The 57,671-nt window shown below is 60.7% G+C and carries 48 protein-coding genes and 1 pseudogene (1 of these 49 cut by a window edge); 20 read left to right on the top strand and 29 right to left on the bottom strand.

Annotated elements, in window-relative coordinates; all coding sequences use genetic code 11:
- The 3 genes and pseudogenes from DBR00_RS21535 to DBR00_RS21225 all read right to left on the bottom strand — a co-directional run.
- Positions 1-190 (bottom strand): annotated as a pseudogene (locus DBR00_RS21535) (PAS domain-containing protein) (its annotated part extends 140 nt beyond the left edge of the window); the annotation flags it as partial.
- Positions 187-2,415, bottom strand: coding sequence for a bifunctional diguanylate cyclase/phosphodiesterase (locus DBR00_RS19365; RefSeq protein WP_108487237.1), 2,229 nt, complete (start codon positions 2,413-2,415; stop codon positions 187-189). The pseudogene DBR00_RS21535 and the gene DBR00_RS19365, both read right to left, overlap by 4 nt.
- A 221-nt stretch (positions 2,416-2,636) precedes the next feature.
- Positions 2,637-2,954, bottom strand: a complete 318-nt coding sequence (locus DBR00_RS21225) for a hypothetical protein (protein ID WP_256583083.1) — start codon at positions 2,952-2,954, stop codon at positions 2,637-2,639.
- Positions 2,955-3,085: 131 nt separating this feature from the next.
- Between DBR00_RS21225 and recC the strand changes: the two genes are divergently transcribed.
- The 3 genes from recC (at position 3,086) to recD (ending at position 11,959) form a co-directional block, all read left to right on the top strand.
- Complete coding sequence (recC, locus tag DBR00_RS19355) at positions 3,086-6,340, top strand: exodeoxyribonuclease V subunit gamma (RefSeq protein ID WP_108487236.1); 3,255 nt, start codon at positions 3,086-3,088, stop codon at positions 6,338-6,340.
- Positions 6,337-10,002 (top strand): UvrD-helicase domain-containing protein, encoded by a 3,666-nt coding sequence (locus DBR00_RS19350; RefSeq protein ID WP_108487235.1) that lies wholly within the window; start codon positions 6,337-6,339, stop codon positions 10,000-10,002. The genes recC and DBR00_RS19350 overlap by 4 nt, the downstream gene beginning before the upstream one ends.
- A 112-nt stretch (positions 10,003-10,114) precedes the next feature.
- Positions 10,115-11,959, top strand: coding sequence for an exodeoxyribonuclease V subunit alpha (gene recD, locus DBR00_RS19345; RefSeq protein ID WP_108487234.1), 1,845 nt, complete (start codon positions 10,115-10,117; stop codon positions 11,957-11,959).
- A gap of 94 nt (positions 11,960-12,053) precedes the next feature.
- On the opposite strand, the gene DBR00_RS19340 is transcribed toward recD, so the two are convergent.
- The 7 genes from DBR00_RS19340 to prlC all read right to left on the bottom strand — a co-directional run bounded on the left by DBR00_RS19340 (position 12,054) and on the right by prlC (position 23,301).
- On the bottom strand, positions 12,054-14,843 hold the full coding sequence (locus DBR00_RS19340; RefSeq protein WP_108487233.1) for a DEAD/DEAH box helicase: 2,790 nt from the start codon (positions 14,841-14,843) through the stop codon (positions 12,054-12,056).
- A gap of 11 nt (positions 14,844-14,854) precedes the next feature.
- Complete coding sequence (locus DBR00_RS19335; protein WP_108487232.1) at positions 14,855-16,504, bottom strand: site-specific DNA-methyltransferase; 1,650 nt, start codon at positions 16,502-16,504, stop codon at positions 14,855-14,857.
- Positions 16,497-17,789, bottom strand: a complete 1,293-nt coding sequence (locus DBR00_RS19330) for an ATP-binding protein (RefSeq protein ID WP_108487231.1) — start codon at positions 17,787-17,789, stop codon at positions 16,497-16,499. The genes DBR00_RS19335 and DBR00_RS19330 overlap by 8 nt, the downstream gene beginning before the upstream one ends.
- Positions 17,786-20,608, bottom strand: a complete 2,823-nt coding sequence (locus DBR00_RS19325) for an SNF2-related protein (protein WP_108487230.1) — start codon at positions 20,606-20,608, stop codon at positions 17,786-17,788. The genes DBR00_RS19330 and DBR00_RS19325 overlap by 4 nt, the downstream gene beginning before the upstream one ends.
- Complete coding sequence (locus DBR00_RS19320; RefSeq protein WP_108487229.1) at positions 20,608-20,787, bottom strand: CopG family transcriptional regulator; 180 nt, start codon at positions 20,785-20,787, stop codon at positions 20,608-20,610. Before DBR00_RS19320 ends, DBR00_RS19325 begins: the two co-directional genes overlap by 1 nt.
- Before the next feature lie 181 nt (positions 20,788-20,968).
- Complete coding sequence (locus DBR00_RS19315; RefSeq protein ID WP_108487228.1) at positions 20,969-21,256, bottom strand: YheV family putative zinc ribbon protein; 288 nt, start codon at positions 21,254-21,256, stop codon at positions 20,969-20,971.
- Positions 21,253-23,301 (bottom strand): oligopeptidase A, encoded by a 2,049-nt coding sequence (prlC, locus tag DBR00_RS19310; protein WP_108487227.1) that lies wholly within the window; start codon positions 23,299-23,301, stop codon positions 21,253-21,255. Before prlC ends, DBR00_RS19315 begins: the two co-directional genes overlap by 4 nt.
- A gap of 131 nt (positions 23,302-23,432) precedes the next feature.
- Here prlC and DBR00_RS19305 point away from each other — a divergent pair, with 131 nt between their 5' ends.
- Both DBR00_RS19305 and DBR00_RS19300 read left to right on the top strand, forming a co-directional pair.
- Positions 23,433-23,975 (top strand): gamma carbonic anhydrase family protein, encoded by a 543-nt coding sequence (locus DBR00_RS19305; protein ID WP_108487226.1) that lies wholly within the window; start codon positions 23,433-23,435, stop codon positions 23,973-23,975.
- Between the two features lie 14 nt (positions 23,976-23,989).
- Positions 23,990-24,637, top strand: coding sequence for an HAD family hydrolase (locus DBR00_RS19300; protein ID WP_108487261.1), 648 nt, complete (start codon positions 23,990-23,992; stop codon positions 24,635-24,637).
- A gap of 207 nt (positions 24,638-24,844) precedes the next feature.
- On the opposite strand, the gene DBR00_RS19295 is transcribed toward DBR00_RS19300, so the two are convergent.
- Both DBR00_RS19295 and DBR00_RS19290 read right to left on the bottom strand, forming a co-directional pair.
- Complete coding sequence (locus DBR00_RS19295) at positions 24,845-25,075, bottom strand: DUF1161 domain-containing protein (RefSeq protein ID WP_108487225.1); 231 nt, start codon at positions 25,073-25,075, stop codon at positions 24,845-24,847.
- Positions 25,076-25,134: 59 nt separating this feature from the next.
- On the bottom strand, positions 25,135-26,193 hold the full coding sequence (locus DBR00_RS19290; RefSeq protein ID WP_108487224.1) for an aminopeptidase: 1,059 nt from the start codon (positions 26,191-26,193) through the stop codon (positions 25,135-25,137).
- Between the two features lie 380 nt (positions 26,194-26,573).
- Between DBR00_RS19290 and DBR00_RS19280 the strand changes: the two genes are divergently transcribed.
- Positions 26,574-26,993 (top strand): hypothetical protein, encoded by a 420-nt coding sequence (locus DBR00_RS19280; RefSeq protein ID WP_108487223.1) that lies wholly within the window; start codon positions 26,574-26,576, stop codon positions 26,991-26,993.
- Between the two features lie 9 nt (positions 26,994-27,002).
- Here the strand turns inward: DBR00_RS19280 and DBR00_RS19275 are convergent, their stop codons facing one another.
- The 3 genes from DBR00_RS19275 to DBR00_RS19265 all read right to left on the bottom strand — a co-directional run bounded on the left by DBR00_RS19275 (position 27,003) and on the right by DBR00_RS19265 (position 29,322).
- Positions 27,003-28,001: an LLM class flavin-dependent oxidoreductase gene (locus DBR00_RS19275; RefSeq protein WP_108487222.1), complete on the bottom strand. Its 999-nt coding sequence runs from the start codon at positions 27,999-28,001 to the stop codon at positions 27,003-27,005.
- A gap of 151 nt (positions 28,002-28,152) precedes the next feature.
- Positions 28,153-28,368, bottom strand: coding sequence for a dodecin (locus tag DBR00_RS19270; RefSeq protein WP_108487221.1), 216 nt, complete (start codon positions 28,366-28,368; stop codon positions 28,153-28,155).
- A gap of 66 nt (positions 28,369-28,434) precedes the next feature.
- On the bottom strand, positions 28,435-29,322 hold the full coding sequence (locus DBR00_RS19265; protein ID WP_108487220.1) for a LysR family transcriptional regulator: 888 nt from the start codon (positions 29,320-29,322) through the stop codon (positions 28,435-28,437).
- 129 nt (positions 29,323-29,451) lie between these two features.
- Here DBR00_RS19265 and trpB point away from each other — a divergent pair, with 129 nt between their 5' ends.
- The 3 genes from trpB to DBR00_RS19250 all read left to right on the top strand — a co-directional run bounded on the left by trpB (position 29,452) and on the right by DBR00_RS19250 (position 32,328).
- Positions 29,452-30,663 (top strand): tryptophan synthase subunit beta, encoded by a 1,212-nt coding sequence (trpB, locus tag DBR00_RS19260; RefSeq protein ID WP_108487219.1) that lies wholly within the window; start codon positions 29,452-29,454, stop codon positions 30,661-30,663.
- The gene (gene trpA / locus DBR00_RS19255; RefSeq protein WP_108487218.1) at positions 30,660-31,469 is read left to right on the top strand and encodes a tryptophan synthase subunit alpha; all 810 of its coding nucleotides are present in this window, start codon (positions 30,660-30,662) and stop codon (positions 31,467-31,469) included. Before trpB ends, trpA begins: the two co-directional genes overlap by 4 nt.
- Before the next feature lie 226 nt (positions 31,470-31,695).
- A complete protein-coding gene (locus DBR00_RS19250; protein ID WP_108487217.1) occupies positions 31,696-32,328 on the top strand; it encodes a TetR/AcrR family transcriptional regulator in 633 nt (210 codons plus the stop codon).
- A gap of 93 nt (positions 32,329-32,421) precedes the next feature.
- On the opposite strand, the gene argA is transcribed toward DBR00_RS19250, so the two are convergent.
- Complete coding sequence (gene argA / locus DBR00_RS19245) at positions 32,422-33,720, bottom strand: amino-acid N-acetyltransferase (protein WP_108487216.1); 1,299 nt, start codon at positions 33,718-33,720, stop codon at positions 32,422-32,424.
- 103 nt (positions 33,721-33,823) lie between these two features.
- Positions 33,824-35,002 carry an acetylornithine deacetylase gene (gene argE, locus DBR00_RS19240; RefSeq protein WP_108487215.1) on the bottom strand — a complete coding sequence of 393 codons (1,179 nt, stop codon included), beginning with the start codon at positions 35,000-35,002 and terminating at the stop codon, positions 33,824-33,826.
- Between the two features lie 146 nt (positions 35,003-35,148).
- Between argE and DBR00_RS19235 the strand changes: the two genes are divergently transcribed.
- Together DBR00_RS19235 and DBR00_RS19230 are read left to right on the top strand one after the other, a co-directional pair.
- On the top strand, positions 35,149-36,621 hold the full coding sequence (locus DBR00_RS19235; protein ID WP_108487214.1) for an inorganic phosphate transporter: 1,473 nt from the start codon (positions 35,149-35,151) through the stop codon (positions 36,619-36,621).
- A gap of 228 nt (positions 36,622-36,849) precedes the next feature.
- Positions 36,850-38,214 (top strand): inorganic triphosphatase, encoded by a 1,365-nt coding sequence (locus tag DBR00_RS19230; RefSeq protein ID WP_108487213.1) that lies wholly within the window; start codon positions 36,850-36,852, stop codon positions 38,212-38,214.
- 86 nt (positions 38,215-38,300) lie between these two features.
- Here the strand turns inward: DBR00_RS19230 and DBR00_RS19225 are convergent, their stop codons facing one another.
- On the bottom strand, positions 38,301-39,359 hold the full coding sequence (locus tag DBR00_RS19225; RefSeq protein WP_108487212.1) for an extracellular solute-binding protein: 1,059 nt from the start codon (positions 39,357-39,359) through the stop codon (positions 38,301-38,303).
- 162 nt (positions 39,360-39,521) lie between these two features.
- The gene (locus DBR00_RS19220; RefSeq protein ID WP_108487211.1) at positions 39,522-40,898 is read right to left on the bottom strand and encodes a glutamine synthetase family protein; all 1,377 of its coding nucleotides are present in this window, start codon (positions 40,896-40,898) and stop codon (positions 39,522-39,524) included.
- A gap of 276 nt (positions 40,899-41,174) precedes the next feature.
- Between DBR00_RS19220 and DBR00_RS19215 the strand changes: the two genes are divergently transcribed.
- The 9 genes from DBR00_RS19215 (at position 41,175) to DBR00_RS21220 (ending at position 50,693) form a co-directional block, all read left to right on the top strand.
- Positions 41,175-41,927 carry a gamma-glutamyl-gamma-aminobutyrate hydrolase family protein gene (locus tag DBR00_RS19215; RefSeq protein ID WP_108487210.1) on the top strand — a complete coding sequence of 251 codons (753 nt, stop codon included), beginning with the start codon at positions 41,175-41,177 and terminating at the stop codon, positions 41,925-41,927.
- A gap of 43 nt (positions 41,928-41,970) precedes the next feature.
- On the top strand, positions 41,971-43,329 hold the full coding sequence (locus DBR00_RS19210; protein ID WP_108487209.1) for a glutamine synthetase family protein: 1,359 nt from the start codon (positions 41,971-41,973) through the stop codon (positions 43,327-43,329).
- A gap of 116 nt (positions 43,330-43,445) precedes the next feature.
- Positions 43,446-44,819, top strand: a complete 1,374-nt coding sequence (locus DBR00_RS19205; protein ID WP_108487208.1) for an aspartate aminotransferase family protein — start codon at positions 43,446-43,448, stop codon at positions 44,817-44,819.
- Between the two features lie 156 nt (positions 44,820-44,975).
- A complete protein-coding gene (locus DBR00_RS19200) occupies positions 44,976-46,073 on the top strand; it encodes an extracellular solute-binding protein (protein ID WP_108487207.1) in 1,098 nt (365 codons plus the stop codon).
- Positions 46,074-46,135: 62 nt separating this feature from the next.
- Entirely contained in the window at positions 46,136-47,224 is a 1,089-nt protein-coding gene (locus tag DBR00_RS19195) for a polyamine ABC transporter substrate-binding protein (protein WP_108487206.1), read from the top strand.
- Positions 47,225-47,278: 54 nt separating this feature from the next.
- The gene (gene potA / locus DBR00_RS19190; RefSeq protein WP_108487205.1) at positions 47,279-48,433 is read left to right on the top strand and encodes a polyamine ABC transporter ATP-binding protein; all 1,155 of its coding nucleotides are present in this window, start codon (positions 47,279-47,281) and stop codon (positions 48,431-48,433) included.
- A 26-nt stretch (positions 48,434-48,459) separates the two neighbouring features.
- A complete protein-coding gene (locus tag DBR00_RS19185) occupies positions 48,460-49,341 on the top strand; it encodes an ABC transporter permease subunit (protein WP_177480043.1) in 882 nt (293 codons plus the stop codon).
- Positions 49,338-50,231: an ABC transporter permease subunit gene (locus DBR00_RS19180; RefSeq protein WP_108487203.1), complete on the top strand. Its 894-nt coding sequence runs from the start codon at positions 49,338-49,340 to the stop codon at positions 50,229-50,231. The genes DBR00_RS19185 and DBR00_RS19180 overlap by 4 nt, the downstream gene beginning before the upstream one ends.
- Positions 50,232-50,441: 210 nt before the next feature.
- Positions 50,442-50,693: a diguanylate cyclase domain-containing protein gene (locus DBR00_RS21220; protein WP_371920683.1), complete on the top strand. Its 252-nt coding sequence runs from the start codon at positions 50,442-50,444 to the stop codon at positions 50,691-50,693.
- Positions 50,694-50,705: 12 nt separating this feature from the next.
- Here the strand turns inward: DBR00_RS21220 and DBR00_RS19170 are convergent, their stop codons facing one another.
- From DBR00_RS19170 to DBR00_RS20830, 10 genes are all read right to left on the bottom strand, one after another.
- Complete coding sequence (locus tag DBR00_RS19170; RefSeq protein ID WP_108487202.1) at positions 50,706-50,957, bottom strand: TIGR03643 family protein; 252 nt, start codon at positions 50,955-50,957, stop codon at positions 50,706-50,708.
- A 35-nt stretch (positions 50,958-50,992) separates the two neighbouring features.
- Positions 50,993-53,191 carry an OsmC domain/YcaO domain-containing protein gene (locus DBR00_RS19165; RefSeq protein WP_108487201.1) on the bottom strand — a complete coding sequence of 733 codons (2,199 nt, stop codon included), beginning with the start codon at positions 53,189-53,191 and terminating at the stop codon, positions 50,993-50,995.
- Positions 53,192-53,416: 225 nt separating this feature from the next.
- Positions 53,417-53,653, bottom strand: a complete 237-nt coding sequence (locus tag DBR00_RS20840; protein WP_218276646.1) for a VOC family protein — start codon at positions 53,651-53,653, stop codon at positions 53,417-53,419.
- Positions 53,619-53,807, bottom strand: coding sequence for a VOC family protein (locus DBR00_RS21530; protein ID WP_371920682.1), 189 nt, complete (start codon positions 53,805-53,807; stop codon positions 53,619-53,621). The genes DBR00_RS20840 and DBR00_RS21530 overlap by 35 nt, the downstream gene beginning before the upstream one ends.
- Before the next feature lie 294 nt (positions 53,808-54,101).
- A complete protein-coding gene (locus DBR00_RS19155) occupies positions 54,102-54,497 on the bottom strand; it encodes a GFA family protein (RefSeq protein ID WP_108487200.1) in 396 nt (131 codons plus the stop codon).
- A gap of 143 nt (positions 54,498-54,640) precedes the next feature.
- Positions 54,641-54,949 (bottom strand): hypothetical protein, encoded by a 309-nt coding sequence (locus DBR00_RS19150; protein WP_108487199.1) that lies wholly within the window; start codon positions 54,947-54,949, stop codon positions 54,641-54,643.
- Positions 54,950-55,014: 65 nt separating this feature from the next.
- Positions 55,015-55,554, bottom strand: coding sequence for an NADPH-dependent FMN reductase (locus tag DBR00_RS19145; protein ID WP_108487198.1), 540 nt, complete (start codon positions 55,552-55,554; stop codon positions 55,015-55,017).
- A gap of 97 nt (positions 55,555-55,651) precedes the next feature.
- Positions 55,652-56,200, bottom strand: a complete 549-nt coding sequence (locus DBR00_RS19140) for a cysteine hydrolase family protein (protein ID WP_108487197.1) — start codon at positions 56,198-56,200, stop codon at positions 55,652-55,654.
- A gap of 66 nt (positions 56,201-56,266) precedes the next feature.
- Complete coding sequence (locus DBR00_RS19135) at positions 56,267-56,758, bottom strand: hypothetical protein (RefSeq protein WP_108487196.1); 492 nt, start codon at positions 56,756-56,758, stop codon at positions 56,267-56,269.
- A 658-nt stretch (positions 56,759-57,416) separates the two neighbouring features.
- Positions 57,417-57,671, bottom strand: a 255-nt coding sequence (locus tag DBR00_RS20830; protein ID WP_218276644.1) for a hypothetical protein, incomplete at its 5' end; no start/stop codon positions are given.

The raw sequence follows: 57,671 nt of genomic DNA, 5'->3' as shown, positions 1-57,671 counted from the left end.
CACTGGGCATATCCGGGTGACGCACGATGTTGTGGTTCTGGCCGAGCAGTTCAGCCTCGTCGAAACCGCTGATGCGGATGAAATCAGGGTTGATGTAGCTGATCGCACCCTTGAGGTTGGTGGTGGAGAGGATGTTGGCGTCTTCTGGCACGCTGACGTCGTGCTGACTAACGGGCAGGTTGGTTTTCATGATTCGATCGGCTCTTCGGCTGAGGGCAAGCGGGTGCTCATGCGGCTGAACAGGGGTTGCAGTTCATGGGCGCTGCAGGGACGGCTGAACCAGAAGCCCTGGGCCAGTTGGCAGTTCTGCGTGCGCAGAAAATCCAGGTGGGCGGCGTGCTCCACGCCTTCGGCGATGACCTCCAGGCCGAGGCTGTGGCCCAGGCCGATGATCGCCCGGCTGATGGCTTGCAGTTCGGCATCTTCGGGCACGCCGCCGATAAAGCTCTTGTCGACCTTGAGGATGTGCAGTGGAAAGCGTTTGAGGTAACCCAGTGAGGAATAGCCGGTGCCGAAATCATCCAGGGCCAGTTGAATACCCAGGTTGGCGAGGGCGCGCAGGGTGATCAGGGTTGCGGTGCTGTCTTCCAGCAACTGGCTTTCGGTGATTTCCAGCACCAGACAGGAGGGCGGCAAACCGGTGTCCTGCAGGATGGCGGTGAGCCGGTTGACAAAGTCGTCCTGGCGCAACTGCCGGCTGGAAAGATTTACGGCGCAGTGCAGTTGCGTGTGCCCGGCCTGTTGCCAGGCGCGCACCTGGCGGCAAGCCTGGCGCAGCACCCAGTCGCCGACCGGAACAATCTCCCCGGACTCTTCCAGTGAGGGGATGAACTCCAGCGGTGCGACCAGCTTTTCGCCGCGTTGCCAGCGCAGCAGGGCCTCGACCCCGACGACCTGAGTGCCCGTGCCATCACTGCGACAGATTGGCTGGTAGTGCAGGACAAACTCATCACGCAGCAGGGCCTGGCCGAGAGCGCTTTCCAGTTCCAGCTGATGATGCGCGCTGGCCTGCAGTTCAGCGCTGAACCGGGCGAACTGAGCCTTGCCGGCTTGTTTGGCTTGATACAGGGCCAGGTCGGCGGCCTGCAGGGCATCCTCGGCGGCATCACTGGCCTGCAACGCGGTGATGCCGATGCTGGCGCTGACCACCAGCACCTGCTCCTGTACATGCAGGGGCAGGTGCAGGCTGTCGAGCATGCGCTGGGCCACCTGCTCGGCATCGCTGGTACTGGCCAGGTCGGTGAGCAGCACCACAAATTCATCACCGCCAAAGCGGCACACGTGATCACCGGGGCGCAGGCAGTGGTTCAGGCGGCGGCTGATCTCGATCAGTACCTGATCGCCGCAGGAGTGACCGAGGCTGTCGTTGATCAGCTTGAAGCGGTCGAGGTCGATAAACAGCAGTGCGGCTGCACGCGCGCCCTCTTTGCCCAGCTGTTGCAGGGCTTGCAGCAGCAGCTCGTCGAGGCGCAGGCGGTTGCCCAGGCCGGTCAGCGGGTCGTGGCGGGCGGCGTGGCGCAGTTGCTGTTCGACGGCCTTGCGTGCGCTGATGTCGCTCTGCGAACCGGCGATGCGCTGTTGCCCGCTGGCATCGCTCTGCGCCACGCCACGCACCAGCACCCAGAGGTAATCGCCATTGCAGCGACGGATGCGGTACTCGTGGTGCAACAGCGGGCTGGCGCCACTGAGGTGGCTTTCCAGGGCCTGGCGCAACGCCGGCAGGTCGTCCGGGTGCACGCGGCTGAACCAGCTGGCGCTGCTTTCGCCGAGCTGATCACGGTCGAGGTCGAGCATGCGGGCCCAGCGTGCCGAGACATATAGACGATCGTGCTGCAGGTGCCAGTCCCAGATGCCGTCATTGGCGCCACGCAAGGCCCGGGCGAACCGCGCTTCGCTGTCTTCCAGGGCCTTGCGCTGGGCGGCGCTGTAGGTGTCGATGGCCAGCGTCATGTCGAAGAACACCGCTTTCAACAGGCTGGCGTAGAGAGCCTGGTCGGGATGCTCCGCGAATAGGCGGGCGAGGACTTCATCGAGGTACAGCCGGTAACCGGCCATGTACCATTTCAGTTCGATGCCGGCCAGCTGGTGGATCAGCCCGATGCGCAGGCGGCTGGCCACGTAGTCGGCGTTGTAGGGGCCGTGCCAGAGACGCTGGTAGTAATCCAGCTGGCTGTGCTTGAGGCGTTGCAGGGTGGATGCGCTGCTGATCAGGCTGGCGGGGCCGGGAAAGCCGGCCAGGTGTCCGTAAAGGCGCTCGGTAAAGGCCTGTTGGGTGTCGCTCATGTGCGCGGCGGCGCTATTCAGGCGTGTGGCGTCGGCATCCTGCCAGTCGAGGAGTTTGCGCCGCTCATGCACGTCACGGCGGTTGAGGCCGATGCGCTGGATCAGCTCATCGAGTGCGGCTACTGAGTTCATCTTCCCTCCCTGCTGTTGTTGTTTTGCAGTCATGCACAGTGGTCAGCGCCTCGCCCGGATGCTGCGCGGCCAAGTGGCCCCCACAAATCGCAGCCATAAAAAAAGCGCCGCAGCATTACGTTCGTGATGAACGCACTGCTGCGGCGCTTCGTCTTGCAGGCCCTGTGTCCTGCCCGGCAAAGCCGGTTCCCGCCGTGGCGGAACCTACTTGAACGCTAGTTCTACTCTATTTTCCGGGTGGCTGACAATTCCTCCAGCAAGCCCTCCAGGCGCGTGCGCAGCTCACCCAGCTCGCGGGATTTGAACGCATGGCGGGTACGCATGAGGGTGGCGATCGTATCGCTCAGGGCCGCATGCAGCAGATCTTCTGCCGGCGGGCTGGGTGCCTGTAGCCAGTGGCACAGCGGTGCCTGACTGCAGTCGCTGGTGACACAGATGACCTCACCGGCGCTGGTCTGGCTGGCCAGCCATTGGCGCAGGCGCAGACCCAGTGATGCGTCTGTGCAGATGATCCGTGGTGTAGGGGCGAGGGTACACATAGAGGCGGCACTTTAACGGTGCACTCCCGGGGAAACATTGATCGGTGTCAACGCGTCTGCCTCGGCTGAACACCTGCTGTGCCGCCGCTGAACTGCTACCCTAGCGCCTTCGACAGCAGGCCGGTTGCCCAATGTTCACCCTCTACCATGCCCCCGATCTGGAAACCCTTGGCGAACTGGCGACCACGCTGCTCGCCACGCCAATGCGCGAGCCGTTTGCGCCGGCCTGGGTGGTGGTGCCGAGTCAGGGCATGGGGCGCTGGCTGACGCTGGAGCTGGCGCGCAAGCAGGGCATTGCCATGCAGCTGGACGTGCAGCTGCCGGCCAAGTTCGTCTGGGACATCTCGCGCCTGTGCCTGGGGCAACTGCCGGAGCAATCGGCGTTCAGCCCCAGCAGCCTGAGCTGGCGCTTGTATGACTGGCTGTGCGAGCCCGCTCACTTGGCTGAAGCGCCGCGTCTGGCGCATTACCTGGACGGTGGCGATGAACGCCGAAGGCTGTCGCTGGCCGTGAAGATCGCCGACGTATTCGACCAATACCTGCTGTATCGCGACGACTGGCTGGCTGCCTGGGAACGCAACGAGCTGCTTGATCTTGGCCCGGATGAAGGCTGGCAGGCGCTGCTCTGGCGCGAGCTGACCAAAGACGGCCACCCGCACCGCGCCCGCTTGCTGGAAGAGTTGCTCGCCCGCCTGTATGACGCTACGCCCATCGCCGGGCTGCCCGAGCGCGTGCTTGTGTTCGGCATCAGTTCGCTGCCACCGCACCACATGCGCGTACTGGAAGGCCTGGCGCGGCACACCCAGGTGATTGTTTTCGCCCTCAACCCGTGCCGCGAAGCCTGGGGCGAGATTCGCGACATCCGCGAACTGGCGCGGCAACCCGAAGCCAACCCCGAAGACTGGTACCTGGATGTCGGCCATCCGTTACTGGCCAGCCTAGGCAAACAGGGCCGCGATTTTTTCGACAGCCTGTTTAGCCTGGCCTCCAGCGAAGGCAGTCAGGAAATCGGCCTGTATTCCGAAGATGAAGACCTGCAAGACGCCAGCCTGTTGCAGGCATTGCAGAACGACATCCTGCGCCTGCGCACTCGAACGGCGGCTGAACGCATAGTGCTGCGCGAAGACGACCGCTCACTGGAACTGCACGTCGCTCACTCGCCGCTGCGCGAAGTGGAAATCCTGCATGACCAACTGCTCGCCCGCTTTGCCGCCGACCCCGCGCTGACGCCCGATCAGGTGGTGGTGCTGACCCCGGACATCGAGCGGTATGCGCCCTATATCGAAGCGGTGTTTGCCCCGCGTGAAGGTGTGCCGCGCGTGCCGTTCAGCCTGGCCGACCGCAGCCTGCGCGCGGAAATCCCGCTGATCGAAGCCTTCCTCAACCTGTTGGCGCTGCCGGACAGCCGCTTTGCTGCCGAAGAAATTCTGGCCTGGCTGGAACAGCCGTCCATTGCCCGCCGCGCAGGTATCGAAGCCGAAGATTTACCGCTGCTGCGCGACTGGCTGCGCGACGCGGGCGTACGCTGGGGCCGCGATGAAACGCACCGTGAGCAACTGGGCCTGCCGGCCGACGCGGCCTTTACCTGGCGGCAAGGGCTGGACCGCCTGCTGCTGGGCTTTGCTGCACCGCCGCAATTAGCAGGGCTTGCCGCGCCGTTGCTGGGCGACAGTTGGCCGCTGGATGCACTGGAAGGCGGCCGCGCACAACTGCTCGGGCGCTTGGCCGGTTTTGTCGAGCGCTTGGCCGCGCTGGCGCAGAGCCTGCAACGGCCGCGCGCCCTGGGCGAATGGGCCGAATCCCTGCAAGGGCTGATTGATCAGTTGTTCGATGAGCGCGAAGCCGGTGACACCCTGTTGCTGCTGTCCAAGGCCTGCGCAGCGCTCAAAGAACAGGGCGACGCCTCGGGGGTTGAGCGGCCGATTGAGCTGGCGCTCATCCGCCAGCAACTGACCGCTGCCTTGGAGCAGGGCAGCGCCGCTTCGGGCTTTCTCACCGGCGCGGTGACCTTCTGCACCATGGTGCCGATGCGCAGCCTTCCGTTTCGTCTGGTCTGCCTGCTCGGTCTGGATGACGGTGCCTTGCCGCGCCGCACCCCGGCAGCGGGCTTTGACCTGATCAGCCAGAAACCCCGTCGCGGCGACCGCGCACGGCGGCTGGATGACCGTTACCTGCTGCTGGAAATTTTGCTCTCGGCGCGGGGCGGCCTGTACCTGAGCTATGTCGGCCGTGATCCACGCAGCAACGCCGAGCTGCCGCCTTCGGTACTGGTCAGCGAGCTGCTGGATGTGGTTGATCTGACGGCGATCGATGGCAACGGCCCGGCTAGCACGAGGATTACCCACCACCACCCGCTGCAGCCCTTCGCCCCCGGCAACTTCGCCGGCAACCGCCATGCCGGCTTTGCCGCGCCCTGGTTCCACGCTGCACAGCGCTTGAGTCAGGCGGTGCAAGCCCCCGCGCCCTTTGCCAGCGCTCTGGATGCACCGGATGCGGACGGGTTAAGCATCGAACCCAGTCAGTTGATTCACTGCTTCAAACACCCGGCGCGCTACCTGCTGGAACAACGCCTCGGCCTGCGTTTGGCGCAAAGCGAGGAAGCCCTCGCCGGTGACGAGCCGTTCAGTGTCGAGTGGACCCGCCAGCACGGCCTGCGCCAGCTGGCGTTGCAGTCTATCGAGAACGGTTGGAGTGAACGCCAGGAGCGCGCCGTGGCGGCGGCTTCCGGCTGGCTGCCAGTGGGCGAGTTGGGCCAGGCGCACTGGGGGCAAATTCGCGGGCCGATTCGCGCCTTTGCGCCGACCCTGTTTGACGAGCGCCCGGAGGACGCGCCGCAACCGCTGTTGGTCGATATCGAACTGGCGGGTGTGCGCATCCACGGCTGGCTGGATGGCGTGACCCGTGAAGGGTTGTTTGATTACCGCCTGCGTGATCTCGGCGCTTGGGAGCTGGCGCCGTTCTGGCTGCGCCATCTGCTGCTCAACTGCGCGGCCAGCCCCGAGATCAGCCGCGACAGCCGCCTGCTCTCACCGAAAAGCGAATGGCGTCTGGGCGCGTTGGCCAATGCCCGTGAGCTGCTCTTACCCTGGCTGGAGGCCTACAAACGCGCGCTGTGCGAGCCGCTGCCGCTGTTCGCCAAATGCAGCCACGGTTTTGCTCACAAATGGCGCAACCCCGGGCGTAAAGAGCCAATTGACGCCGCCCGCAGCGAAGCGCGGGTGATGTGGCAAGGCAATGACTTTATGACCGGTGAAGGCCAAGACCCCTGGAACGCCTTGGCCTTCCGCGACCGTGAAGCGCTGGATGAGCGCTTTGAAGTGTTGGCCGAACAACTCTACGGCCCGGCGCTGGACGCCCTGCAAGACAGTGACGAGGACGAAGCATGAGCAGCGCCAGCCTGAACCTGTTGCACGACAGCTTCACCGGTCGCTCGCTGATCGAGGCCAGCGCCGGCACCGGCAAGACCTGGACCCTGACCGCGTTGTACGCGCGCCTGCTGCTGGAGAAACAGCTCAACGTCAGCCAGATTCTGGTGGTGACCTTTACCACCGCTGCCACCGCCGAGCTGCGCGAGCGCATTCGTAAGCGCCTGGCCGAGTTGCTGGCAGTGTATGAACAGGGGCCGGGTGATGACGCCTTGCTCAATGAATTGCACGCCCAGTACCCGGATGCCGCCAGCCACCGGCGTTTGCTGCTGGCGGTGCACGGTTTTGATGAGGCGGCGATCTTCACCATCCACGGCTTCTGCCAGCGGGCGTTGCAGGACGCCGCGTTCGAGGCCGGTGGCGATTTCGACAACGAGCTGACCCACGACGACCGCGAGATTATCGACGCCCTGCTCGCCGACCTCTGGCGGCATGAGCTGGCCAGCGCCGAGCCGGAATGGGCGGCATTTCTGGTGCAGCAAAAGATCACTCCGCAAAGCCTGCGTCAGCGTTTGCGCAATCACCTGGGCAAACCCTACCTGCGCATCGAACCACAACCGGGCACGCGCAGCGAGATGAGCGCCCTGCGCGCTGCCTGGCAGCAGGCGCAGCGCCTTTGGCAGGGCGAAAGCGCCGGCTGGCTGGCGCAGCTCAAGGCCTTTGACGGCTTCAAGAGCAATATGTGCAACCCGGCCAAACTGGGCGTCTGGCAGGCTGAGTTGGACGGTTATTTCAGCGACGCCGCTGCGCTGTTCAGCAAGACCGAAGCGCATCGCCGCCTGGCCCGCGAAGGGCTGAACAAGGCCAGCAAGAAGGGCTGCGAAGCCCCCGCCAATCCGCTGGCCGCTGCCTTGCAGGAGCTGTGCGATGCGCTGGATGCCGCACAACCCGAGGCTGAGCAACGCCTGATCGACCTGCAGGTGCGCTTGATTCATCAGCTCAACGAACAATTGCCCGCGCGCAAGGCGGCGCAACGCCTGCTGGCCTTCGATGACCTGCTCAACAAACTGCAGCAAGCCTTGCAGAGTGAGGGCGGCGAGCACCTGGCCAGCACCCTGCGCACGCAGTATCCGGTGGCGCTGATCGATGAGTTTCAGGACACCGACCCGGTGCAGTACCGGGTGTTTCACCGTATCTATTCAAACCCTGGCGTAGCGAGCGACTTGCTGACAAGGAAGGCTCCGAGCGAAGGGCGAGACAGTACTGGCTGTACGGCGAGCCCTGAGCGAGGAACTGACGCAGTCAGCGAGGCGCGCAGTAGCCAGGCGGGCGACCTGTGTTTTGTCGGCGACCCCAAACAGGCCATCTACGCGTTTCGCGGTGCCGACTTAGCCACGTATTTAAAAGCCCGCAGCGAAGCCGCGCGGCAATACAGCCTGGCCACCAACCACCGCTCCACGCCCGCGCTGATCGCCGCGCTGAATCAGCTGTTCGACCGGCCCATGCCCTTTGCCGAGAAGGGCTTGGCTTACCAGCAGGTCGGGGCCAGCAGCAAGGCGCGGGCGCGACTGGTATTGCCGCGTATTGAGGATGAAACCGACGCGCCGCTGGCGTTGGTCTGGCTGGATAACGACTACCTGGGCAAGGGTGAAGCGGGGGCATTGGTGGCGCGGGATACGGCGCGGCGCATTGCGGCGGTGCTCAGCGCCAGCAGCCGGGGGGAGGCCTATTTCGAACAGTCGGGTATCCATACGCCGTTAAAGGGCGGTGATATCGCCGTGCTGGTCGCCAGTCACCGTCAAGCCGGCGAAGTGGCCGCCGAACTGGCCGCCCGTGGCGTGCCCAGCGTGCGCCGAGGCAAGGAGAACGTCTGGCACAGCGAAGAGGCCGATGAGCTGTCCGCCGTGCTCGCCGCCTACGCCGAACCGGGCCGCGAGGGCGCATTGCGTTATGCCCTGGCCAGCCGTTTGCTGGGCCGCAGCGCCGCTGATCTGGCCGCCTGCAGCGAGGATGCCCAAGCCTGGGACCGTGAGCGCGAAGCCGCCGAGCGCTATCACCAACTCTGGCAGCAACAAGGCTTTATGCGCGCTTTCCGCGCCTGGCTGGATGAGCAGCAAGTGGCCCAGCGGTTGCTGGCGCTGGTCGATGGCGAGCGCCGTCTGACCAACCTGCTGCACCTGGCCGAGCTGCTGCAAAGCGAAAGCCTGCAACGTCCCGGCCTGGAGCAATTGCTCGCCTGGTTCAACGCCCAGCGCAGCACCGAGGCCCATGGCGAAGACGCCCTGCTGCGTTTGGAAAGCGATGCCGAGCGCGTGCAAATCGTCACCATCCACACCTCCAAAGGCCTGGAATACCCGCTGGTGTTCTGCCCCTACCTGTGGGACGGCGCGCTGCTGCGCCAGCATGAAGACATCAGCTGCCACGCCGACGACGGCACGCCGCTGCTGGACCTCGGCAGCGAACAGCTCGACACACACCGCGAGCGCGCCCGTCATGAGCGTTTTGCCGAAAAACTGCGCCTGACCTACGTCGCCCTGACCCGCGCGCGCGATCGCCTGTGGCTGCACTGGGGGCCGGTGGACTGCAAGCCGAAAAAGGACGGCAGCCTCGGCGACAGCGGCCTGCACAGCAGCGCCCTGGCCTGGCTGCTGCACGGCCGTGGGTTATCGGGTGAGGATGCCCTCGCCGAACTGGCCGGCCACCTGCAAACCCTCAGTCCGCAGGGTTTGCGTGCGGAAGTCGAACAGCTGATCGCCAGCAGCCAAGGCCAGATGGCCATTCAACCGTTGCGTGACAGCGAGGCCAGCGCCGCCGGTGAGCAACGCGCCCCGGCCCCGCAGCAACTCGCCACCTTGCAGCGCAGCCTGCACAGCGCCTGGCGCATCGGCAGCTTTTCGGGGTTGGCGGCGGGTATGCATATGGAAGCCCCGGACCGCGATGGCCTGGTGCTGCCGGATGCCAGCGAGCCGGGCACGGGCTTCTTCGCCTTTCCCCGTGGTGCGCGGGCCGGTACCTGTCTGCACGCCATCCTCGAAGATTGGGCGCGCAGCAAAGGCGCGCTGGCTGAGCTGATCGAACCGGGGCTGAGCGGTCACGGCATCAGCAACGACTGGCAGGCCGTGGCGCTTGACCATCTGCAACAAGTGATCGACGCCGATCTGGACGGCCAGGGTCTGACCCTCGCTGGTCTGAATCCGACCCGACGCTTGCCCGAACTGGGCTTTACCTTTCCCCTGGCGGGGCTGGATGTGCAACGCCTGCGCGCGATTCTCTGCGACCCGGCGCATGGCCTGGCGGCACCGATGCGCGAGGCGGCGGCGCGGCTGGAATTCGACAGCCTCAAGGGCTTTCTCAAGGGTTTTATCGACCTGACCTTCGAGCACAACGGCCGCTGGTACATCGCCGACTACAAGTCCAACTGGCTCGGCCCGGACGCCAGCTACTACGGCGGCGAACGCCTGCTGCACGCCCTGGCCGCCGAGCATTACTACCTGCAATACCTGATCTACCTGGTGGCGCTGCGGCGCTTCCTGCGGCAGCGTCTGGATGGCTTCCAGAATGAGCAGCTGGGCGGCGCGTATTACCTGTTTCTGCGCGGCATGCCGAGCGCTGGAGTGTATTTCTCGCGGCCCAGCGATGGGCTGTTGGATGCGCTGGATACCTTGTTTGCGGAGGGGCGCTGATGCTGTTGGGTGATCCGGCGGGGATGTCTAGGGTAGGGTGGATGACGCTGTTTTCATCCACCACGGCGAACGGTGGATGGATGAAGCGTCATCCACCCTACGGGAGTGGACTATGACGCTTGCTGATCTGCCCCTCGGCCCGCTGGAACGCGCGCTGGTCGCCAGCTTGCAGCGCCTTGATCCGCAGGCGTCGCCGGTGGTCTTGGCGTCAGCGGCGCTGCTGTGCATGGCCTTGGACAAAGGCGATGTGTGCCTGCCGTTGGCGCGCACAGCCGGGCAGCGGCCCTGGCCGGAACATGCCTTCAATCTGCCGAAACTGGCGGACTGGCAGGCGCAGTTGCAGGCATCCGCGTTGGTAGGCGGCGAGGGGGCGTTCACACCGCTGATCCTTGAGCACGGCCGCCTTTATCTCGCGCGTTATCAGGCTTATGAGCGCCAGTTGGCCAAGCAGTTGCTGCAACGCGCCGCCGATCTGCCCGAAGTGGATGAGGCCCAGCTCAGTGAAAGCCTGACCCGGTTGTTTGCCTTTAATCAGCAACAGCCCGACTGGCAGCGCCTGGCCGCCGCGCAAGCGGTGCGACGCAAGCTGGCGGTGATCTCCGGCGGCCCCGGCACCGGCAAAACCACCACCGTGGTGCGTTTGCTGGCGGCGCTGCTTGAACAGCCCGGTTGCGAACATCCGGGCGGCGCTCCGCTGGCCATCGGCCTGGCCGCGCCTACCGGCAAAGCCGCTGCACGCATGGCCGAAGCCATTCGCAATGCCAAAGCCGAGTTGCCGGTCAGCGAGGCGATCAAAGCCGCGCTGCCCGATGAGGCGCGCACCCTGCATCGCCTGCTCGGCAGCCGGGGCGACAGCCCGCAGGTGCGGCATCACGCGGCCAATCCGCTGGCGCTGGACGTGCTGGTGGTGGACGAAGCGTCGATGGTCGATCTGGCGCTGATGGCCAAACTGCTCGATGCGCTGCCGCCCACTGCACGATTGATCCTGCTTGGCGATAAAGACCAACTGTGCGCCGTGGAAGCCGGCGCGGTGTTTGCCGAGCTCTGCGAGGGCCGTGGTTTTGATGCTCAGGCGGCGGGCGAACTGCAACGCATCACCGGCCAGCAGGTGCCGATCAGCCAGCCGACCTCACAACTGGGCGATGCGGTGGTGCTGCTCACCCACAGCCACCGCTTTGCCGGTGACAGCGGCATCGGCGAACTGGCGCGGCGCATTAATGGCGGCGATGTCAGCGGCACGCTGAACCTGCTCAAGGAAAGCCGCAGCGACCTGACCTGGATGGCCACGCCAACGCCCAATGAGTTGCTGGAACGTCTGGATCAGGGCTACGCGCCCTATATCAGCGCCGCCAGAAGCGCCGACCCTGCCGCCGCCTTTACCGCGTTCAATGCCTTTCGCGCGCTCTGCGCTCAACGTGAGGGGGCCTGGGGCGTGGCCGGGATCAACGAAGCGCTGGAGGCACGGATCAAACGCCGCAGCCAGGTTTCCGCGCGCGAGCGCTGGTATGTCGGCCGGCCGATCATGGTGCGGCAGAACGACTACGCCCTCGGCCTGTTCAACGGTGATATCGGCCTCTGCCTGCACACTGAATACGGCCTGCGCGTCTTTTTTGAAGGCGAGGACGGTTACCGCCCCTTCGCCCCGGCACGCCTGCCGAGCCACGACAGCGCCTTCGCCATGACCGTGCACAAAAGCCAGGGCTCGGAATTTGCCAACGTGCTGCTGGTGCTGCCCGAACTGCCCAGCCCCTTGCTCAGCCGCAGCCTGTTCTACACCGGCATCACCCGCGCCAAACACAAGGTGGAAATCTGGGCCTTAGCCGCCCGCTTGGGCGAAGCCGTGGCCACCCGTGCCGAGCGCGCGGCGGGCTTGGCCGAGCGGCTGGCCACCGCGCCTGACAGACCTACGCCAGCACCGGTGACGGTAGAGGACAGCAACCAGTGGGCGTTGTTTTGAGGCTGTAAAAGCTGTTGGGCTTCGCTGCGCTCAACACCAACCTACCGTCTGCAGGTAACGGTCGTTAACAGGCATGGCCGCGGCTGAGCCACAACTATGACTGGCTTGCAAAACGCGCCTTGAGTCCGGCAACACTCATCGCCAAGGTAATCTGCTCATCCGGCACCAACAAATATGACCACTGCTTGGCGGCGTGCTCGCGGGCATGTTCATTGGCATAGCCGCACCAGCGCTCGGCAGCACGGGCCTTCATTTGGGTTTCGTTGAGTGCAATCTGATCCGCTCGTTTGGGTTCGATGATCAGGTAGTCGGTCTGGGTTTCCACCACAAAGTCCGGTTCGTAGTTCTGCCCATTGAGGTATTCGATGCGGAACTGCCCAGACGCCGGTTTCATCCATTTGAGCACCTGCGGATCGTCTTCGAGAATCTGCGCCAGACGCCACTCGCCGTCGACCGAATCGAATTTCTGATAGGGGTAGCAGCAGCGCGCGAAACCCTCAAAGACCATTTGCCGCACCGCACGTTTATCCGTAACGGGGGTACGGAAATGACGCGGAGCCTCCCCGGCTGGCAGGGTGTAGGCCGCCGGTTTGAGCACATCGAAACCTTGCGTCACCCTGCCTCGGTAATCCGTTGGGGTGGTGGTCAGGTTGGCGGGCATTTGCATTTGCGCCCAAATAAAATCGCTCAACTGCTTTTGCCAATACAGCAGCACGTTATCCACCGCCTCTTGGGTCGGCAGGTAGCTGCGCAGGTGCTGCAGCATCTGCCCGGCCAGCTTATAGAGCAGTGCGGCGTAGCGGTCGTAGTCCACCTCGTCACGGGCAAACAGGTGGCGCACCAGATAATCCTCTTGGCGCGCCTCCTGGCCGTCTTGCTGACGCCACTGAATGCTCGCGCTCTGGTTATTTTCCAGGTGACGCAAAAGCAACTCCTGACTGACCGGCTCGAAGCGAATCTTCTCCAGCCCCTGTAGGTCGAAATCCTCGAACTGATAGTTCACCTCGCGGGTGGGCAGTACCGCGATGCGCGGCACGTCGATGGTCAGCGCCACGATTTTGGCCGTGACCTTACGCACCAGCTCAGCCACGCTCAACGGCTCAGGCACCGCCGTGCTATCCATACCCTCGAACTGCGTCTGGGCGGGCAATTGCGCATCCAGGGCCTTTTGCACACGGGCGATCAGGCGCTGCTGGGTTGCTGGCTCCTGCAGTTGGCTGCTGCTGGCCAGCTTGCGCGCCTCCTCCTGCACGGCCTCAAGGGTGATGGCCGCGACATTGGCTTCTGCGGCGCTCTGCACCGCCACCTGATAGCGGCCTTGGCTTTCGGCAGCAGGTGCGGCGCCGTCTGCACCGGTATGGCCAAGCACAATGGCCACTGAAGCCGACTCCAGCAGTTGCGGCTTCTCATTCGGCACATCGCTGTCACTGCCGTTACCGATATAGACCTTCTCGTGGATCAGCGAGTCGTCCTGGTTGGCACGGTCGACGATTTCCTGAAAACGCTCATGGGCGACGATGCACAAACGATCCACCGCCACCACGCCGGTGCGTTTGCCATAGGGCAGGCGCAGGCCGCGGCCAATGGTCTGCTCGGTAAGAATCTCCGAGGCCGAGGCGCGCAGCGGCACGATGGTGTAGAGGTTGGTGACGTCCCAGCCTTCCTTGAGCTTATTGACGTGAATAACGATCTCGGTGGTCTCGTCGTGCTCCACCGCCAGCAGGCGCTGCATCGACTCGTCAGATTCTTCGCCAGTGAGGTTGGAATGCACCTCAATGACCCGCTCCTTGTAGCGCCCGCCAAAGAAGTTGTCCGACTGGATATAGGCGCGAATCTCCGCCGCATGGGCGGTGTGCTGCGCCACCACCAGCATAAAGGGCTTCACCGCCCTGACGTTGTGGTTACGCGCGTAGTTCTCCAGCTCCACCTTGACGTACTCATGGTGGTGGATGCCGTCTTCCAGCTTGATCGCCTCCAGGTCGGCCTGGCTGTACTGGGCGTGCTGAAAGTCGCGACGGGTGCCCACCGCCGGAATCTTCACATAACCGTCCTTGAGCGCCAGGGACAGCGGGTAGTGGTACACCACGTTGCCGAATGGCCGGGGCTTGGCCCCGGTGGTTTTTGGCGTGGCGGTCAGCTCCAGGCCGAGCACCGGCTTTAAGTCGTCAATGGCCTTGGCCCCGGCATCGGCGTAGTAGCGGTGCGCCTCATCCATCAGCACCACCAGGTCGGGCAGGTTGGCCAGGTACTGGAAGTACGACTCGCCCAGATACTCCTGCAGGCGCTTGACCTTGGCGGTGGTGGACTTGGCCGCGCCCTTCTTGTTGTCGCGAGCGCTGATCTTGGCGATGTTGAAGATGTTGATATGCAGGTTGGCGTCGCCGTTGAACAGGTCGCCGGTGATGGTCGCCGGCACCGCATAGTCCAGGCGCACGCCACGGCCATCCTCGTAGTCATCGCCGGTAACAATCACCGGCGGCGAGCCGGCCATTTCCGGGATGCCGGCAAACACATACTTGGGGTCGCCGAGGGTGAAGTCCTTTTTCAGCTTCTCATAGATGGTCAGGTTGGGTGCCAGGATCAGAAAGTGCCGGCTGCGCCCGGTGATAAACAGCCAGGCGATCATCGCGCCCATCAGCCGGGTTTTGCCCACGCCGGTGGCCAGGGCAAAGCACAGCGACGGGAAGGCCCGCTCGAAGGCCTGCAGGCTCGGGTACTGGCTGCGGATCAGTTGCAGCCAGTGCTGCATATCCGGTTCTTTGTCGAGCGGCAACTGGTCGAGCAGCTCGACCAGAATGTCCAGCGACTCACGCTGCGGTTTGCGCAGCGACAGCCGTGCGGTGATCTGGTTGGCGACTCTGCGGCCATTGATTGGCTCAGCCATGGGAACTGTCCTTATTCGTCATCGAGGGCTTGGTCGTCCGGCTCGGCCATCAGGTTGATGCTGAAGCTGTAGTCGTCGTGGTCCCACTCGCACTTGCCGAGGATGGCGCGGGGGATCTTCTTCAGGGTCAGGTTGGGGAAGGCATCCACGTCGGCCATAAAAGCCTTGCAGCAGATCAGCAGGGTCCGTGCGCTGCCCACCTCGTCGCTGATGCGGCGCAACTGGTCGTGGCTCAGGCTGCCGGTGGTGACGTAGATAAAGTCGCTCTCGCTGCTTTGCCCGTGCATCCAGAAATGCGCCTGGCTCGGCGCGTAGGCGAAGCCCATGTGCTTGCACATGGCCTCGGCCAGCATTTCGGCGTTGTAGGCCGGGTTGATCACCCAGTTGCCCCATTGGTCCTTTTTCAGCAGCGACGGTGCCAGGCGCAGGTAACGGAAACCGCCGCCGCCCTGCCAGCCGACCGCCTTGCTGATACCGCCCTGATCCTCGCCGTCGATCACCTTGCACAGGCGCGGCACGATATGGGTATGGCAGTGCTCGCCCAGCTCGACCATGATCCAGCGCCTCCCCATCTTGTGGGCCACCGCGCCGGTGGTGCCGGAGCCAGCGAAGGAGTCGAGGACGAGATCGCCGGGGTTGGTGGCTATCTCAAGTACACGTTGCATTAAGCTTTCTGGCTTTGGAGTAATGAAGTCAGTTGCCAGTGAGGAGCTACCCAGTACAGCCCTCACCTCTTTTCTTGCAGCATCGGTGTGTCCCGCGTACTCGTGTGACCACAGAGTTTGTGGAACCACACCCTGATTGCGTAGCAAATGCTTGTATCGTTTAAATGATGGGGTTTTACCGAGGCCATCTTTGCCCCAGTAAATGAAGCCTTCAGCAACATGGCGCAAGTGCTCTTCTCTTGAATATGACCATACACGTGTTTTGCTTGGCCAAATTTCAAGTCCAGTATTTGGCTGAATTATTGGGTAGTAAAGATTCGGGCGCTCATCCGAGGACTTGCTGCATGTGTAATTGTCCGGCCTGAATACACCTTTTTCGTCTTCATATTTATACTGGCGATCTTTTTCTTCGGTACGCGGAATAAGATTCCTCTGCCAGCTTCCAGACTTTTGGTAAACCAGCAAATGGTCGTGCATCGGGGCTATCGTCTTATGATCATTGGCAACAGAGTATTTTTTTTGCCAAACAATATTCGCAACAAAATTTCTTCTGCCAAAAATCTCATCGCACAATACTTTCAAATAATGCGCTTCGTTATCGTCAATGGTGATCCACAGCGAACCATCTTCCGCCAGCAAGTTGCGGATAATCTCCAGCCGATCCCGAATCAGCGTCAGCCATAACGAATGCTCAACCCCATCGTCGTAATGGGTAAAAGCACTGCCGGTGTTATAGGGCGGGTCGATAAAGACGCACTTCACCTTGCCCGCATACTTGGCCTCCAGCGCTTTAAGCGCCAGCAGGTTGTCGCCCTGGATCAGCAGGTTGTCGTGCAAGGCCGGGCTGGCGGCTTCGGCCAGCAGGTCGCCCTGGGCCGGGGTCGGCGCGTCGGCCCGGTACGACAGGCTTTTGTCCTCGATCAGGATGCGCGGTTCGAGGCGTGGGCGTTGGTCTTTGCCGATCCAGGTCAGTTCGAGTTTGGGCTTGTCAGTCATCGGCGTGGTCTTCGTCTTCGGCAAAGTGCGCCAGCAGGCCGTTGCGTTCGCGGCTGGCGGCGTAGATGGTTAGTTTCAGTTCGGTGTGCTCGGTTTGTTCATAGCGCGGGCGGCGCAGGGACAGGCGTTCGCTGGCACCGTTGATGGTGGGCACGCCCTCGCCACGGCGTTCGATCATGTTCTGCCGGCGGGTGCTCGGGTCGGCTGGGTAGTAGCGGCTGAGCAGGTTCACCAGGGTTTCGTTACGGCTGATGCTGTTGGCGTCCATGCTCTCGACGGTCAGGCTGTTGGGCAGGCCGCCCGGCGTACTGATTTCCAGGCGGTCGGCGAACAGGTGCAGGCGAATGCGCGCGCCATGCATGGCGTAGTCACGGTGGGCCACGGCGTTGACCACGGCTTCATAGACGGCACCGAGGTCGTATTGCGGGATGTCGATGCGCCCTGGGCGCTTGACCGCCTCCACGCGCATATTGCGTTTGACGAAGTTGAAGGCCTGCTGGATTTGCTCATCCACCGGGCCGTCGCAGTCCTGGGCATCCAACTGGTACTCGGCGTTGCGCTCGGTGCCGCTGTAGGCGACGCATTGCACCAGTGCCGAGGAGAGAAAGTCCGCCGGGCGGCGGGTCAGCAGTAGCACGCCGGTAACGGTCAGTTGCGGTTGATGGTTTTCGTCTTCGAGCAGCAGGTAGAGCTTTTTCAGTTGCAGGGCTTCGGGCAGGTCGCCGCGCAGGAAGCGTGCTTTCAGCTCCGCGGCGATGTCCTCGCGGCGGGTGCCGGGCACCCGTTGTTCGTCGAAGCGGATTAGCCGCGCCATGCTGCGTTGCTGGAACATGCGGGCGAGCAGCTCTGGGGACATTAGGCGCTTACTGGAGCCAACGCGGTGGCTGTAGCCAGCGGGGCTGCGGTGGACAAACAGGCTTTTGTTGACGCGCACCCAGACCACGGGCTTGGCCTCGCCCTGCTGATCGGGGATTTCCACCAGGCGCGTTTCAATGGGCAGCGGCGGGTCAATCAATTGGCTGGCCAGGTTGGTCAGCCACAGCTCGACGGTGTCGAGATCATCACGGGTGATGCCTTCAATGTTGCGCGTTTTGTCGTTGACGCCCAGCACCAGGATGCCGCCGCTGGTGTTGGCGAAGGCCGCCAGTTCATCGGCGATGCTGTCGCTGTGTGGCTTATCGACCTTTTTCCCTTTGAGGGTGATGGCCTTGAACTCGTAGGCCGAGTCTTCGCCCAGGCGAATCTGGTAGATCAGTTCGCGTACCAGTTCCGTGGTGTTGATCATGGGGTGCCCTCCAGGCGCCAGCGCAGGCTGAATAGCGGTTGTTGCTCGGGGCTGAGCAGCAGGTTTTGCTCGATGTCTTCCAGCAGGCGGTCTTCTTCGGCTTCGATTTTTTTCTTCTCTTCGTGGTAGGCGAGCATCAAATCGTCACGCTCGCGCTCCAGCTTTTTCAGGGCTTTTTTGGCGCTCATTTTTTCTTGCAGGGTTTCCAGTTGGCGCACGGCTTTGCGCGCTTCCTTGATCTCCTGGTCGAGCTGTTTGATGCGAATGTCGAGGCCGATGCGTTTGTCTTCTGCCCAGCGTTCGAGCTTTTCGGTTTCTTCCTCGAAGAAGCGTTCGTTGCGCGCTTCGGCGGCCTTGAGGCAGGCGTCGCGCAGGGCGTCGAGCTGCGCGTGCAGGCGCGGGCTGTGTTGCAGCGTGGGGCTGGCGGCCTGCTCGCTGGCTTGCAGGCGCAACAGGCGCTCGCAGGTGGGGGCGTCGAGCATGTGCCCGCTGTCGGTCACGCCGGCCAGTAACAGGTGCTCGTAGTTCTGCTTGGGGGTGCTGAGGGTCAGTTTGTGCAACGTCAGCTCACCGCTGTGCCCCAGCAGGTCGCGCAGGTTGGAGTACTGGCCGTTTTCGGCGGGCGCATAGTGAAAGGTGACCTGAGCTTGGTCGCTGACGATGGCCGCGCGCGCCTCGTCGATCAGGTGCTGGCCCAGGCCGTCGTTGGGTTGCAGAAACTCGCTGTCGCTGTTTTCGGCGGTTTGCCAGTGCGGGGTGTAGCGAATGCCGTGCAGCTCAAGGTAATCGTCGGCGAAGTGCGCGTGTGGCAGGCTCATGCGTGCCAGCAGCAGCAGGGTTTTCTGGTAGTCGTCCAGGGCCTGTTCGGTTTTCTCGCGGCGCACGTTGAGGCGCTCGATAACGTCGACGTCGAAGTGCTCGAACAGCGAACGGCGGGCATCCTGGTTGCGGCCTTCGATCTGGCTTTGCAGTTGCGCCTGGAGCTGATCGAACTCACGCTCGATCTCCTCATCGCTGCGGCATTGCTGGTAGATGGCGTGAATGCGTTGCTCGATGTCCACGCCCGATTCGATGGTGCCGAGAATCTCGTCAGAGGCGCCGAACACGCCCTCGAACAGGTTGAACTTTTTACTCAACAACTCGAAGACGCGTTGGTCGGCCTTGTTGGCGTTGTTGATGAAGTTGACCACCACTACGTCGTGTTTTTGCCCGTAGCGGTGTACGCGGCCAATACGCTGCTCGACGCGCTGCGGGTTCCAGGGCAGGTCGTAGTTGATCAGCAGCGAGCAGAACTGCAGGTTGATACCTTCGGCACCCGCTTCGGTGCAGATCATGATGCTGGCTTGCTCGCGGAAGCGCTCGACCAGTGCGGCCTTCATGTCGGCGTTGCGTGAGCCGGAGATGCGCGGCGAGCCGGCGTGGCGTTGCTGCCAGGCCTGCAGGGTGGCGATGGAGTCGGCATCGTTGTTCGTGCCATTGAGCAGCACGACCTTGCCGGCGTAACCGGCGTTGGCGAGTTGTTCGAACAGCCAAGCCTGGGTGCGTGCCGACTCGGTGAAGATCACTGCTTTGCGTTGCCCGCCCAAACGCTCGGTAAAGTCGAAAGCCTTGCCCAGCACGGCCAGCAGGGCGCTGCCTTTGGCATTGCTGGTGATGTTTGCAGCCAGGTGCTGGAAACCCTTGAGTTGGTCGATTTCCGACTGCAGGGCGGCTTGGTCGATCAGGTCATCGTCGTCGATGCCGGTGGCGTCGGCCAGGTCGGCCAACTCTTCGTAGTCGCTCAAGGCATCGGCCAGCGACCGCTTGCTCTCCAGCCGCTCAATCATGCGTTGCAAGGTGCCGCGTATGGCATAGGACGACGAAGCGAGAATCTTGCGAATGACCAGCGTGACCAAATGCCGGGCTTGCGGCTGGATAGCCAGCACGTAGTCATCCTGCAGGTAGTGGGACACTTGCTTGTACAGTTCGACTTCGTCGGGCTGCGGGTCATAGTCGACGGTCATGGAGTAGCGGCGGGTGAAGTTGATGCCGCCTTCTTCCTGCACTTGCCGACGCAGGGTGCGTTTGCAAATGCTTTGCAGGCGTTTGCGCAGCAGCTCCAGCTCGCTGTCGTCGAGTTTGGGCTTGCTGTAGCGGGCCTTGAATGAGTTCAGGTCGCCGAAAAAATGCGGGTCGATCACCGACACCAGGCCGTACAGCTCCAGCAGGCTGTTCTGCAGCGGCGTGGCGGAGAGTAAAACCTTGGGGACGCCCAGCAGTGCATCGTTTAGCGCTTTGGCGGTTTTCGCGCCGTCTTTCTTGTAGATGTTGCGCAGCCGGTGCGCTTCGTCGAGCACCACCAGATCCCAGGGTATCTGCGCTAACTCGCGCTGCTTGCGGGCGGCGAACTCATAGGAGCAGATGACGATGGCCGGCTCGCCCGCGCTTGCTCGGTCGAAGGGGTTGCGGACGCCGGCTTGCTTGGCCGCGCTGAAGTCCTTGGCTTCGAGAATTTTCGACGGCAGCGCGAATTTCTCCTGCAGTTCCTGGCTCCATTGCTTGCGCAGCGTGGCCGGCACGATGAGCAGGAGCTTGCGCCGCCGCTCGGCCCACTTCTGCGCCAGCACCAGGCTGGCTTCAATGGTTTTACCCAGCCCGACTTCGTCTGCCAGCAAAACACCTTTCGACAAAGGCGAATGCAGGGCGAACAGCGCGGCATCGACCTGATGCGGGTTCATGTCGACCTTGGCACCGGCGATGGTCTGCGTCAGCTTCTGTTCTTCCGCTTGGACAAGCGTCAGCCATTGGGCCAGGTAGGCACGCTGGTAGGCGGTGTACATCAGCCCTCCTTGCGCGGGGCGAGGGGGTTGAAGCCAGCAGGCTGCTCGACCCGCGCGAGAAACTCGTTGATGGCCTGACGGATCACCCAAGCCAACGACAAGCCATGTTTATCCGCCAGCGCCTGCAGTTGCTCAAGTTGTTCCGGGGGAAGCGAGATGGTTGTGCGTGCGGACTTCATGTCTGCTCACCGAAAAGAATACAAGTGCATCACTTTACATCGTTAGCTGGGTGATTGCTGCCATGAACTACAAACGCTAGTGGTTGCTCAGTCGCCACTTTTTGATCTCTATAAATGGCCTTCACTGGCCTAAGTGTTCTCGCGAGCAGCCCGGACTGGATCCGGATTGCATCGATTCAAGCTATTCGCTCGGCTTTTTCAGTTTCGGATTCGGGAAGAACTGCACCGCCTGCACCTTCGGATCAGGCGCCTTGGGTTTTAGCGCGCTGGTGTTGACGCGCGTGGGCAGTTCTTTCGGCACCGAGTTGCCGCGCTCGTCCAGGGTGTCGGCGTAGCCGCAGGCCACACATTCGCGGTTGGGTACGCCGTCGACATTCCACATCTGGATCTTGTCCATTTCGCTGCACGCCGGGCAGACGGCCCCGGCGATAAAGCGTTTGGCGGTGATGGTCAAGGGTGCATCGCTCATGCGGCCTCCTGGCTCAGGCCGAGGTGGCGCAGCAGGGCGTCGATGCTCGGCTCGCGGCCACGGAAATCGACAAACAGCACCATCGGTGCCTGCGAGCCGCCGCGCGCCAGAATCGCCTCACGGAAGGCTTGGCCGGTGGCGCTGTTGAACACGCCTTCTTCCTCAAACTTGGAGAAGGCATCGGCGCTGAGCACTTCAGCCCACTTGTAGCTGTAGTAACCGGCCGCGTAACCACCGGCGAAGATGTGCGCGAAGCTGTTGGGGAAGCGGTTGTAGGCCGGTGGACGCAGTACCGAGACTTCCGCGCGGATGCCTTCGAGTACGTCGAGCACGCTGCGGCCGTTGCCGTGGGTGGCGTGCAGTTCGAAGTCGAACAGGCTGAACTCGATCTGCCGCACCATCATCAAACCGGACTGGAAGTTCTTCGCCGCCAGCATCTTGTCCAGCAGGTCCTGTGGCAGCGGCTCGCCGCTTTCAAAATGGCCGGAGATCAGCGCCAGGCCTTCCGGCTCCCAGCACCAGTTCTCCATAAACTGGCTTGGCAGCTCCACGGCGTCCCAGGCCACGCCGTTGATGCCCGACGCGCCAGCGTGTTCAACGCGGGTCAGCAGGTGGTGCAGGCCGTGGCCGAATTCGTGGAACAGGGTGGTGACTTCATCGTGGGTCAGCAGTGCTGGCTTGCCGCCGACTGCCGGGGTGAAGTTGCACACCAAATTGGCCACTGGGCTGATCAGCGTGCCATCAGCCGTGCGGCGTTTGTCACGCGCGCCGTCCATCCACGCGCCGCCGCGTTTGTTGGCGCGGGCGTAGAGGTCGAAGAAGAAACGCCCGACGTGCGCACCGTTTTCGCTGATTTCAAACAGGCGCACATCCGGGTGCCAGCTGTCGAAGCCGGACAGCTCGTTGATCTGGATGCCGTAGAGCTTTTCGACGATGGCGAACAGGCCGGTCAGCACCTTGTCGATGGGGAAGTAGGCGCGCAGGATTTCCTGGGAAATGCTGTAGCGCTGCTCGCGCAGCTTCTCGCTGTAGTAGCCGACGTCCCAGCTTTGCAGCTCGTTGCAGCCCTGTTCAGCGGCGAAGGCTTGCAGTTCGCGCAGGTCTTGTTCCGCAAACGGCTTGCCGCGTACGCCCAGATCACGCAGGAAGCTCAGCACCTGCTCGGTGCTTTCGGCCATTTTGCTGGCCAGGCTCAGCTCGGCGTAGTTGCCGAAGCCCAGCAGCTTGGCCAGTTCCTGACGCAGGGCGAGGATTTCGTTCATCACCGGGCCGTTGTCGTTCTGCCTGGCATTCGGCCCCTGATCGGAGGCGCGGGTGCAGTAGGCGGCATACAACTCTTCGCGCAGGGCGCGGTCGTTGGCGTAGGTCATCACCGCGAAATAGCTGGGGAATTCCAGGCTGATCAGCCAACCGTCCAGCCCCTTGGCCTCGGCGGCTTGCTGCATCTGCGCCTTGGCTGAGTCGGTCAGGCCGTCCAGCGCCGCCTCGTCGGTCACGTGCTTGGTCCAGGCCTGGGTGGCATCGAGCAACTGGTTGGAGAAGCTGCTGGCCAGCTCGGACAGCTTCATCTGAATCTCGCCGTAGCGCTTTTGCTGCTCGGCCGGCAGGTCGATACCGGACAGGCGGAAGTCGCGCAGGGCGTGTTCGAGGATGGTCTTTTGCGCCACGTCGAAACCAGCGGCTGCCGGGCTTGCGGCCAGCGTCTGATAGGCCTGGAACAGCGGTTGGTTCTGACCGATTTCGGTCCAGTATTCGGACAACTTGGGCAGGCAGGCCTCGTAGGCCGCGCGCAGTTCAGCGCTGTTGCACACCGCATTCAGGTGGCTGACCGGGCTCCAGGCTTGACCCAGACGCGCGCCCAGTTCATCCAGGGCCAGCACCAGGCCGTCCCAGCTTGGGTCGGCGGCCTGTTGTTCCAGCAGGTGGCTCATGGCGGCGCGGTTGTCGGCCAGAATCTGCTCAATGGCCGGCTCTACGTGCTCCGGGCGGATGGCGCTGTAGGGCGGCAGGTCGAAGGCGTGCAGCAGGGGATTAGTGGCGGTCACAACAAGGCACCTGTGGCGAAGGGAAAAGGGCTGGGCGCAGACGATGGGCAACTCGCCTGACGTGATATCACCCGACATGGGGGCCATCTTAATTACAATCAAGCTTTCCCGCAGCCCAAGAGATTTCTATCGTGGCGATTCGTACCTACCAGGAGTTCACCCCGCAGCTTGGCGAGCGGGTGTTTGTCGACGCCTCAGCCGTGGTGCTGGGCGATGTGCACATCGGCAGCGACAGCTCGGTGTGGCCGCTGGTGGTGATTCGCGGCGACATGCACCGCATCCGCATCGGTGAGCGCAGCAGCATTCAGGACGGCAGCGTGCTGCACATCACCCATGCCGGGCCGTTCAACCCGGACGGCTACCCGCTGATCATTGGCGATGAGGTGACCGTCGGCCATAACGTCACCCTGCACGGCTGCACCCTGGGTAACCGTATTCTGGTCGGCATGGGCAGCATCATCATGGACGGTGCGGTGGTGCAGGACGAGGTGGTGATCGGTGCCGGCGCTCTGGTGCCGCCGGGCAAGGTGCTGGAAAGCGGCTTTTTGTATGTCGGCAGCCCGGTGAAACAAGCACGGCCGTTGACGGACAAAGAGCGCAACTTCTTCAGCTACAGCGCCGCCAACTACGTGCGGTTGAAAGACCAACACCTGCTGGAAGGCTATGCCGGCTGATGAGCGAACCCGTGATGCACTACCAGAACATCCTGTTTGACCTCGACGGCACCCTCACCGACCCGCGCGAAGGGATTACCCGCTCGGTGCAGCATGCGCTGGCCAAGCTGGGCATTGAGGAGCCTGATTTGCAGGCGCTGGAGCACTTTATCGGCCCGCCGTTGTTGCAGTGTTTTATGCACAGCTACGGCTTTGACGAGGCCACGGCCTGGCAGGCGGTGAACCATTACCGCGAGCGTTTTCGCGAGGTGGGGCTGTATGAAAACCGGCTGTTCGACGGCGTCGGTGAACTGCTGCAATTGCTGCAAAACCAACAGCGCACGCTGTACATCGCCACCAGCAAGCCGACGGTATTTGCCGAGCAGATTGCCCGGCACTTTGGTTTCGCGAAGCACTTCAAGGTGATTTACGGCAGCGAGCTGGACGGCACGCGCACTGACAAGGTCGAGCTGATCGCCCACCTGCTGCAACAGGAACAACTGCCAGCGGCGCGCACGCTGATGATCGGCGATCGCAAGCACGATTTGATTGGTGCCAAACGCAACGGCCTGGATGCGGCCGCGGTGGGCTATGGCTTTGGCAGCTTTGCCGAGTTGCAGGCCGAAGCGCCGACCTATCACTTCCACAGCCTGGCGGAGTTGCATCGGGCGTTTATGCGCTAGTTGAGCTTCGTCGCTGCGCCTCGCAACACAATCTACAGCCTGAAAGCATCGACCGGATTGCATACCCGTAGGTTGGCGTTGAACGCAGCGAAGCCCAACTGGGTTGTACATTCGTCGGGCTTCGCCGCTGCGCGCCTCAACCCAACCTACGGCCTGAAAGTCAGGCAGGGTGGACAACGCGAAGCGTGTCCACCTGATGCGCTACGCCTAAGCGTTCTTCTGGTAAATGATCTTCTTGGTGCCGCCGTCGCAGCTGCCGACCACCATGTTGGGGTCCTGAGCGTCTTCGTTGGGCACGATTTCCAGGGTGTAACTGGCCACACCGGCGGCCTGGATTTTCACTTCAATCTCCGCGCGCAGCTCTTCGCAGGGCTTGGGTGCAGCCAACAGGCTGGTGCTGGTCAGCGCTAACAGTACGCCGAGGGTGAGTTTGTTCATGGCCTGCTCCTTTTTGCGTGAACATCAATGACATGGATGTGGACTGTCTGTGCCGTCCCTTAGTTCGGCGTAACGGCCAATAAGTCCGTCAACGCTTGATGCCGCTGCGTCTCGGGCAGTTGGCCGAAGGCGGCGACGCGCTCATAAAAGCGCGGCCAGTCGCGGTCAACCTGCTCGAACAGCGCGGCAAAAGCCGGCACCCATTGATCATAGAGGCCAAAGGGCAGCAGCTTGGCGTTGTTCATCGGCGTGTTGATCCAGTTGTCGTAACGGCCCTGGCCAGCCCATTGGCGTTCACGCAGGGCGTGGTACTCCGTGCGCAGCCGGTCGAACTCAGCGGCTTTGCGCACGCGCATCTGAGTCGCGGGCAGCTCACTGGCGTAGAGCTGCGCCAAGCGTGCGCGGCTGGCCAGTACCAGCGCGATAAAGTGCTCGCGCTGCTGTTCGCCGGCCGGATCGCTGGCCACTAAACCCCGCGCAGCACGCCATTGGCGCAGGCCTTCGTGCTCGACAAAGCTGGCGAAGGATTCGTTGAACGCGGTGTCATCCGCCACATACAGCTGTTGGTGCGCCAACTCGTGGAAGATCACCGCCACCAGGCGCTCATCGCTCCAGCGCAACATGGTGTTGAGAATCGGGTCATTGAACCAGCCCAGGGTGGAATAGGCCTCGACCCCGCCCAGGTAGGTGTCCAGCCCTTGCTGCTTGAGCAAGGCCGCCGCACCGCGCGCCCGGCCCTGACTGTAAAAACCGCGATAGGCCACGCAACCGGCAATGGGGAAGCAGTGCAGCTCAGGTGACAGGGAAAATTCCGCCGTGGCAAATACGTTCCACACCACGAACGGTCGGCCGATATCGGCATACAGGCGGTAGCTGCCGTTGTCAGGCAGGCTCAGCTGAGCGCTGGCGAAATCCCGCGCCTGTTGTGCCATGGCCAGGCGTTGCTGGAGTTCGGGGTCAGCAGTCGGGTTCCCCAGCAGCTCGGCAATCGGCTCGCGGGCCTGCAGCAGGTGCAGGTGCCCGCCGGCCAGGTGGCTGTAGTAATCCAGGGTGCTGCAACCGCTCAGCAGCCATGCGGCGGCCAACGGAACCCAGCGCCAGAGCAGCGCGTCGAACATGGATCAGTACCCCTGAGTAAACAGGCTGCCACGCTAGCGCATCGGCGCTGCTGCCTCCAGTACGGGATCGGCGTAGGTTAGGGGCTGTTGATGTTTCGTCGCGAACCGCGTTGCCGCGAAAAATTTCGCCAGGCTAGGCGTAGGACGCCGGTAATGGTGTTCCCTTGCCAAGTCCTCCAACACCGCTTGGCGAGATTTTTCGCGCAACCCGAAGGGCCGAGCCTGTTTTAGCGCGATACTGCGTTTCTCGACACTCATTTGGAACAACAAACTTCGTGTCTCGTGTCTCGTGCCTTGCCTCGCGCTAAAACAGGCTTCGGCGCGGCCGCGAACGAAACGTCAACAGACCCTTGGGCTGTTGCGATTTATGGAGGTGCCCCATGCGTTATCTGGCTTTGCTTGGCGGTGTGCTGGTGCTCAGCGCCTGCGCCTCGCCCGTGCCGCCGGCAGACCCGAGCCAGGCCTGGGTTGAACTGCGCAGTAATGCCGGCACCCTGTTGATGGCGGATCGCCTTGATGGCCAGCGCCTTAACGATGGCCGTTTCTTCCAGGTGCCTAGCGGTGCTCATGAGCTGCAGGCGCGCTTTCAGTTCGAGGTGAACCGTGGCGGTGGCCTGGATGGCGCCTATGAGCCGCTTCAGGTGACCTGCGAGATTCGTGTGCAGCATGACAATTTCGTGGCTGGCCAGCGCTACCGGCTGGAAGCCAGGCCTATGCAAATGAAGGCGCAGTCCTGGCTGTATGACGAGCAACGCACTGTGCTGGCGCGCGGCAAGGTGCTGCGCTGCGGCACGTTCTGATGTGCCCGTTTAGCTGCGTAATTGTGCCACCAGCTCGAAGGCATGCAGGCGATCTGCAAAGTCATACAGGTCGCAGGTGAAGATCAGTTCATCGGCACCGGTCTGTTGCAACAGTAGTTCCAGGCGCGCACGCACCTTGTCCGGGCCACCGATCATCGCCATGCCGAGGAAGCTGCTCACGGCCTCTTTCTCATGCGGCAGCCACAAGCCCTGCATGCTGGTAACGGGCGGTTTCTGCACCAGGCTCTGGCCGCGAATCAGCGCGAGGATGCGCTGGTAGGCCGAGGTGGCCAGGTAGTCGGCCTGCTCATCCGTGTCGGCAGCGATCAGCGGCACGCCGAGCATCACATAGGGTTTGTCGAGCACCGCCGAGGGCTTGAAGTGGTTGCGGTAGACGCGAATCGCCTCATGCATATAGCGCGGTGCGAAGTGCGAGGCGAAGGCGTAAGGCAGGCCCTTTTCTCCCGCCAGTTGAGCGCTGAACAGGCTGGAACCGAGCAGCCAGATCGGCACGTTGGTATCGCTGCCGGGCATGGCGATCACCCGCTGATCCGGCGTGCGTGGGCCAAGGTAACGCTGCAACTCTTCAACATCCGCCGGGAAGTCATCGGCGCTGCCAATCCGATCGCGGCGCAGCGCCTGGGCGGTGAAGTGATCCGCCCCCGGCGCGCGGCCCAGGCCCAGCTCGATGCGGCCAGGATAGAGCGTGGCCAGGGTGCCGAACTGCTCAGCGATCACCAGCGGCGCGTGATTGGGCAGCATGACCCCGCCGGAGCCCAGGCGAATCTTCGACGTGCCGGCGGCCAGATAACCCAGCAGCACGGCGGTGGCCGAGCTGGCGATGCCATCCATGTTGTGGTGTTCGGCCACCCAGAAACGCTCGAAGCCCAGGCGCTCGACATGCTGCGCCAGCGCCAGTGAGTTGTGCAGGGCCTGGGCAGCGTTACCGTCATCGCGAATCGGGGCGAGGTCCAGGGTGGAGAATTTGCTCTGTGCGAGTGCGCTCATCGGGCTGCCTGTGGATTATCCGTGTGTTCGGGCGCATTAAGGCCCCAATACCTGAGTTAGATAGTGGGGCTTGTTCTGCGGATTCCAAGGGCAAGGTGCGTGGGGCGGGAAGATCTGCGGCCATGTCCAGGCATGACCGCAGCAGCTGGGTTCAGCTATCACTCAGGCGGAAGCCGATCTTCAACGTGACCTGGTAGTGGCCGACCTTGCCATTCACGATATGCCCGCGGGTCTCTACCACCTCAAACCAGTCGAGGTTGCGCACCGACTTGGCACATTCGGCCAGGGCATTTTCGATGGCGTCCTCGATACTGACTTTCGAGGAACCGACGATTTCGATTTTCTTGTAGGTGTGATGATCGGACATGGGCGTTCTCCGCAGGTTGTTCGTTCAACGCTAGTTGAGTCGCCACGGTTCTGCCTGACCGCCGGTTCAGCCTTGCAGTTCGTGACGTAGCCATGCGGCCAACAGCTGTGCCCGTTTATCCAGGCGCCGCGCCGGTACCCACAAGGCCAAACGCGCCGAGGTTTCGACAAAGCCCCAGGGCGCAACCAGGCGACCGGCGGCGAGATCATCGGCCACCAGTTGTTGCGGGGCGATGGCGACACCCAGCCCTGCGGCTGCCGCCTCCAGCAGGTAATACAAATGCTCGAAGCCTTGGCCGAGTTTCAGCGCGCTGGCGTCCAGCGCATTGCGCGTGGCCCAGTTGGGCCAGGCTTGCGGACGCGAGCTGGTGTGCAACAACGGCTCGCCCAGCAGCGCGCTGGCCGGTGCCTGATGCAACTGCGCGAAGCGTGCGTAACGCGGGCTGAGCACCGGGCCAATGCGCTCAGCCGCCAACTCAAACACCTGCATGTCCGCTGGCCAAGGCGGCGTGGCAAACCACAGGGTGGCGTCCACACCGCTGCGGCGTGGGTCCAGCTCCCCTTCACTGGCTGACAGTTGCAGGCGCAGTTCGGGTAACTCACGGTTGAGCCGGTCCAGACGCGGGATAAACCAGCGCGCCAGCAGGCTGCCGGGGCAGGCCAGAACAAAAGGCGCATCGGCTTGGCCTTGCTGCAATTCCGTACAGGTGCTGCGCAGGCGACCAAACACCTCGGCACACACATCGCGCAGGCGAATCCCTGCATCTGTGAGTTTAAGGCCACGCCCTTCTTTGCTGAACAGGGCCACACCGAGGTGCGCTTCCAGCGCGCGCACCTGCCGGCTCACCGCGCCGTGGGTGACATGCAGCTCGTTGGCGGCGTGGCTGACACTGTTCAAACGGGCGGCCGCTTCAAAGGCGCGCAGGGCATTCAGCGGCGGTAAGTCCTGGCTCATCTGTGAGTTTTCCTGACAGGTTGCGGCGATCTTATCGCTTTTGCTGAACGGGCCACAGCTTTATCCTGTGTCCATCGTCGTGAAGCGGGTATCACCCGTTCAGCGCGCCCATTTCCCGAGGAGAACGCCATGACTTCCTTCCGCACTGGCCCAGACGCCAACGGCCTGTTCGGCTCATTCGGTGGCCAATACGTTGCCGAAACCCTGATGCCGCTGATCCACGACCTGGCCGATGAGTACGAAAAGGCCAAGCTCGACCCTGAGTTCGAAAAGGAACTGGCCTACTTCCAGCGTGATTTCGTCGGCCGTCCGAGCCCGCTGTATTTCGCTGAGCGCCTGACCGAGATGTGTGGCGGCGCGAAGATCTACTTCAAGCGCGAAGAGCTGAACCACACCGGCGCGCACAAGATCAACAACTGCATCGGCCAAGTGCTGCTGGCCAAGCGCATGGGCAAAAAACGCATCATCGCCGAGACCGGCGCGGGCATGCACGGCGTGGCCACTGCCACCGTGGCGGCGCGCTTCGGCATGGAGTGCGTGATCTACATGGGCAGCACCGACATCCACCGGCAGAACGCCAACGTGCTGCGCATGAAGCTGATGGGCGCCACCGTGATCCCGGTTGTCGCCGGCACCGGCACCCTGAAAGATGCGATGAACGAAGCCCTGCGCGACTGGGTAACCAACGTCGACAGCACCTTCTACATGATCGGCACCGTGGCCGGCCCACACCCGTACCCAGCCATGGTGCGCGACTTCCAGGCCGTGATTGGCAAGGAAACCCGCGACCAGATGCTCGCCCAGCAAGGTCGCCTGCCCGACAGCCTGATCGCCTGCATCGGCGGTGGCTCGAACGCCATCGGCCTGTTCCACCCCTTCCTCGATGACAAACAGATCCAAATCATCGGCGTGGAAGCGGCCGGTCACGGCATCGAAACCGGCAAGCACGCCGCGAGCCTGAACGGCGGCGTACCGGGCGTACTGCACGGCAACCGCACCTTCCTGCTGCAGAGCGACGACGGCCAGATCATCGACGCCCACTCGATTTCCGCCGGCCTGGATTACCCCGGCATCGGCCCGGAACACGCCTGGTTGCATGAAGTGGGCCGCGTCGAATACACCTCCGTGACCGACACCGAAGCCCTTGAAGCCTTCCACATCTGCTGCCGTCAGGAGGGCATCATCCCGGCGCTGGAAACCGCTCACGCCCTGGCGGAAGTGTTCAAACGCGCGCCCAACCTGCCCAAGGATCACCTGATGGTGGTCAACCTCTCCGGGCGTGGCGACAAAGACATGCAAACCATCGTGCACCATATGGAACAACAGGAGAAGCACGCATGAGCCGCCTGCAAAGCCGCTTTGCCGAGCTGAAACAACAGAACCGCGCCGCGCTGGTGACCTTCGTCACCGGTGGCGACCCGAACTACGACACCTCGCTGGCCATCCTTAAAGGCCTGCCCGCCGCCGGTGCGGATGTGATCGAACTGGGCATGCCCTTCACCGACCCGATGGCCGATGGCCCGGCCATCCAGTTGGCCAACATCCGTGCGCTGGACAACGGTCAGGATCTGGCGAAAACCCTGCAGATGGTCCGCGCATTCCGCGAAGGCGAGCAAGTGACCCCGCTGGTGCTGATGGGCTACTTCAACCCGATTCACAAATACGGCGTTGAGCGGTTTATCGCCGAAGCCAAAGACGCCGGCGTCGACGGTTTGATCGTGGTCGACCTGCCGCCCGAGCATAACGCTGACCTGTGCGACCCGGCGCAGGCGGCGGGCCTGGACTTTATCCGCCTGACCACCCCGACCACCGACGACAAGCGCCTGCCGAAAGTGCTCAACGGCAGCTCGGGCTTTGTTTACTACGTGTCAGTCGCCGGTGTGACCGGTGCCGGCGCAGCCACGCTGGATCACGTCGAACAGGCCGTCACCCGTCTGCGTCGCCACACCGACCTGCCCCTGTGCATCGGCTTCGGCATCCGCACCCCGGAACACGCGGCAACCATCGCCCGCCTGGCCGAAGGCGTGGTGGTCGGCTCGGCGCTGATCGACCAGATTGCCAATGCCACAAGCGACGCACAGGCCATAGACGGCGTGCTGAGCCTGTGCAGCGCGCTGGCTGAAGGTGTGCGCAGCGCGCGCGTCTGACGTGGATCTGAGTCGTAGGGTGGATGGCGCTTCACTCATCCACCGATGGCCTTGATGGATGAGCACAGCGCCAACTACGCGCCCCGATCCACCCTGCGCGCCCGGACGCACTCCGGGCATCTTTGTCGTCAATAAAACCGTCGTGGATTTTATTCGAGCTATGGGTTCGGTGTAGGGTAGGCGGCGAACCGTCATCACCCCTTGATTCCCTGCTCTGAGTCTCGCCATGTCCCGCCCAGCCGTTGTCCGCAAACCCCGCGCCAGTAGTCAGAGCCGCATCACCGGCATTCTGGCCGCCGCCCGCGAATTGCTGGCCGAGCAGGGCGTGGCCAGTCTGTCGATCTACAACGTGGCCGAACGCGCGGCGATTCCGCCGTCATCGGTCTATCACTTTTTTGCCAGCGTGCCGGCACTGCTGGAAGCGCTGACCGCCGATGTGCACCAGGCCTTTCGCGATTGCCTGCAAGCGCCGGTGGTGCATGACGCGTTGCGCGACTGGCGTGATCTGTCGCGCCTGATCGAACAGCGCATGCTGGCGATCTACGCCGCCGACGCCGCCGCCCGCCAGCTGATTCTCGCCCAACACGGGCTGACCGAGGTGACCCAGGCCGATCGTCAGCACGACATTGAACTGGGCCAGTTGATGCAGCAGGTCTTCGACCGCCACTTCCCCCTGCCGCAACTGCCGGACGATGTCGATGTGTTCGCCCTAGCCATGGAACTGGGCGACCGCGTCTACGCCCGCTCGGTGCAACTGCACGGCACCATCACCCAGCGTATGGCCGAAGAAGGTATGCGGGTGTTCGATGCCTATTTAGGTTTGTACCTGCCACCCCATCTGCCGAAACGCAATCTGTAGGGCGCCGCTAGGCGTAGGTTGGGTTGAGTAGCCGCGCGACGAAGCCCAGCGATCCGGCCTCGTCAGTTGCGCTTCGCTACGCTCAACGCCAACCTACAGCGCCTTTTCAAACACCTGCGAGTTGCGCTGGTAGTTGTACAGCGAGGCGCGCGCAGCCGGCAGGCGGTCGACGCTGCTGGGCATAAAGCCGCGTTCGCGGAACCAGTGGGCCGTGCGCGTGGTAAGTACGAACAGGGTTTTCAGGCCCTGGGCGCGGGCGCGTTCTTCGATGCGTTCGAGCAACTCATCACCGCGTCCGCCATGGCGGTAGGCCGGGTTGACCGCCAGGCATGCCAGCTCGCCGAAATCCGACTCGGCAATCTGGTACAGCGCGGCGCAGGCGATAATCAGCCCTTCGCGTTCGACAATGCTGAACTGTTCGATCTCTCGTTCCAGCACCTCGCGTGAGCGGCGTACCAGAATGCCCTGGTCTTCCAGTGGGGTGATCAGTTCGATCAGTCCGCCGACGTCTTCGATGGTCGCCTCGCGCAGCGACTCGAACTGCTCCTGGGCCACCAGGGTGCCGTTGCCGGTGCGGGTGAACAGCTCGCTAAGCAGCGCTCCATCTTCCGCATAGCTGACGATATGGCTGCGCCGTACCCCGGCCTTGCAGGCTTCGGCGGCGGCATCCAGCAGCTCCGCCTGATAGCTACTGCCCAAGCGTTGCAGATGCGCGGGTACTTGCTGCGGGCGCAGTTCGCGCACCAGTTTGCCGGCTTCGTCGAGCAGACCGCATTCGGCGCCGAACAGCAGCAGCTTGTCGGCGTCCAGGTCGATGGCGGCGCGGGTGGCGACGTCTTCGCAGGCCAGGTTGAAGATCTCCCCAGTGGGCGAATAACCGAGTGGCGACAGCAGGACGATGCTGCGCTCATCCAGCTGGCGATTAATGCCCTTGCGGTCGATGCGCCGCACTTCGCCGGTGTGGTGGTAGTCGACGCCATCGACCACGCCAATCGGCCGCGCAGTGACAAAGTTGCCGCTGGTAATGCGCAGGCGCGAACCCTGCATCGGCGAGCGCGCCATGTCCATCGACAGGCGCGCTTCGATGGCGATGCGCAGCTGGCCGACGGCATCGATCACGCATTCCAGGGTCGGGCTGTCGGTGATCCGCAGGTCACGGTGAAAGCGTGGCGTCAGGCCGTTGTTGGCCAGGCGTGCCTCGATCTGCGGGCGCGAGCCGTGCACCAGTACCAGGCGTACGCCGAGGCTGTGCAGCAGCACCAGGTCGTGGACGATATTGCCGAAATTCGGGTGAGCAACACCCTCGCCCGGCAGCATCACCACAAAGGTGCAGTCGCGGTGGGCATTGATATAGGGCGAAGCGTGGCGGAGCCAGTTGACGTGGTCGTGCATTGCGTGAAGAACCTGTGTCGAAAACGGAACGCATGGGAGCGGCGCGGGGACGCGCCAGGCGGCAGCCGAGAGCAGCGGTTTTATCGTCGCAGTTGGGGCAGCTTCACGCGTTCTCTCCTCCGGATAACACAGGGTGTTTGGCTTGTAGGCAGTAATGTTCAATCAGTTGCTGCAGCAGACGCACAGTAGGCTGCAAACGTGACATTTCCAGGTATTCCCCAGGCTGGTGGGCGCAGTCGATATCGCCGGGGCCGAGCACCAGGGTTTCGCAACCAAGTTGCTGAAGATAAGGCGCTTCGGTGCCAAATGCCACTGCTGTGGCGCTGTGCCCGGTGAGGCGTTCGGCCAGGCGCACCAGCTCGGCGTCGGCGGCCTGCTCGAACGGCGGCACGCTAGGGAACAGCGGGGCAAAATCGATCTTCACCTGATGCTGCTCGGCCAGCGGCTGCAGCTTCTGGCGGATCGCCGCGCGGAGTATTTCCGGCTGCATGCCGGGCAGCGGGCGCAGGTCGAACTCCAGTGAACACTGGCCGCAGATGCGGTTGGGGTTGTCGCCGCCGTGGATGCAGCCGAAGTTCAAGGTCGGCTGTGGCACGCTGAATTGCGGGTTGTTGTACTCGCGCTGCCACTGCGCGCGCAGGCCGCGTAGCTCCAGCATCACGTCCTGCATGGCTTCCAGGGCGCTGTGGCCGAGGCGCGGATCGGAGGAGTGACCACTTTGCCCGAGGATGTCGATGCGCTCCATCATCACCCCCTTGTGCAGGCGAATCGGCTTCAATCCGGTCGGCTCACCGATCACCGCCGCACGGCCCAGCGGCCGTCCGGCTTGCGCCAGGGCGCGGGCGCCAGACATCGAACTTTCTTCGTCGCAGGTGGCGAGGATCAGCAGCGGTTGTTGGAAGCGCTGCTCCAGCAGGGGTTGCACGGCTTCGATGATCAGGGCGAAAAAGCCCTTCATGTCACAACTGCCGAGGCCCACCCAGCGGCCATCGACTTCGGTGAGCTTCAGTGGGTCGGTCTGCCACAGCGCGGCATCGAATGGCACGGTGTCGCTGTGCCCGGCCAGCACCAGGCCGCCAGGACCGCTGCCATAGCTGGCGAGCAGGTTGAATTTGCCACGAGATATTTCCTGCACCTCGCAGGTGAAGCCGAGATCCGTAAGCCAGTTCGACAGTAAATCGATCACCGCGCGGTTGGACTGATCCCAGTGCGCCTGGGTGCAACTCACCGAGGGCGCAGCGATCAGCGCGGCGAATTGCTCTTTAAAGGAAGGCAGGGTCATCGACAGTCTCCACAGGCAGTTCGGCCATCATAGGAGCCTGGCTGGGCGAATAGAAGGCTGCAGGCTGGTCGTCGAATCCAGCGCGCGCAGGCACCCTGCTTCTGGCATAATCCGCGCCCCCAATCTCAAACAGTCACAAAACCGCCATGTTTGAACTCTTTAACGGACTCGATGCATGGGTTGCTGTGAGCCTGGTGCTTGCTCTGGCCTTTGTTCTGACCTTCGAATTTATCAACGGTTTCCATGACACTGCCAACGCAGTCGCCACTGTGATCTATACCAAGGCCATGCCGCCGCATCTGGCCGTGATCTTCTCCGGTATCTTCAACTTTCTCGGTGTGCTGCTTGGCGGCGTGGGCGTGGCGTATGCCATCGTGCACCTGCTGCCGGTCGAGCTGTTGATCAATTCCAACACTGCCTATGGCCTGGTCATGGTGTTTTCCATGCTCAGTGCGGCCATCGCCTGGAACCTCGGTACCTGGTACCTGGGCATTCCGGCATCCAGTTCCCACACCCTGATCGGTTCGATCCTCGGTGTCGGCCTGGCTCACGCGTTGATCTCCGATATCGCCTTGAGCGAAGGGGTGAACTGGCAGAAGGCGATCGACATCGGCCTTTCCCTGCTGCTGTCTCCGCTAGCCGGTTTTGCCGTTGCGGCGCTGCTGCTGCTGGCGCTCAAGCGCATGTGGGGCGGCTCGAAAATGCATGAAACGCCAGAGACCCGCAAGGAGATCAAAGGCAAGAACAAGCCGCCGTTTTGGAATCGCGTGGTGCTGATCGCCTCGGCCATGGGCGTGAGCTTCGTGCACGGCTCCAACGACGGGCAGAAGGGGATCGGCCTGATCATGCTGGTGCTGATCGGTATCGTGCCGGCACAGTTCGTCCTTGATCTGAACAGCACCACTTACCAGATCGAGCGCACCCGCGACGCCGCCATTCACCTCAGCCAGTTCTACGAGCGCAACCACGACGCGTTGAGCGAATACCTGGCGCTGGGCAAGAACGGCACCACCGAGTTGCCGGCCAAGTTCCGCTGTGACGCCAAGCTCACCGAGCTGACCATCGCGACCCTGCTGAAGACCATCGAAGGCGTCACCGACTACAAGCAGATGTCCGAAGAGCAGCGCACCCAGGCGCGGCGCTACCTGCTGTGCCTGGATGACACGGCGAAGAAGGTCGGCAAGCTGGATAACCTGCCCAAGCGTGAAGTGGCTGACCTGGCCAAACTGCGTAAGGACCTCACCGCCACCACCGAATATGCGCCGTTCTGGGTCATCCTCGCGGTCGCCCTGGCGCTGGGTATCGGCACCATGGTCGGCTGGAAGCGCGTGGTTCTGACCGTTGGCGAGAAGATCGGCAAGCAGGGCATGACCTACGCCCAGGGCATGAGTGCGCAGATCACAGCATCCATCGCCATTGGCCTGGCCAACGTCTACAGCCTGCCAGTGTCGACCACCCATGTGTTGTCTTCTGGTGTAGCCGGTACCATGGTGGCCAACAAAAGTGGCCTGCAGTTCGGTACCGTACGCAATATCCTGACCGCCTGGGTGCTGACCCTGCCGATCACCATCTCGCTGTCTGCCGGCTTATTCTGGTTGGGCGTGAAGTTGTTCGTCTAAGCTCGACACGCAGTGCGTTACGCAAAGCCGCCTTCGGGCGGCTTTGTGGCCTTAGGGCCTGTTTGCGATCTCGCGAGCTAGAGCCAGACAAGGCAAAACAGCCGAGGACGCGCAGTTTGTGAGTTGTAAATGAGCATGACTCGTTTCACTCGCCCTTCGGGTCGCACTGAGCAGATCGTAAGCAGGTTCTCAGGGCCATCCTTTTAATCAATTCCGCAAGAGTCGACCATGGTCAAAGAAACCGAAATCAAGCTGCGCATCAGCCGCGAGACCCTGGCCGCCTTGCGTGAGCATCCGCTGCTGAAGAAGCGCAACAAGAGTGGTTGGGAGCAGTGCGAACTGTTCAATCAGTACTTCGACACCCCCGAGCGTGACCTGGCGGCGGCCAAAGTGGCGCTGCGCGTGCGCCGTGATGGCGAGCAGTTTATCCAGACCCTGAAAACCCGCGGGCAGAGCGTGGCCGGTTTGTCCGAGCGCAATGAGTGGGACTGGAACCTGGCCAAGGCCAAGCTGGATCTGAAGAGGCTCGATGACAGCTGCTGGCCGTCGGCCCTGGCTGGGCTGGATAAAAAGCGGCTGGTGCCGATCTTCACCACCGACTTTGTTCGCGAGAAGGCGGAAATCGCCTGGGGCCGTGGCAAGGCCAAGGTGGTGATTGAGGCGGCGCTGGACCTCGGTAAGGTGATTGCCGGCGAAGGCGAAGAAGAAATCTGCGAGCTGGAGCTGGAGCTGCGTCAGGGCGAGCCCGAAGCGCTGCTGGAGCTGGCCGCTGAGTTGGCGGCCGACCTGGCGCTGATGCCCTGCGATATCAGCAAGGCCGAGCGCGGTTACCGCCTGTTCGATGCTGGCAGCTACAGCCTGAGCCTGCCGGCACCGAGCCTGAGCGCGGAAACCAGTCTGGATGACAGCGTTGCGGCACTGGGTTGGCACCTGCTGGGCAGCAGTCAGCGCCTGGCCGAGCAGTACCGCTTTAATGGCCACTGGCGTTTGTTGGTCGACTGGCTGGAGCAGCTGATCGGCCTGCGTGCATTGCTCGGCAGCCTGGGTCAGGCCGCGCCGCGTGCCAGCAGCCATGCCTTGCGTGAATTGCTGGATGCCTTGCTGCTGGAATGGCGCCCACGCGTTCTGGCCGGGCAGGACAAGGACAGCCTGCGCAAGAACGCTCCGGCATTGTTTGCAGCTGAACTGCAGGGCAATCGTTGGGGGCTGTTCTCGCTGAACCTGTCGCGCTGGCTATTGGCCCGCAGCTGGACGGTGGAGCGTAACAACCGTGGTAATCGCCAGGGCGCTGCGCCGCTGGGCAACTGGTTGCCGACGTTGATTGCTGAAGAAGGCGCTGCCCTGCAACTGCGTCGTTACCAGCAGCAGCCGGAAGACCTGGCCGAACAGCTGCCGCGCATCGAGCGCCTGCTGGTCTGGCTGCATCTGGCCCGTGAGGTACTGGAAGTGCCGGAAGTCGACCGTCTGTACGGTGAACTGAACAAGCTGGCGGAACTGGCCAATCAAGTAATTGATCCGGAAGTGCTGGCTGCGCGCAAGGCGCAGTTGCTGACCATCGGTTCGCTGAAAGCCTGGCGTCAGCTGGTCAAGTAAGCGCCGGGCCTTTTGCGGGAGGCGCTTTAGCGGCGAGCTGTTGTTCTTGTCGCGGCTGAAGCCCCTCCCATCTATCTGTTTTTCACTCAACTGCCATCGCGAAAGCGCGTCCATACGGCATCGCGGGTCGCGCTGTGCTTTTCTGGCAGGGTTTCCAGGGGATGCAGGCGGCGTTTGGTGTCGCGGTCCGGGTAGAGATCCGGCTGGTTGCGCAGGGCTTCATCGAGAAACTCGCGGGAGTCGGCGTTGCCGCTGGGGTACAGGGTTTCGGCAGTGATCAGTGCGGCGACTTTGGGCTGCATCAGGTAGTCGATAAAGCGGTGGGCCAGGTCGACGCGCTTGGCGCTGCTGGGGATCACCAGGTTGTCGATAAACAGGATTGAACCTTCGTCAGGCACCACGAAACGCACCGGCTGACCCGCATCAGCTGCTGCCAGTGCATCACCGACCCAGGCCATAGCCACGCACAGCTTGCCCTGGTTGAGGTCGTCGATATAGCGCTCGCTGTCGACGTAACGCAGATTCGGCCGCAGATCATCCAGGACGCTGCTGGAGCGCTCGATGCGGCTCGGTGCGCTGCGCGCCAGACTGCGGCCCTGATAGTTGAGCAGCAGGGTCAGGGTCTCGTCAGGAGCGTCCAGTACGCTCATGCCACACGTGGCCAGGCGTGAGCTTTGTTCGGCATCAAACAGCAGGCTCCAGCTATTGGGCAGCGGGCCGCCAAAGGCTGCTTCTGCTTGTGGTGTGTTGATCGCCAGACCGACTGCGCCCCACAGGTAGGGCAATGCATGGCGGTTGGCGGGGTCGAGGGCGACCAGGGTGCTGAGCAGTTGTTTGTCGAGGTGTTTGCGATGAGGCAACAGGCTGAAATCCAGCGGCTGAATGTTGCCGTTCTTGATCAGTGTCGGCAGTGCGTCATGCGAAGGCACGGCCACGTCGACGGCTTCGCCGCTGGCCAGTACAGCAGCCAGCTCTTCGGCGGTGCTGTAAGTGCGGTAGTCCACGCGGATGCCGGTTTGCGCCTCGAAGTCTTTCAGTACCTGCGGGGCGATGTAGTCGTTCCAGTTGTAGACCCGGATCACCTCCTCGGCACTGGCCAGCAATGGTGTCAGGGTGAGCAGGAAGGCGGCAAACAGGCGAGGCATGGGGTTCTCCGGGGTAGGTGAATGGCGTGCCAGCAAAGATCCGGGTCGAACACTGCCCGTCACCGCGACTCTGGCGATTGTTGGGCAGGGGATTGCGCAGTGCGCGGGGTAGGCCAGGGGCCATAAAAAACGCCGGCTCAAAGGCCGGCGTTGGGTGTTGTATCAAACTGTGTGCAAGTACCAGTTGTATTCGAGGTCGGAGATCGAGTTCTCGAACTCGGCCAACTCGCTCTCTTTACAGGCGACGAAGATATCGATGTATTTCGGATCGATATAACGTGCCAGTACTTCGTTGTCGTCCAGCTCGCGCAGGGCGTCACGCAGGTTGTTTGGCAGGCTCTGCTCGTTCTGCTCGTAGGAGTTGCCTTCCACCGGGGCGCCCGGCTCGATCTTGTTGGTCAAGCCGTGATGCACGCCTGCCAGTACTGCCGACATCAGCAGGTAGGGGTTGGCGTCGGCACCTGCCACGCGGTGTTCGATACGCACGGCATCGGCCGTGTCATTGGGCACGCGCAGCGCCACCGTGCGGTTGTCGATACCCCAGCATGGCGAGTTCGGTACGTAGAACTGAGCACCGAAACGTCGGTAAGAGTTGACGTTCGGGCAGAGGAACGCCATCGACGCGGGCATGGTTTCCAATACGCCACCGATGGCATGGCGCAGTGCATCGTTTTGCTCAGGGTCATCACAGGCAAAGATATTGTTGCCTTGCTTGTCGAGTACCGAAATGTGCACGTGCAGGCCGTTGCCCGCTTGATTGGGGTAGGGCTTGGCCATGAAGGTGGTGTCCATTTCATGGTCGTAAGCGATGTTCTTGATCAGACGCTTGAGCAGTAGTGCGTGGTCGCAGGCTTTAATCGGGTCGGCAACGTGGTGCAGGTTGACTTCGAACTGCGCCGGTGCGCTTTCCTTGACGATGGCGTCAGCCGGGATGCCTTGCTCCTTGGCGCCTTCAAGAATGTCCTGCAGGCATTCGGCGTACTCGTCGAGGTCGTCGATCAGGTATACCTGGGTCGACTGTGGGCGTTTGCCTGACAAAGGTGACAGCGGCGGCTGTGGGCGGCCGTTCACGTTGGCCTGGTCGATCAGGTAAAACTCGATTTCGAACGCGGCGCAAATGGTAAGGCCCAGTTCGTCGAACTTCTCCACCACCTGGCGCAAGACTTCACGCGGGTCGGCAAAGAATGGCTCGCCTTCCATTTCATGCATGGTCATCAGCAGCTGCGCGGTAGGGCGTTTTTGCCAAGGCTCATTGCTCAGGGTGTTGGGGATGGGAAAGCAGACCCGGTCGGCGTCGCCGATATCCAGACCCAGGCCGGTGCTTTCCACCGTCGAGCCGTTGATGTCCAGGGCAAACAAGGAAGCCGGGAGATTAATGCCGCGTTCGTAAACCTTATGCAGGCTCGCACGCTCGATACGCTTGCCGCGCACCACACCATTCATATCTGCGATCAGAAGGTCGACGAACAGGACCTCAGGATGTTTCTTAAGGAACGCGTTCGCTTCGTTAAGCTGAACGGCACGCGGGGGTACCGACATGATGCAACACCTTTTTTGTTAAAAATATCAATCATGCAATTGCACGGGGGTGAGTCAATCTTAAACACCCTGTGCTGTCAAGAGAGGCACATTTTGCCCAAAAAGAGGGCTTGATGGCCAGTTTTGGGGCATTGCAGGGCATTGTAACCCAGCTGAAACCCTTGTCTGCCGCGGTGCTCAGTCGGGTGTGTTCAATTTTTTACATGGCTATTGTGAAAAAAAATGAACAAGGCTAAGCTCGGTCGAAACCCATAACAGCAATAAAACGGGTGTCTCATGTCGCGCCAGCCGATTATCGGCGTTAGTGCCTGCACCAAGCAGCTCGGGCACAACATCTATCACACCGCAGGTGATAAATACCTGCAGGCCATTGTTACCGTCGTTGGCGGCATGCCGGTGATCATTCCGGCCCTGGGCGAGCAGATCGACCAGCAGTACCTGCTGCAACATATTGATGGTCTGGTGTTCCCGGGCTCTCCGTCAAACGTTGAACCTCACCATTACAGTGGCCCTGCCAGCGATGTCGGCACCCTGCATGATGCTGCTCGTGACAGCACGACTCTTCCTCTGATTAAAGCAGCAATTGCCCTGGGCATCCCGGTGCTGGGCATTTGCCGTGGTTTTCAGGAAATGAATGTGGCTTTTGGTGGTGCATTACACCAGAAGGTGCATGAGGTGGATGGCTACATGGATCATCGTGAGCCCGAAGACACCCCGGTAGCGCAACAATATGGCCTGCGACACGCGCTGCATGTGCAGCCCGGTGGGCTACTCGCCAGCATCGGCTTGCCGAGCGAGATTCAGGTCAATTCCATTCATGGCCAGGGCGTTCAGCGTCTGGCGCCGGGCCTTCGCGTAGAAGCACTGGCGCCTGACGGGTTGATCGAAGCCTTCTCCGTCGAAGGTGCCAAAAGCTTTGCATTGGGGGTGCAATGGCACCCTGAATGGCAGGTACGATCCAACCCGAATTATCTCGCCATCTTCCAGGCCTTTGGTGAGGCTTGCAGGAAGAAGGCGGGGCAACGCTGAGCCGACTATATATAGGTCGGCTCTCACCAACCCTGAGGTCTCTATGAGTACCAAACTAGACCAGCTTTCGAGCTGGCTGAAAGAACGCAAAATCACCGAAGTTGAATGCCTGATCAGCGATCTTACCGGCATTGCCCGCGGCAAGATCTCGCCGACCAACAAGTTCCTCGACGAGAAGGGCATGCGCCTCCCCGAGAGTGTGCTGCTACAGACCGTAACCGGCGACTATGTCGAGGACGATATTTATTACGACCTGCTCGACGAGGCGGACATCGACATGTTCTGCCGTCCGGACGAGAACGCTGTGTTCCTTGTGCCGTGGGCCATTGAGCCAACTGCGATGGTGATTCACGACACCTTCGACAAGCAGGGCAACCCGATTGAGCTGTCGCCGCGCAACATTCTCAAGAATGTGCTCAAGCTCTACGCAGACAAGGGCTGGAAGCCAATCGTCGCGCCGGAAATGGAGTTCTACCTGACCAAGCGCAACAGCGATCCGGATTTCCCGCTGGTCGCCCCGATGGGGCGTTCCGGTCGTCCGGAAGTGGGTCGTCAGTCGTTTTCCATTGATGCGGCCAACGAATTCGATCCGCTGTTTGAAGACGTGTATGACTGGTGCGAAATCCAGGGCCTAGATCTCGATACGCTGATCCACGAAGACGGTCCGGCGCAGATGGAAATCAACTTCCGTCACGGCGAGGCCCTGCACCTGGCCGACCAGATCACCGTGTTCAAGCGCACCATGCGTGAAGCCGCGCTCAAGCACGATGTGGCTGCCACCTTTATGGCCAAGCCGATCACCGATCAGCCGGGCAGCGCGATGCACATTCACCAGAGCGTGGTGGACATTAAAACCGGCAAGAACCTGTTCTCCAACCCGGATGGCAGCATGAGCGAACTGTTCATGTTGCACATCGGTGGTCTGCAGAAGTACATCCCTGAACTGCTGCCGCTGTTCGCCCCCAACGTCAACTCGTTCCGCCGCTTCCTGCCGGATACTTCGGCACCGGTGAACGTCGAATGGGGTGAAGAGAATCGCACCGTGGGCCTGCGCGTACCGGAAGCCACGCCACAGAACCGCCGAGTGGAAAACCGCCTGGCCGGTGCTGACGCCAACCCTTACCTGGTGCTGGCCGCTTCGCTGCTGTGTGGCTATATGGGCATGGTTGGCGACTTCAAGCCGAGTGCTCCAGTCAAAGGTCGCGCTTATGAGCGTCGCAACCTGCGCCTGCCGATCACCATCGAGCACGCCCTGGAACGCATGGAAGCCTGTAAGGATGCGGAGAAGTACCTGGGCGACAAGTTCATGCGTGGTTACGTCGCGGTTAAACGCGCCGAGCACGAGAACTACAAGCGGGTGATCAGCTCCTGGGAGCGCGAGTTCCTGCTGCTGTCGGTGTAACTGCCAGGCCGCTGGCGTGGGTGATCCCTGCGCCAGTGGTCGCGATGAGCCGGTTATCAGGCTCCAAGAATTTTAGCGGGCTGCAGTACGCAGCCCGGTTAATCCAAGGTGTTGTTATGAACAGTCAAGTGACCAATCCGAAAACCCGCGAGTGGCAGGCCATGAGCCGCGAACATCACCTCGCGCCGTTCAGCGATTATCAGCAGCTGCACGAGAAGGGCCCGCGCATTATCACCAAGGCCGACGGTGTTTACCTGTGGGACAGCGAGGGCCACAAGATCCTCGATGCCATGGCCGGACTTTGGTGTGTGGCAATTGGGTATGGTCGCAAGGAACTGGCAGACGCCGCCGCGAAACAAATGCAAGAGCTGCCCTACTACAACATGTTCTTCCAGACGGCCACGCCGCCTGCTCTGGAGTTGGCCAAGGCGATTGCCGAGCTGGCTCCGGCGGGAATGAACCATGTGTTCTTTACCGGCTCCGGCTCTGAAGGCAACGATACCATGCTGCGTATGGTGCGCCATTACTGGGCAGTCAAAGGCCAGCCGAACAAGAAGGTGATCATCAGCCGGATCAACGGTTACCACGGCTCCACCGTGGCGGGCGCCAGCTTGGGCGGCATGAAGTACATGCATGAGCAGGGCGATCTGCCGATTCCGGGCATTGTGCACATTCCGCAGCCGTACTGGTTCGGTGAGGGCGGTGACATGAGCCCCGAAGCGTTCGGTATCTGGGCCGCCGACCAGCTTGAGCAGAAGATCCTCGAAGTCGGCGAAGAAAATGTCGCCGCCTTTATTGCCGAGCCGATTCAGGGCGCGGGTGGCGTGATCATCCCGCCGGACAGCTACTGGCCGCGCATCCGCGAAATCCTCGCCAAGTACGACATCCTGTTTGTCGCCGATGAAGTGATCTGTGGCTTTGGCCGTACCGGCGAATGGTTCGGCAGTGACTATTACGGCAACACGCCGCACATGATGACCATCGCCAAGGGCCTGACCAGCGGCTACATCCCGATGGGTGGGCTGATCGTGCGCGACGATATTGTCGAGGTGCTCAATCAGGGCGGTGACTTCAACCACGGCTTTACCTACTCCGGGCATCCGGTGGCGGCCGCGGTGGCCCTGGAAAACCTGCGCATTTTGCGCGAAGAAAAGATTGTTGCGCGCGTCAAGGCAGAAACGGCACCGTATTTGCAAAAGCGTTTGCGTGAGTTGGCTGATCACCCGCTGGTGGGTGAAGTGCGCGGCGTCGGCATGTTGGGTGCCATTGAATTGGTGCAGGACAAGGCTCGCCGCCAACGTTTTGCCGCAGATGTCGGGGTTGGCATGATCTGCCGTGGTCACTGCTTTAATAATGGGCTGATCATGCGCGCCGTCGGCGACACCATGATCATCTCGCCGCCTCTGGTAATCAGCTTTGCTGAGATCGACGAACTGGTTGAAAAGGCCCGTAAATGCCTCGACCTGACTGCCGCTGAGGTGCTGGTTTAAGGTTCAATAACCTTCGTTTTCAGATGGTTACGTCTGAAAGTTGTCAACGGGTGGTGACCTTGCCAGACTGCGCCAATGCGTATGTCAGGCTCACCGGAAGGTGCTGCAGATGACGCGCATCTTCCGGAAACGACTACAACAACAGGAGCTGTACGCATGAAAAAATTCGGCAAAACCCTTCTCGCGTTGTCCCTTGCTGGGGCTGTGGTGAGTGCCGCACACGCGGATGACAAGGTCCTGCACGTTTACAACTGGTCCGACTACATCGCAGAAGACACCCTGGATAACTTCCAGAAGGAAACCGGCATCAAGGTCGTCTACGACGTCTTTGACAGCAACGAAACCCTGGAAGCCAAATTGCTGGCCGGCAGCTCCGGTTACGACATCGTGGTACCGTCCAACCCGTTCCTGGCCAAGCAGATCAAGGCAGGGGTATTCCAGAAGCTGGACAAGTCCAAGCTGCCAAACTGGGAAAACCTCGACAAGAACCTGCTCAAGGCGCTGGACCCGAGCGACCCGGGCAACCAGTATTCGATTCCCTACATGTGGGGCACCATCGGCATCGGCTACAACGTCGACAAGGTCAAGGCTGCACTGGGTGAAAACGCCCCGGTCAACTCCTGGGATCTGGTGTTCAAGCCGGAAAACATCGCCAAGCTGAAAGACTGCGGTGTGTCGTTCCTCGACTCGCCGACCGAAATCCTTCCCGCCGCCCTCAACTACCTGGGCTTCAAGTCGGACAGCACCAATGCTGGCGAGCTGAAGAAAGCCGAAGAACTGTTCCTCTCGATCCGTTCCTCGACCTCCTACTTCCACAGCTCCAAGTACATCGGTGATCTGGCCAACGGCAACATCTGCGTGGCCATCGGCTACTCGGGCGACCTGTATCAGTCCAAGTCCCGTGCTGAAGAAGCGAAGAATGGCGTGAACATTTCCTACAGCATTCCTAAAGAAGGTGCTGGCAGCTTCTTCGACATGATGGCCATCCCAGCTGATGCGAAGAACGTCGAGGCTGCTCACGTGTTCCTCAACTACCTGATGAAGCCAGAGGTCATGGCCAACATCACCAACTTTGTGCAGTTCCCGAACGGTAATGCCGCCGCCACGCCACTGGTTGACGAAGTGCTGCGTACTGATCCGGGCATCTATCCGGACGCCGCGACCATGGCCAAGATCTACACCTTCCCGGATCTGCCGGCTAACGCGCAGCGCGCGATGAACCGCAGCTGGACCAAGATCAAGTCGGGTCGTTAATAGCCGTACCGGGTGGGGCAGGTTCGCCTGCCTCATCCACCCACAACAATAAGGAAGCTCCTATGCGTCGTACTCCTTTTCTGGCGGGGCTGTTAGCCGCCGTCAGCTTCAGCGCCGTGCAAGCCGCCGACCCTGTGGTCAAGGTCTACAACTGGTCTGACTATGTCGCTGAAACCACCCTGGCCGATTTCCAAAAAGCCACGGGCATCAAAGCCCTGTACGACGTGTTTGACTCCAATGAAACCCTGGAAGGCAAACTGCTGGCGGGCCGTTCCGGCTACGACATCGTAGTGCCGTCCAATCATTTCCTTGGCAAGCAGATCAAGGCGGGCGCATTCCAGACGCTCGACCGCAGTCAGCTGCCTAACTGGGAAAATCTTGACCCGGTTCTGCTGAAGCAACTGGAAGTCAACGACCCCGGCAATCAATACGCAGTGCCTTATCTGTGGGGCACCAATGGCATCGGCTACAACGTGGCCAAGATTAAAGAAGTGCTCGGTGTCGACAAGATTGACTCCTGGGCCACCGTTCTCGAGCCGCAGAACATGCAGAAGCTCGCCAGCTGTGGCGTGAGCTTCCTCGACTCGGCCGATGAAATGCTTCCGGCCGTGCTCAACTACCTGGGCCTTGACCCGAACAGCACCAGCGCTGCGGATTACGCCAAAGCCGAAGCCCAACTGCTGGCTGTGCGTCCCTATGTGACCTACTTCCACAGCTCCAAGTACATCGGTGATTTGGCCAACGGCGATATCTGCGTGGCCGTCGGTTTCTCCGGCGACATCCTGCAGGCCGCCGACCGCGCCGAAGAGGCCGGCAAGGGCATCCAGATCGCCTACAGCATCCCCAAGGAAGGCGCCAACCTGTGGTTTGACATGCTCGCCATTCCGGTAGATGCCAGCAATCCGAAAGAGGCGCATGCCTTTATCAACTACCTGCTTGATCCTGTCGCCATTGCCGGGGTCAGCAACTATGTCGGTTACGCCAACCCGAATATCAAAGCAGGTGAGTTGATGGACCAGGATGTGCGCAACGACGAGTCGGTGTACCCGCCACAAGCGGTGCTGGACAAGTTATTTATCTCGGCAGAGTTGCCGGTCAAGGTGCAACGGTTGATGACCCGCAGCTGGACCAAGGTCAAGTCGGGTCAATAAATTCAAAACGCCCGGCCAGCGGGGTCGGGCGCTACTTTTGCGGGAGTTTTGGTAATGGCAGTTGCTTCCAGTGCCTACAAAAAGGTTCTCGAGGGTGATCAGCAACCGAAAGAGGTGTTGGTCAAGATCGAGCGCGTAACCAAGAAGTTTGACGAGACTGTGGCCGTCGAAGACGTCTCTTTGACGATCAACAAAGGTGAGATCTTTGCCCTGCTGGGCGGTTCCGGCTCGGGTAAATCGACCCTGTTGCGCATGCTCGCCGGTTTTGAACGACCAACCGAGGGCCGTATTTTCCTCGATGGTCAGGACATCACCGACCTGCCGCCCTACGAGCGACCGATCAACATGATGTTCCAGTCCTACGCCTTGTTCCCACACATGAGCGTGGCCGAGAACATCGCCTTCGGTCTCAAGCAGGACAAGATGCCCAAGGCGGAAATCGACGCTCGCGTCGAGGAAATGCTCAAGCTGGTGCATATGACCCAGTACGCCAAGCGCAAGCCGCACCAGCTGTCCGGTGGTCAGCGCCAGCGTGTGGCTCTGGCGCGCTCGTTGGCCAAGCGTCCCAAACTGCTGCTGCTCGATGAGCCCATGGGTGCTCTGGACAAGAAGCTGCGTTCGCAGATGCAGCTTGAGCTTGTCGAAATCATCGAGCGGGTCGGCGTAACCTGCGTCATGGTGACCCACGACCAGGAAGAAGCCATGACCATGGCTCAGCGCATTGCCATCATGCACCTGGGCTGGATCGCGCAGATCGGCAGCCCGGTGGACATTTATGAAACCCCGACCAGCCGTCTGGTCTGTGAGTTCATTGGCAACGTCAACCTATTCGATGGGCAGATCACCAGCGACGAGGCCGACCACGCCATCATCAACTGCCCGCAGTTGGACAAACCGATCTACATCGGTCACGGCGTCAGTACCCGTGCCGAAGACAAGAAGGTCAGCTACGCCCTGCGCCCGGAAAAACTACTGATGGCCACTGTGTTGCCGAGTGACCATGAACACCCCGAATACAACTGGAGCAACGGCCACGTCCACGATATCGCCTACCTCGGCGGTCACTCGGTGTACCACGTCAAACTCACCTCCGGGCAGGTGGTGCAGTGCTTCATCGCCAACGCCGAACGGCGTGGCAAGCGGCCGACCTGGGATGATCCGGTGGTGGTGTATTGGGAAGACGACAGCGGCGTGGTACTGCAATCATGAACATTGTCCGGAGTATCAGCCGCCGTATGCCCAAGGGCCGGCACCTGGTAATCGGGGTGCCGTTCCTGTGGTTGTTCCTGTTCTTCATGTTGCCGTTCTTCATTGTCCTGAAGATCAGCTTTGCCGAAGCCGATGTGGCCATCCCGCCGTACACCGATGTGTACAGCTGGGCAGAAAACAAGCTCACGGTGATCATCAATCTGGGTAACTACATCTTCCTGAGTGAGGATGCGTTGTACCTGGCCGCCTACCTGGGCTCGCTGAAGATGGCCGCGGTCAGCACCTTTCTCTGCCTGATCATCGGCTTTCCCATGGCCTATGCCATTGCTCGGGCCGACAAGGACAAGCAGATGGTGCTGCTGCTGCTGATCATGATGCCGACCTGGACGGCGATCCTGATCCGCGTGTATGCCTGGATGGGCATTCTCAGCAACAACGGCCTGCTCAATGGCTTCCTGATGTGGCTGGGGGTGATCAGCGAGCCGTTGCAGATCCTCAACACCAACCTGGCGGTGTACATCGGTATTGTTTACTCGTACCTGCCGTTCATGGTGCTGCCGCTGTTCGCCAACCTGGTCAAACATGACCAGAGCCTGCTGGAAGCCGCCGCAGATCTGGGGTCGAGCACCTTCAACAGCTTCTGGAAAATCACCGTGCCGTTGGCCAAGAACGGCATCATCGCCGGCTGCATGCTGGTGTTTATCCCGGTGGTCGGTGAGTTCGTGATCCCTGAACTGCTCGGCGGTCCGGAGACCCTGATGATCGGCAAGGTGCTGTGGCAGGAGTTCTTCAACAACCGCGACTGGCCGGTGGCATCCGCCCTGGCGGTGGTGATGCTGGCGATCCTGATTGTGCCCATCATCCTGTTCAACCGTAACCAAGCCAAAGAGATGGAGGGCCGGGCATGAAGCGTTTCAGTTTCTCCAACTTTATGCTGTGGGCCGGTCTGGCGTTTATCTACCTGCCGATGCTGATCCTGGTCATCTACTCGTTCAACGCCTCGCGGCTGGTGACGGTGTGGGGGGGCTGGTCGGTGAAGTGGTATGTCGGCCTGCTCGACAACACCCAGCTGATGAACTCGGTGATGCGCTCGCTGGAAATCGCCTGTTACACCGCCATTGCTGCGGTCGCGCTGGGCACCATGGCAGCCTTCGTGCTGACCCGCGTGACCCGCTTCAAGGGGCGCACGCTGTTCGGTGGTCTGGTCACCGCGCCACTGGTCATGCCTGAAGTGATCACCGGTCTGTCGCTGCTGCTGCTGTTCGTGGCCATGGCACAACTGATCGGCTGGCCTGCCGAGCGTGGCATCCTGACCATCTGGATCGCCCACACCACCTTCTGTTCTGCCTATGTGGCGGTCGTGGTGTCGTCGCGTCTGCGTGAGCTGGACCTGTCTATCGAAGAAGCGGCCATGGACCTGGGCGCCAAGCCGTGGAAGGTGTTCTTCCTGATCACCATCCCGATGATCGCGCCTTCGCTGGCGGCCGGCGGCATGATGTCCTTTGCCTTGTCGTTGGACGATCTGGTGCTCGCCAGCTTCGTGTCCGGGCCAGGTTCGACCACCCTGCCGATGGAGGTCTTCTCTGCCGTGCGTCTGGGTGTGAAGCCGGAAATCAACGCCGTGGCCAGTCTGATTCTGTTGGCCGTGTCCTTCGCCACCTTCCTGGTGTGGTTCTTTGCCCACCGCGCCGAAGAGAAGCGCAAGAAGGCCCTGCAGCAGGCCATGGATGAAACCACCGGTGCCGCGCTGATGAACGGCCCGGACAGCCGCCGTGACCCGTCCCAAGTGCATGCCTGATCGCACCTCGGAGTAACCCACAAGGGCCGCATTAGCGGCCCTTGTGCATTCTGCGGCAGCACTGGCCAGTCAGCCTGGCCAATGTTGCGCCGTCCGCTGATCGTGGTTAAACCTCAGCTATCAGCCGTCCGGATTGCCTGCGGAGTGTTGGCCGGGCCTTGAGCGCGGCCGCTGTACGCCCGCGTCACCTGATGGCCCGCTTCGGCGGCTCTGCTGCCGCCGGCAACCGGTGCCCAGGCTGCGGCTCAGGTCGCCGAGCGGTGCCGTCAGCTGATCCGTGAGCAGAACATCCAGCACGCCCATTCCCACGTCGGCCCTTTGCTGACCCTGAGCCTGGGCGTTGGCACCCCGACGCCAGGTCCATCCGATCAGCCACAGAGCTTTCTCGAACAGGTTGATCGTCTGCTCTACAAGGCCAAGCACAGTGGTCGCAACCAGGCGGTGCTGGCTTCTGCAGTCTGATCAGGCTGTGCTTTAACGTTGTTTGTATTGCGTCGGGCAATAGCCGCGACTCACGCGCGTATCGCGCAGTTTCAGGTGTTTGGTCTGTCGGCCACTGACCCGCGCTCGCCAGAGTTTGAAACTGCCGGACTTGAGGGCGCGGCGCATCAAGGCGATTACCTGCGCTTCAGACAGGCCAAATTGCAGCGCAATGGCTTCGAAGGGCGTGCGGTCCTCCCAGGCCATTTCAATTATCCGCGACATCTCATCTGCTGACGGCTGCATCCTGTACCTCCATCTGTTGATGCGCTTGTGCGGGCTTAGCGTCCCGCTGCCCGTGCTCTGGCTGCATGCAGTTTTTTGTAGCTTTCCACCAGGCGCAGATGACGGTCGAGACCTTCCAGCTTCATGCTGGTCGGGGTCAGGCCATGGAAGCGTACGCTGCCGTTGACCGAACCGATGGCCGCCGCCATCCGCTCGTTGCCGAACATGCGGCGGAAGTTGGTCGCGTAATCGTCCAGCGCCAGGTCGTCGTCCAGTTGCACTTCCAGCACGACGTTCAGGGCCTGATAGAACAGGCCGCGTTCGACTGTATTGTCGTTGTACTGCAGGAAGGCTTCGGTCAGTTCCTTGGCCTCTTCGAATTTCTGCAAGGCGAGGTAAATCAGCAGCTTCAGCTCAAGGATGGTCAACTGGCCCCACACCGTGTTGTCGTCAAATTCGATGCCGATCAGTGTGGATATCTCGGTGTAATCGTCGGCCTCACAGTGTTCCAGGCTCTTGAGCAGGGACTTGAGGCGCATGTCGCTCAGGCTGTGCAGGTTGAGGATGTCCGAGCGGAACAGCAGGGCCTTGTTGGTGTTATCCCAGATCAGGTCCTCAACGGGGTAGATTTCCGAGTAGCCCGGCACCAGGATGCGGCAGGCATTGGCGCCGAGGTCATCGTACACCGCCATGTACACCTCCTTGCCCATGCCTTCGAGGATGCCGAACAGGGTCGCGGCTTCCTGGGCATTGGAGTCAGCCCCTGCGCCGGAGAAGTCCCATTCGACGAATTCGTAGTCGGCCTTGGCGCTGAAGAAACGCCACGACACCACGCCGCTGGAGTCGATGAAGTGCTCGACGAAGTTGTTCGGCTCGCTCAGCGCCTGGCTCTCGAAGGTTGGCGGCGGCAGGTCGTTGAGGCCCTCGAAGCTGCGGCCCTGGAGCAGCTCGGTGAGGCTGCGCTCCAGCGCCACCTCAAGGCTTGGGTGCGCGCCGAAAGAGGCGAACACGCCGCCGGTGCGCGGGTTCATCAGGGTCACGCACATCACCGGGAATTCGCCGCCCAGGGAAGCGTCCTTGACCAGCACCGGGAAGCCTTGCGCCTCAAGCCCCTGGATGCCGGCAACGATGGCGGGGTACTTGGCCAGGACCGCCTGCGGTACATCCGGCAGGGCCAGTTCGTTCTCCAGAATCTCGCGCTTGACCGCCCGCTCGAAGATTTCCGACAGGCACTGCACCTGCGCTTCTACCAGGGTATTGCCGGCGCTCATGCCGTTGCTCAGAAACAGGTTTTCGATCAGGTTGGACGGGAAGTACACCGTCTCGCCATCCGACTGGCGCACGAAGGGCAGCGAGCAGATGCCACGCGCCTTGTTGCCGGAGTTGGTGTCGTACAGGTGTGAGCCGCGCAGTTCACCGTCCGGGTTGTAGATGGCCAGGCAGTACTCGTCGAGGATCTCATCCGGCAGCGCATCCTTCGGCCCCGGCTTGAACCAGCGCTCGTTGGGGTAATGGACGAAATCGGCGTTGGCGATCTCCTCGCCCCAGAACTGGTCGTTGTAGAAGAAGTTGCAGTTCAGCCGCTCGATGAACTCGCCCAGCGCCGAGGCCAGCGCGCTCTCCTTGGTCGCGCCCTTGCCGTTGGTGAAGCACAGCGGCGACTGCGCGTCGCGGATATGCAGCGACCAGACGTTGGGCACGATGTTGCGCCAGGAGGCGATCTCAATCTTCATGCCCAGGCCGGCAAGGATGGCCGACATATTGGCGATGGTTTCTTCCAGCGGCAGGTCCTTGCCAAGAATGCGCGTGCCTTCGCCGGCCGTCAGCGCCGGCATTAACAGCGCCTGGGCATCGGCGTCGAGGTTGTCCACTTCCTCAATCACGAACTCCGGTCCGGCCTGCACCACCTTCTTTACCGTGCAACGGTCGATGGAACGCAGAATGCCCAGGCGATCCTTGTCGGAGATGTCCGCTGGCAGTTCGACCTGAATCTTGAAAATCTGCTGGTAGCGGTTTTCCGGGTCAACGATGTTGTTTTGCGACAGGCGGATATTATCCGTGGGGATGTTGCGCGTCTGGCAGTACAACTTGACGAAGTAGGCCGCGCACAGCGCCGAGGATGCGAGGAAGTAGTCGAACGGCCCCGGCGCCGAGCCATCGCCCTTGTAGCGGATGGGCTGGTCGGCGATTACCGTGAAATCATCGAACTTGGCTTCGAGACGCAGGTTGTCGAGAAAGTTGACCTTGATTTCCATGGGGCATACCGAATACGGGCTGAACAAATGGCCGCCATTATCCGGGTTTTCGGCGCGAAGTCTTGCGCGCTGAGGCGGGCTTCAGATGAGCGCGTTGCACGCTCTGCAGCTGTGCATGCCGTTCGGCTCGCTTATCGAGGGGCTTGGTCCAGCTTGCAGCGAGCGTGGTATGCGCCAGGCTTGGCAGTAGTCATTGGCCTGGATGGATCGGCTGATCACGGGTATTCACACACCCGGCCAGAAGAACTCAATACGAATGCCGCTGGGGTCGAAGCACATAAGATGTTGCGCCGGGCCTTGTTTCACCCAGTCAGGCGAAAACTCAACACGAGTGCCAGAACGGATCAGGTGCCTGTGCAGCGCCTCAAGTTGCGCCTCACTTTCAACGAGCAATGCCAAATGATGTAAACCCACATTGGCGTGCCAATCAAATGCAACCGGGGCGATGGCTTTGGTCGACACAGAGAGTCAGCGTCACGGTACCGTCGCTGACAAAAATTGCTGGGTAATCCGGGTTTCTTTTAACTTCATGCCAACCCAGTTGCTGAATGAAGAACTGGGCGCTCTCCTCAAGGTTGCAAACGCTCAAACCAAGATGGTGAATGCCTTTGCTCATGGCTGCCATATTGATTCCCTGGTCATGTTCTTGAATATTCACGATGGGTTAAAAATATATATCCAGCGTTACGTGAGGGCAGACGGCTATTAAGTTGAATTTTCATAGGTCAAATCCGCTTGCTGGGGGCGTCCATGTTAGTAAATAGGGTATCGGTACACGACTGCTCGGGCAGTTGAACGTGGGGCTTTGGTCCGTGTCAGTGAGCGACGTGGGCGGTTTTTAATGCAGTTAGGCCGCGCCACGGTTTGCGCCGATAGCAGAATTCACCGTTCTCAGTTTTGCTGCATGGCACTACGGGTGAGGATGCTCTAAGAATTGTTTCGCCTCATCACAGATGCCATACCAGCTCGGCTTTTCTTTTACGAACTCATGAAACATATTCGTGATCTTAAGCTCGTCATCGAAGCAGTTGGCCGCAACCGGAAAAGACTCTTCAAGGGATGTGATTTCACCAAGCGCTGTGCCGCAATGGGAGCAAAAGCAACGGTTGTATTGGTAGGGTGCTTCTGGCTTGTATGTGGATATGGCGTCTGCGCCTGAGAGTAATTCAAAAGAATCGCGCTTGACGAATACAAATGTGGTGGCGCCGACCTTGCGGCAGCGCGTGCAGTAACAAGTGCCCATCATTGTTGGGGGGCTAGATAGCGTGAACCTGATGGTTCCGCAGCAGCAACTTCCTTTCAGCATGGTTATCACCTGATGTATTAAAAAATGAAATGATGCGGAGATAGAGCATTCTTTGCATATGGCCTAACGTTTGGTTAAGGGGCCGGCTGGAGCGTGTCCCAGCGAGCGAAGTGAATGCTTTGCACCACTGGTTAGGCCGTTTGCTACTCATAGGCCTCGTCAGTCGTACCCAACGCATATTCATGGAATTGAGGGCCGTTAGGTTCAACAATAAGTGCTGGCTGTTCAGCATCGTCTGTGAAAGCGACAAATGGCCTGAAACTATCGCCTTGATAATCGATCTCGCCTTGATCGAAAAGCATTGATAAGTCGAAGCTGAATTCACCACAGATTGATTTGGCGATGTCGTTAGGTATGTTGTGCTTTTTAAGCCTGTCCCGTAGTAAGACGATCCACTGCCTTTGGAAGTCCGCACAAAGAGCTTCTAGTTGTTCGTAAGCTGCGTCGTCCATGGTTTCCTCCTGGTAAGCTTACCGTCAACATCAGCGGCGACGCAGAGCGCCGCCGCTGGATGTTGTTAGCCGTTTGGCAAATTCTTCAACCCCCTAACAGCCTCAATCAATCGGTCGTTCAACGCTTCGTTAATAAGCATGCCGCGCTCGACATCAAAGTTCTCGTTAAAGCTTGGAATAGAAAGACTGGCTTGGACACGGCCGGCAAAATGAGGAGCAGAGGTCGTTGCTAAGGCCAGAACGCTGGCGCCTCCGCGTGCGCCTGGTGACGTGGAAAGCAAAACAAGAGGCTTGTCTTGAAATACTTTTGTATTAATTCTCGAGCACCAATCAAACAGGTTCTTGTAGGCTGCACTGTAGGCGCCATTGTGTTCAGCAAAAGAAATTATGATCACATCAGAAGCTGCAATTTTTGACACAAATGCCTTTGCCAAATCAGGATTGCCGAGCTCTTTTTCCTTATCAATACTGAACAATGGCAGTTCATAGTCGTTCAAATCTAAGATATCGACATCAGCACCTTCAAGGAGGCTTGCGGCATATGTTACCAACTGCTTGTTTATAGACTGTTTACTGTTACTGGCTGCAAATGCTAACAATTTCATCTGACAATTTCCTATAGGGTGAAGATGACTAACGTTAAGTTAAGGGGACGGTTTTAACCGACCCCGAGTGAGCGAAGCGAACGGTTTGAACCAGTTGTTAGAGGGCCTTTCGTAACTCGGTGGTTGTGACGACTGTTGCGTACTCACCATGAAGATTCGCTAATGCCATAGCATGTACCTCTTCAGCGCTACGTAGAACTCTGTTGTAGTCGGGCTTTGCGAATGCAAACGTTGCATCCGCTGCCACATAAGTTTGAAAACCAAGATTACCTGCTGTACGCGCTGTTGCTTCGACAGCATTGTTGGTGCTCACACCTACGATTGCAATGGTTTCGATGCCTCTGATCCGAAGCCAGCGCTCAAGCCCGGAGTTAATGAATGCGTCCGGGACGTTCTTTTCAACTACATGCTCGGTGTTTAATGGCTGTAGTTCTTCTTGGAACTCAACACCAGGCTGCCCAGGCCAGAACGGAGAGCCAGGTGTTCTTGAGATGTGACGCACATGAACAATCGGTGCCTTCGCTTCTCTCCATGCTTTCAGCGTAATTGCGATTGCTTGCTCTGCATGCGGGTTGTTGCGAGCGCCTGCTGACGGTTCGAGCATTCCACGCTGCATATCAATGATGATGAGGGCTGGTATGTGCATGAGTGAATGAGCTCTAACGTGGAAGTGAGGGGCGGCCGTCCCTCTCGACTGCAGTGTTATGTGGCATTATTCGTATGCCTCCAGCGTGTTGAATATCTCCTGCGACAGGGATTCAAATTGAGTGTGAATGGACTCCGATAGCTTTGTTGAACTATCAAAGTCTGGGGCCAAAAGTAGTGGGGCTTCGAAAATTGAATACTCTGGCATTACCTCCTTATTGACCCACTTCACTTCTCTTAGTTTTCTCCAATAGAGAATCTGTACATCCTTTGTTTGCCCAAGGAGCCACAGTTCAAAATTTGCATTTTTGTGGTTGAAGACAATCGCAAGCTTTAGCTTTTTCTTCTTGAGATAGCTGTTTTGCAAGTAAAAGTACGTGAAATCTATGTAACCATGCAACACATTGGCAATCAAGAATTCGCTTTTGTATTTCTTAGAGAATTCAGTTCTTAGATTTTGGACAATGCCAACCAGGTCTTGGTAGGTCTTTTGGAGTTCCCCACTGGAGAATGCGGACTTATAAGCTGGTATACGTGAGTTTAGACTTTTGCTCGGCATCAATCATTCCCCAAAAAATCAGCTGGCACATAACGTTTGGTTAAGGGGCGGGCTTTAGCCCGTCCCGAGTGAGCGAAGCGAACGACTTGAACCACTAGTTAGGCTGGTTACCTATCAGGATATAGCCTTGATCGTTGCTGCATTTAGTTGACTCCCCTTTTTTGAGAGTGGTAGTCGTGCTTAGGGAAATTTCCCGGGTTTCATTTGATGAACTAATGTACCCGTTTTTACTGATGCACCACGACCAATAAAAGTAGCGTACTCCGTGAAGCATGAATGGATACATAATTTCCCACTCAGCTTCTCTGCTTAGCTTTGCTATTCCATGCGAGTCAGTGATGAGGGTGCTTTTCTTGTGTAAGACTCTGTGAGGATTAAATGCGCTGATTATTAATATATTTGCGTCAGGTATAGGCATGCCAGCCTGGTCATTTACTTGAATAGTTATGTCTGGTTGGGTTGTGATATACCGAGGAAAAGGAATGCACCCAGTTAAAATTAACGTTATAGCTATGGATGAAATGATGAGCTTCATGTGATGCCTAACGTTTGGTTAAGGGGCGGGCTTTAGCCCGTCCCAGTGAGCGAAGCGAACGATTTGAACCATTTGTTAGGCTGTACCGAAATTGATAGTCGAACACATGTAAATTTCTATGTTTCATGACTCTACCCATACCGTTTCATCTGGATGATGTTCTTTGATGGTATGGATTGCGCATGAAATTGCTTCTTTATCGTTAGGCTCAATTACATAGCTAAAGTCTGAAAAGGCTAAGCCCGACTGTCTAAGTGCTGCGAGTTCTGCCTTAGATAATATTCCTGCAGACAGCCAGAGCAAGCAAGCCGAAATATTGCTAATGCTTTGGTAACTTTCATAACCTTTACGTGTTAGTGCCAGGAATATCATGAAAGA

The organism is Pseudomonas sp. HMWF032 (assembly GCF_003060885.1).
In the GTDB taxonomy this organism is placed as follows: Bacteria; Pseudomonadota; Gammaproteobacteria; order Pseudomonadales; family Pseudomonadaceae; genus Aquipseudomonas.
This window is presented reverse-complemented; position numbering and strand designations above follow the sequence as displayed.

Bases quoted from the DNA above. Each gene is read 5' to 3' on its own strand.
- DBR00_RS19205 (WP_108487208.1), top strand. From the start codon at position 43,446: ATGAACAGTCAAGTGACCAATCCGAAAACCCGCGAGTGGCAGGCCATG.
- DBR00_RS19185 (WP_177480043.1), top strand. From the start codon at position 48,460: ATGCCCAAGGGCCGGCACCTGGTAATCGGGGTGCCGTTCCTGTGGTTG.
- DBR00_RS19140 (WP_108487197.1), bottom strand. From the start codon at position 56,200: ATGCACATACCAGCCCTCATCATCATTGATATGCAGCGTGGAATGCTC.
- DBR00_RS19270 (WP_108487221.1), bottom strand. From the start codon at position 28,368: ATGTCCGATCATCACACCTACAAGAAAATCGAAATCGTCGGTTCCTCG.
- DBR00_RS19150 (WP_108487199.1), bottom strand. From the start codon at position 54,949: ATGGACGACGCAGCTTACGAACAACTAGAAGCTCTTTGTGCGGACTTC.
- DBR00_RS19315 (WP_108487228.1), bottom strand. From the start codon at position 21,256: ATGAGCGATGCACCCTTGACCATCACCGCCAAACGCTTTATCGCCGGG.
- DBR00_RS19215 (WP_108487210.1), top strand. From the start codon at position 41,175: ATGTCGCGCCAGCCGATTATCGGCGTTAGTGCCTGCACCAAGCAGCTC.
- argA (WP_108487216.1), bottom strand. From the start codon at position 33,720: ATGCACGACCACGTCAACTGGCTCCGCCACGCTTCGCCCTATATCAAT.
- DBR00_RS19220 (WP_108487211.1), bottom strand. From the start codon at position 40,898: ATGTCGGTACCCCCGCGTGCCGTTCAGCTTAACGAAGCGAACGCGTTC.
- DBR00_RS19265 (WP_108487220.1), bottom strand. From the start codon at position 29,322: ATGAGCCAGGACTTACCGCCGCTGAATGCCCTGCGCGCCTTTGAAGCG.
- argE (WP_108487215.1), bottom strand. From the start codon at position 35,002: ATGACCCTGCCTTCCTTTAAAGAGCAATTCGCCGCGCTGATCGCTGCG.
- recD (WP_108487234.1), top strand. From the start codon at position 10,115: ATGACGCTTGCTGATCTGCCCCTCGGCCCGCTGGAACGCGCGCTGGTC.
- DBR00_RS19300 (WP_108487261.1), top strand. From the start codon at position 23,990: ATGCACTACCAGAACATCCTGTTTGACCTCGACGGCACCCTCACCGAC.
- trpB (WP_108487219.1), top strand. From the start codon at position 29,452: ATGACTTCCTTCCGCACTGGCCCAGACGCCAACGGCCTGTTCGGCTCA.
- DBR00_RS19335 (WP_108487232.1), bottom strand. From the start codon at position 16,504: ATGACTGACAAGCCCAAACTCGAACTGACCTGGATCGGCAAAGACCAA.
- DBR00_RS19250 (WP_108487217.1), top strand. From the start codon at position 31,696: ATGTCCCGCCCAGCCGTTGTCCGCAAACCCCGCGCCAGTAGTCAGAGC.
- DBR00_RS19235 (WP_108487214.1), top strand. From the start codon at position 35,149: ATGTTTGAACTCTTTAACGGACTCGATGCATGGGTTGCTGTGAGCCTG.
- DBR00_RS19290 (WP_108487224.1), bottom strand. From the start codon at position 26,193: ATGTTCGACGCGCTGCTCTGGCGCTGGGTTCCGTTGGCCGCCGCATGG.
- DBR00_RS19340 (WP_108487233.1), bottom strand. From the start codon at position 14,843: ATGGCTGAGCCAATCAATGGCCGCAGAGTCGCCAACCAGATCACCGCA.
- DBR00_RS19210 (WP_108487209.1), top strand. From the start codon at position 41,971: ATGAGTACCAAACTAGACCAGCTTTCGAGCTGGCTGAAAGAACGCAAA.
- potA (WP_108487205.1), top strand. From the start codon at position 47,279: ATGGCAGTTGCTTCCAGTGCCTACAAAAAGGTTCTCGAGGGTGATCAG.
- DBR00_RS19135 (WP_108487196.1), bottom strand. From the start codon at position 56,758: ATGCCGAGCAAAAGTCTAAACTCACGTATACCAGCTTATAAGTCCGCA.
- DBR00_RS19180 (WP_108487203.1), top strand. From the start codon at position 49,338: ATGAAGCGTTTCAGTTTCTCCAACTTTATGCTGTGGGCCGGTCTGGCG.
- DBR00_RS19275 (WP_108487222.1), bottom strand. From the start codon at position 28,001: ATGAGCGCACTCGCACAGAGCAAATTCTCCACCCTGGACCTCGCCCCG.
- DBR00_RS19350 (WP_108487235.1), top strand. From the start codon at position 6,337: ATGAGCAGCGCCAGCCTGAACCTGTTGCACGACAGCTTCACCGGTCGC.
- DBR00_RS19280 (WP_108487223.1), top strand. From the start codon at position 26,574: ATGCGTTATCTGGCTTTGCTTGGCGGTGTGCTGGTGCTCAGCGCCTGC.
- DBR00_RS19365 (WP_108487237.1), bottom strand. From the start codon at position 2,415: ATGAACTCAGTAGCCGCACTCGATGAGCTGATCCAGCGCATCGGCCTC.
- DBR00_RS21530 (WP_371920682.1), bottom strand. From the start codon at position 53,807: ATGAGCAAAGGCATTCACCATCTTGGTTTGAGCGTTTGCAACCTTGAG.
- DBR00_RS19325 (WP_108487230.1), bottom strand. From the start codon at position 20,608: ATGTACACCGCCTACCAGCGTGCCTACCTGGCCCAATGGCTGACGCTT.
- DBR00_RS19225 (WP_108487212.1), bottom strand. From the start codon at position 39,359: ATGCCTCGCCTGTTTGCCGCCTTCCTGCTCACCCTGACACCATTGCTG.
- trpA (WP_108487218.1), top strand. From the start codon at position 30,660: ATGAGCCGCCTGCAAAGCCGCTTTGCCGAGCTGAAACAACAGAACCGC.
- DBR00_RS19330 (WP_108487231.1), bottom strand. From the start codon at position 17,789: ATGATCAACACCACGGAACTGGTACGCGAACTGATCTACCAGATTCGC.
- DBR00_RS19145 (WP_108487198.1), bottom strand. From the start codon at position 55,554: ATGAAATTGTTAGCATTTGCAGCCAGTAACAGTAAACAGTCTATAAAC.
- DBR00_RS19200 (WP_108487207.1), top strand. From the start codon at position 44,976: ATGAAAAAATTCGGCAAAACCCTTCTCGCGTTGTCCCTTGCTGGGGCT.
- DBR00_RS19295 (WP_108487225.1), bottom strand. From the start codon at position 25,075: ATGAACAAACTCACCCTCGGCGTACTGTTAGCGCTGACCAGCACCAGC.
- DBR00_RS19170 (WP_108487202.1), bottom strand. From the start codon at position 50,957: ATGCAGCCGTCAGCAGATGAGATGTCGCGGATAATTGAAATGGCCTGG.
- DBR00_RS21225 (WP_256583083.1), bottom strand. From the start codon at position 2,954: ATGTGTACCCTCGCCCCTACACCACGGATCATCTGCACAGACGCATCA.
- DBR00_RS19195 (WP_108487206.1), top strand. From the start codon at position 46,136: ATGCGTCGTACTCCTTTTCTGGCGGGGCTGTTAGCCGCCGTCAGCTTC.
- recC (WP_108487236.1), top strand. From the start codon at position 3,086: ATGTTCACCCTCTACCATGCCCCCGATCTGGAAACCCTTGGCGAACTG.
- DBR00_RS19165 (WP_108487201.1), bottom strand. From the start codon at position 53,191: ATGGAAATCAAGGTCAACTTTCTCGACAACCTGCGTCTCGAAGCCAAG.
- DBR00_RS19320 (WP_108487229.1), bottom strand. From the start codon at position 20,787: ATGAAGTCCGCACGCACAACCATCTCGCTTCCCCCGGAACAACTTGAG.
- DBR00_RS19155 (WP_108487200.1), bottom strand. From the start codon at position 54,497: ATGCTGAAAGGAAGTTGCTGCTGCGGAACCATCAGGTTCACGCTATCT.
- DBR00_RS19230 (WP_108487213.1), top strand. From the start codon at position 36,850: ATGGTCAAAGAAACCGAAATCAAGCTGCGCATCAGCCGCGAGACCCTG.